The following is a 56,824-nucleotide window of genomic DNA, read 5'->3' as shown; positions in this document are numbered from 1 at the left end:
CACGACCACGCCGCCGGCCGCGGCGATCCGCTCGAGCCCCTGCCGGTGGCTCTCCTCGTCGTACGAGTCCACGAAGTTCTCATCCACGGTCGCCCGCAGCCCGACCGCCACCGCCGACTCCACGGCCGCGAGCACGCAGACCGGCGTGATCAGCCCGGTGACCAGGACCTCCGAAACCCCCTGCGCCTTGAGGAAGTCGAGCACCTCCCGGCCCGACCGGCCCACCAGGCGCGCCGGCCCCTTCATCACGTAGCCGTCCACCAGCCGGTACGTGGGCTTCTGGATCAGGATCAGGTCGCTTCCCAGCCGCTCGAAGGCGGTTGCAATCGCCGCCGTCGGCTGCCACCCGGGCGTGCCGTACTCGCAGTGGGGCGGGTAGATCTTGAGCTCCTCCCGGTACGCCTCGTACGCCCGGTCCATGTAAGACTCGAACCGGTCCGCCCCCAGGGTCTCCTGCAACATGCGCCGGTAGGTCACCAGGTGCTCCGGGTGGTGCAGCGGCGGGTGGGTGTCGACGGTGGCCACCACGAAGCCGCCCTCGTCGTGCACCGCCGCGATCAGGTCGGCAATCCGCTGCATCTTCGGGTCGGAGCGCTGGAAGCTGGTGAGGCTTCCCTGCTCGTCGTTGAAGTCGACCTGGGTGTCGATCACGAAGAGCGCTCGTTTCGCCATCGGCACGTCCCTCCGTGTGAAGACCCGCCGCCGCTACGGATGCAGGCGGTTGAGCAGCCGCGGGAAGGGAATCGTCTCCCGCACGTGGTCCAGCCCGCAGATCCAGGCCACGGTGCGCTCAATGCCGAGGCCGAAGCCCGAGTGCGGCACCGTGCCGAAGCGGCGCAGGTCATAATACCAGCCGTACGTCTTCATGTCGAGCCCGTGCTCCTCGAACCGCTGCTTCAGCAACTCGGGGTCGTGGATGCGCTGCGACCCGCCGATGATCTCGCCGTAGCCCTCGGGTGCGAGGAGGTCGGCGCCCAGCACCACCTCGGGGTTGGTGGGATCAGGCTGCATGTAGAAGGCCTTCACCTTCACGGGGAACTTCTCCACGAAGACGGGCTTCTCGAACTGCTGAGTGATCACCGTCTCGTGGGGCGCCCCGAAGTCCTCACCCCAGGGGATGGGATCCCAGTCGTCGCCGGGCTTGTGCAGCTTCTGCAGCATCTCCACGGCTTCGGTGTAGGTGATGCGCGGGAACGGCGGCTTCACCTTCTCGAGCAGGGTGGTGTCGCGGCCCAGGGTCTTCAGATCGGCCTCGCGCCGCTCCAGCACCCGCTGCACGATGTAGGTGACCATCTCCTCCTGCAGCTTCATGTTGTCCTCGTGCGTGAAGTAGGCCGCCTCCGGCTCCACCATCCAGAACTCGATCAGGTGGCGGCGGGTCTTAGACTTCTCGGCGCGGAAAGTGGGGCCGAAGGTGTAGACCCGCCCCAGGGCCATGGCCGTGGCCTCCACGTAGAGCTGGCCCGACTGGCTGAGGTAAGCCGGCTCGTCGTTAACATACGTGGTCTCGAACAGGTTGGCCCCGCCCTCGGCCGCGGTCCCCATCAGGATGGGCGACTCGGTGAGGACGAAGCCCCGCTCCTGCAGGAACTGGTGGATCGACATGGTGATCTCGTTGCGGATGCGCAGGATCGCCGTCTGGCGGGACGAGCGCACCCACAGGTGGCGGTGGTCCATCAGGAACTCGGTGCCGTGCTCCTTCGGCGTGATGGGGTAGTCCTCCGCGATCTGGACGATCTCCAGGTCCTTCACACCGATCTCGTACCCGCCCGGGGCGCGGTCGTCCTTGCGGACCGTGCCGCGGATGATGATGGACGACTCCTGGGTCAGCTGCTTGCCGGCCTCGAAGACCTCGGGCGACACGTCCTTGATGAAGAGCACCGCCTGGCAGATGCCCGTCCCGTCGCGAAAGATGATGAACTGGATCTTGCCGGAACTCCGGTAGTTGTACACCCAGCCGCGCAGTTCCACGGTTTCGCCTTCGTACTGCGGCAACTTGTCAACCGTAACCCATTCCATGCAAACGGCCCTCCTGCGTGTAAACAGCATCTTCCATAGATGATACCACGCGAATGCCCAAACAGGAAAACCAGTTGCCGTCACCCCACCAGCCGGATGCTGCGCCTCCAGCCACAGGGCGTTATGCAAATGAATGGAGCGTGAACTAGAGGATAGGTTATAATCAAGGCAACAGCAAAACGAGCCGAAGGAGGGAGGCCCATGTCCCACCTCTACGAACCCCCGCGCCCCCGCTCCGCCCGGCGCGAATGGCGCCGGAAAGAAGAGCGCCGCAGGCGGTACCTTCGCAGGCGGGCCTTCGCCTTTCTCGTCGTCGCGGCCCTCGCAGTGGGACTGGGTTTCGGCATCCGCTGGCTCGCTTTGCGCCTGGGACAAACGGAAACCGCCGGGACCGAGGTGACCCCGGGCACGAACCGGACGGAGACCCCGGTGGCAGACCTCCCCTTCACCCCCGAGCGCACCATCGAGTGCCCGGACCTGGACGGCGACGGCCAGCCGGAACTGATCGCGGTGTCGCCCCTGGTGGATGAGCGGGTGCACCTGGCCCTCCTCACGGGAACCGGGAAGGAGGCGAAGCAGATCGGCCAGGTGATCACGGTGGGCGAGGGCACCCTCACGCTGAAGGACCTGCCCCGCGCCCGGAACCTGCTGGTCTGGCAGGGGCAGCTCCCGCGGGAGGGCGAGCCCGTTCAGGTGGAAGTCGGCGGCGAGAAGGCGCTGGAAGCCCGCGGTGGGGAGCCTGTCTTCCGGGCCTGGGAGCTGAACGCCGACCAGGGCCTGGTGCCCGCGGACTACTACGCCGCGGCGGCGCCCCTCGATCCCCCCGAGCCGACGGTGATCCTCGTCGATAAGGGGCTGAACGTGCTCTGGTACTACCGGGAAGGGGAGCTGGTGCAGACGGCCCGGGTCGCGACGGGCCGGCACATCGAGGGCCCGGCCCCCACCGCCGAGAACTGGGAGGAGAACCTCTCCACGCCCACCGGGCGGTTCTCCGTTACCCTGATGGTTCCCGGAATGCCGTATCTGAGGGAAGGGATTCCGGCCCTCGACCCGGCCAACCCTCTGGGCACCCGTTGGATCGGCTTCAGCGTTTTCCCCGACGACGGCGGCTCGCTCTGGGCCATCCATGGCACCAACGCACCGCAGAACCTCGGCCGGTGGAGTTCGGAGGGGTCCATTCTCATGAGCAACGGCGAAGTGGAAAGACTCTACGACGCCGTGGAGGTGGGCACGCCCATCGTCATCCAGAACAGCCTGGCGGGGCCGTAACGGCCCCGCCTTCGCTTTAGTCTTGCCCGCCCTCGCTCTGCGACTGCCCGCCGCTTGCGCCGCGATCTGCCCTGCCGTCGCCCGCCCCGCCCGGGCCACCCCGCCGCCGGACCCCGCCGATCAGCTTGATGAGGATGAAGACGACGGCAGCGATCACAACCAGGAAGAGCAGCACGGGGATGATCGATACCAGCGCGATCAGCAGCGATTCCGCCATGGCGATGGTGGCGTTCCACGAGTACAGGAAGCTGTCACGCATCCGTTCGCCCAGCGTCTGCGGGGTGGCGCGCGGCATGGGTACGCCGGGCTCGTACATGTTCACACCGATGGTGCTGAACGCCACCTGATTGGAAAGGTAGTTGTATCGACCCTTGAGGGACTCAAGCTCAGCCGTGACGCGGGCGATCTCCCGCTCCAGTTCGAGCATTTCCGAGATCGTGCCGCTCCGCTCGTACAGCTTGTTCAGCTGCGCCAGGTGAGCCTCTTTCGTGGCGATGCGGGCCTCGAGGTCCAGGTACTCCTCCGTCACGTCGTCGGTCCACTGGCGCAGGCGTTCCCGCTCACCCAGACCGGAGAGCACGTCGAGGATGGAGGTGAAGCTGCCGGCCGGCACGCGCAGGGTCATGGACACGTGCCGACCGCTTTCGCGCGTGCCCGACACGTCGGTTCCCTGCACGTACCCACCGGCCCTGCGCACCGCCTCGTGGACGGCGTTCAGCGCCTCGTCGACGTCCCGCACGTGCAGTTCGATCTCGGCGTTCTGGATGATCTTCCGGTCGGTCACCGGTGCGTCGGCGCCGACGGCGTCACCGCCGGCCTCCACCACCGACGTAACGGACGCCTCGCCAGGCGCGTTCGCTGCCATGTCCCTGGATGCGGCGGTGCCTCTGCTGCCGGCTGGCGCACTGCTGGACTGCTCAGACGCAGCGCCGCCGCCGCAACCGGAAAGCCCGATCGCCAGGACCAGCAGGAGTGCAAACAGACTGCTGCTCTTTCTCACCCTGGCACAACCCCTCTCTGTGCGTCCTTCTTACACAACAGACGAGTTCGGCGACTCCGCCGGTGCAGAACGAGTCCGGTGGCCCCCCGGCGGCGGAGCCGCAGTTCAGGGCGCCCGCGGCGGGCGCGCAAGAGCCATCGCGGCCGGGGAGTCGGCTCCCAGACCTCGATGGTTCACACGTCGGGCTCTCCGGGAGACGCGCGCCGCGGGAGCCCGCACAGGGCCAGTCTCGTGAACGTCGGCCTTACACCGGCGTCACGGGGCGCTTCTTGCGCGGTGGCTCCTGCTGCCGCCGCTCGTAGAAGGCGAGGCGGGCAAGCAACTCCTCCCGGACCCGCCCGAAGGGGATGATGGCGTCAACGATCAGCTCCGAGGCCAGACGGTAGATGTCGATGTTCTTCCGGTACTCCTCCCGCAGCTGGGCCACGTACGCCTCCCGCTCCTCCGGCGGCTTCTCGGCGATCTTATTGGCGTAGACGGCGTTCACCGCCGCCTCCGGCCCCATCACGGCGATGGATGCCGTAGGCAGGGCCAGCGTGCAGTCCGGCTCGAACGCCGGGCCGGCCATGGCGTAGAGGCCGGCGCCGTAGGCTTTGCGCACGACCAGGCAAACCTTGGGCACGGTGGCCTCGCTCACCGCCGCGATCAGCTTCGCCCCGTGGCGGATGATGCCCTGCCGCTCCACCCTGGTGCCGATCATGAAGCCGGGCACGTCGGCCAGGAAGAGGAGCGGGATCTCGAAGGCGTCGCAGAGCCAGATGAAGCGGGCGGCCTTGTCGGCGGAGTCCACGAAGAGCACGCCGCCCTTCACCCGGGGCTGGTTGGCCACCACGCCGACGACGCGCCCGCCCAGGCGGGCGAAGCCCGTGATGACCTCCGGTGCGAACCGCTTCTTGATCTCGAACCACGAGCCCTCGTCGATCAGCCGGTCGATCAGCTCGTACATGTCGAAGGCGGCATTCTGGTTGGCCGGGACGATCTCCTCCAGCGCCCGGCCCGGCTTCGGCTCCACCGGGGCCGCGGCGGCCGGCCGCTCGCCGGCGCACTGCGGGAAGTAACTCAAGTACCGCCGGGCGAGCTGGATAGCCTCCTCCTCGCTCTCGCAGAGCACGTCGCCGCAGCCGGAGACCGACGTGTGCATCTCGGCGCCGCCCATCTCCTCCAGCGTCACCTTCTCGCCGATCACCATCTCGGCCATGCGGGGCGAGCCCAGGTACATCGAGGCGTTGCCCCGCACCATGAAGACCACGTCGCAGAACGCGGGGATGTATGCCCCGCCGGCCGCGCTGGGGCCGAAAAGCAGGCAGATCTGCGGCACCATGCCGCTCAGGCGCACCTGGTTATAGAAGATGCGGCCCGCGTGGCGCCGACCGGGGAACATCTCCACCTGGTCGGTGATGCGCGCGCCGGCCGAGTCCACCAGGTAGAAGAGCGGCATCCGCAGCCGCTCGGCGGTCTCCTGGATGCGCAGGATCTTCTCCACCGTGCGGGCCCCCCACGACCCGGCCTTCACCGTAGAGTCGTTGGCCATCACCGCCACCGGCCGACCGTCGATGCGCCCCAGGCCGGTGACCACGCCGTCGGCAGGCAGGTCACCCGCCTCGCAGTTGGCGAAGAGGCCATCTTCCACGAAGGAGCCCGCGTCCAGAAGCAGCCGGATCCGCTCCCGGGCGAACAGCTTGCCCTGCGCCCGCGCCTGCTGGTGGTACCGCTCGGCTCCCCCCCGCTTGATCTGCTCTTCCAGCGCCATCAGCCGTGCATCCAGGCTCATCGCTTCCTCCCCCTCTGCCCGTTCCTCCCCTGTGGGCTGCTGCCGGTTTCTCGCTTCCACCGGCGGGCTGCCCTCTCTCTGCCCGTCCCCTGCGGGCCGGTCGGAGGCCATCCTTCTCGGTGCGCCGGGCCGGCACCGGCCGGCGGGCCGCCGGAATGGTCTGCTAGCGCAAGACTCGCAGGGCCCGCTCGATGGCTTCCACGCCCTCCGTCTCGGCCGCCAGGGCCCGCTCCAGGCACGCCGCCACCTCGCCCCGGTGCGCCTCCAGCGCCTCCCCCGGGTACGGGGCCAGCGCCACCGCCTCCGCCAAGGCTCTTTCCACGCGCCGGTAAGCCGCCGCGGCCCGGGCCAGCGTTTCCGCCTCGGGGTACTGGCCGGCCAGCTGCTCCAAGTAGGCCGCGGCGTCGCCCCGAGCCGCCCGCAGCAGGGCGAGGTTGTAGCTGTGCGCCTTCCCCGGCTCCGGGCCGTGCAGCGGCAGGTTGCCCTTCAGCACCGTGCGCCAGTACTGGTACGCCCCGCGGCCGTGCTGCAGCCACATGTCCCGCGACGGCGGGGCCCAGAAGTGGTCCACGGCGAAGCGGAGCGACCCCGCCTCCGCCTTGCGCCGGTCGAAGTCGCCGGCGATGTCCAGCAGCGTGATCACCTCGGCCCGGGTGAAGGCCGCATGCTCCGCCGGCGGCCAGGCAGCCACCTCCATCCACTGGGGAGCGGCCGGGCTCTCGGGCGTGAGACAGGCCCACCGCTCCCCCTCCACGCCGACTACCAGCCCGTACTCGCCGCTGCCCAGCAGGTCGTAGACGATGGCCGGCCGGCCGCCCTCCACCGCCTGGCCGACCCGGCGGACCACGTCGGCGCGCACGGAAGGATAGTCGGGGTCGGCCGGCCGGGCGGCGACCCGCTTGAACCACGCGCCGAGCCGCTCCCACAGCGGAAAGACCTCGTGGAAGTTGAGCTCCGCAGGGCCCGACGGCGAGATGACCAGGTCGAGCGTCAGCCGGAAGGCGTGGCCCGTGACCCCTGCCAGGTAGGCGGGCTCCAGGCGGCGCCCGGCGTGGGCCAGCAGGCCCCCCAGCGCACCGACGATGCTGATCGGATGCTCCATCAAGGCGACGTCGTTCAGCAGCATGTGTGGTCCCTCCATTTCCAGCGCCTTGCCCCGGCCGCAGCAGCCCCCGGCGTTCCCGATTCGCCCTTGCCGCAAGGGTACCGGTCTACGCAGCCGCTACTCGCCCCGGTAGACCGGCGGCCGGCGCTCCGCGAACGCCCGCAGCCCCTCCAGCCGGTCTCGGGTGGGCACGATGGACTGGTACTCACGCCACTCGGCGGCCAGGCCGGCGGCCAGGCCCGGGCCGGCGTCGATGGCGCGCTTCGCCGCCCGCACGGCCAGCGGCGCCTGCGCGGCGATCTGCTCCGCCAGTCGGCGGCACTCGTCCAGCAGCTCGCTCCTGGCCACCACGCGGCTCACCAGGCCCAGGTTCAGCGCCTCCGCCGCCGTAAGCCGGCGGGCGGTGAAGATCAGCTCCTTCGCCCGGGCCGGACCGACGAGCGCCGGCAGGCGGACGCACCCGCCCGCACCGGGGATGATGCCCCAGCCCACCTCGGTGAGGCCCATCTGGGCGTCGTCGGCGGCGATGCGGATGTCGCAGGCCAGGGCCAGCTCCAGCCCGCCGCCGAAGGCGTTCCCGTGGATGGCGGCGATCACCGGCACCGGCAGCTGCGCAACGCTGTTCACGGCCTCCCGGAGGGCGTGGACGGTGGCGAGCACCTCCGGCTCGTCCATCCCCTGCCGCTCCTTCAGGTCCGCGCCGCTGCAGAAAGACCTGGACTCGCCCCCGTGCAGCACCACCACCCGCACCTGCCTGTCCACAGCCAGCGCGTCCGCCGCCGCCTGCAGTGCGGACACCACATCCCGGGAGAGGGCGTTGTGCCGCTCCGGGTTGTTCAGGGCCACCCATGCGATCGGTCCCTCACGGGCCAGGACCACCTTCTCCATCCGGTTCCCTCCTCCTTCCCGCTGACCGCCCGGGGCTCACGCCAGCCCGAAGGCCCGGAATACCCGCAGGGCATCCAGCGTGGCCGCCACGGCCCGGCCGTCCTCCGCCGGCCAGCCGCCTTCGCCCTGCTGCATCCCCGCCAGCGCCTCGAGGCAGCGAAGCGCCACCAGGAAGTCGCCGGCACGCAGCCCCAGTTCCGCCAGCGGGGTGAGCACCGCGCAGAGTTCACCGGCGGAAGCGTCGCGCCCCGCCCCGGGCGAGTACACCCAGACCCGATCCGGGACGCCGGCCACGTGCACCCGCCGCCAGACGGCCGCAGCCAGGGCGAGGGTCGCAGCCCCGGCTGTGGTGACCGCTGCGTCGGCAGCCGCAGGCCCGGCCGTTTCCCCCTCGGCCCCGCCTGCCAGCGCGTCCCGCAGCCACCGGGCGGCCCGGGCGATCGGGTCCTCGTGCGCCGGGTCCATCACCAGCAGCGTGTAGGCGGCCATGGCGGTGATCCCGAGGGACGGAAGCGGCGCTTCTTCTACATCGCAAGCCGTCGGCTCGTCGCCGGGGCCCGCCGCGCCCGGGCCGGGCGAAGCCGTCCGGGCACAGGCCCCCTCCGCCCATGCGCCATCTACCCGCTGCTGGCGCCGCAGGTACGACACGGCCCGCGACGCCATGGGGGAGCCCGCCAGGGGCGGGATGTCCCTGAGCCAGGCCAGGACGGCGCAGGTCGCGGCCACGGAGGACGGCCCCTCCGCCCGGGCGCCGGCCGCATCCGCCGCAGGCCCGCCCGCCGGTCCGTCACTGCGCGGCACATCGGCGCCCGTGCCGCCCGTCGCACCGAGCCCACTGCCCAGCGCCGTGAGGGGAAAGCCACCCACCGCCAGGCCGCGCGGGAACCCTCCGTCCGGGTTCTGCAGCTGCTCCAGTCCCTGCACCACCGCAGGGTCGGGGGCCGTCCGACCGAACAGGCCCTCCAGGCGTGCCACGTCCACTGCTCTCCCGTGGGCCAGGACAAACGTCCTGGCCCGTGCCACGTCGATTTGCGGAACTGCCACAGGCACTTACTCCTCTACCGTGATCTCCATGTGCAGCAGGGCGGCGGCGAACGTCTTGCCCAGGTTGTCGCTGCGGAGCGACCGCGGAGCCCCGCCGCCCAGCGCGCCGTGCACCACGAATTTCAACGCCTGGACGTTGGGCACCTCCCACCGCTCCACCGGCCCGCTGGCCACGGGCCGGAAGTAGTCGGCCACCGCGTCCTTCGTGACGTGCCTGCGGATGAGCTCCCAGGCCGCGTCGTCGTTGGCGAAAAGCGAGATGTCGGCGGCATCGCCCTTGTCCCCCGACCGGGCATGACAGATGTCGAGCAGCCGGATGCGCCGGGCCACGGCTACACCTCCTCCACCGTAATCTGCACGTGCGGCTCGATCCACTCCCGGGGAATCAGGGCCGACCAGAGGCCCATGAGCTCCCGGGGCTGCGGCGTGCCGGCGACGGCCGACGCCGTGGGCGGACCCGAGAGCAGAAGGGGCGGGAACTCCCGGGCCAGGATCTCGCAGTCTCTCCTGTTCCGGGTGCGGATGGCGATGCGCAGCCGCACCTCGTTGATCTGGTCCTCGTCCACCGGCTCGGGAGCCAGGGCGCCCCAGAGCGAGTTGATCCCGATGTACTCCTCGTGAATCTCCTCGGGCCGGACCCCCTGCATCTCCAGCCGCGCCCGGATGATCTGCGCCGCCCGCTTCGCCTTGCTGTAGGCCTTGGGCCAGCTGAACGAGATGTAGCCTTCCCCCATCCAGCCATCTGCGAACCCCAGCAGCGCCTTCAGGGTGGGGGGCGCCGGCCGCCCCCTGGTGCCGCTCACCCGCACGCGGTTTTCGCCCACCTGCTCCAGGCGGGTCGTGGTCAGGTCGCAGACGACGTCCGGGGTGACGTAGGTTGTCGGGTCATGGATCTCGTAGAGGAACTGCTCCTTCACGCTCTTCAGATCGACCTTGCCGCCCGTGCCGGGCGCCTTGGTGAGCACAAAGCTGCCGTCCTCGCTCACCTCGGCGATGGGGAAGCCGATGCGGTGCAGGTCGGGGATTTCCTCCCAGCCCACCTGGTAGTTGCCGCCGGTCACCTGGCCCGAGCACTCCATCAGGTGGCCGAGGATGATCCCCTGGGCCAGGCGGTCCCAGTCGTCGCGGGCCCAGCCGAACTCGTGGATGAGCGGTCCCAGGAACTGCGCCGTGTCGGTGGTGCGGCCGGTGATCACCACGTCCGCCCCCGTGGCCAGGGCGTCCGCCACCACGTTGGCCCCCAGGTAGACCGAGGCGAAGAGCACCCGGTCGCGCACGTCGGCCAGGGTCTGACCGGTGGCCGGGCCCGCAAACTGCACCCCCAGGGCGGCCAGTTCGTCCAGCCGGTCGAAGATGTCGTCTCCCGTGACGCAGGCGATCTTGAGAGAGAGCCCCAGCTCCCGGGCCACTTCGGCCACCGCCCGGGCCGCTCCCCGGGGGTTGATGCCGCCGGCGTTGGTGATGAGCCGGATGCCCCGCTCTTTGGCGATGGGCAGCAGGTTGCGCATCATGGGCACCACGTCGCGGGTGTACCCCGTGCCGGGCTCCCGCCGGCGGCCCTTCTCGAGGATCGCCAGGGTGAGTTCCGCCAGGGTGTCGAAGCCGATGTACTTCACGTCGCCGTACCGGGCCACGTCGAGCACCGGCAGGAGCGAGTCGCCGTAGAACCCCTGGCCGGCGCCGATGCGAACGGTGCGCACGTCAACTCCCCCTCTGTTCTCTGCGCTTCAGTCGGTACTTCCCCCGCGGGGCCAGGCGGGCAGAGCAATCCCCCCATGTGCGCTCAGCCCCCTGCACCAGGCCGCACCCCGGTCAGTCCAGTTCCACCACCACGTCGCCCTCGTTGACGAAGTCGCCCACGCCCACCTTCACCGCCTGCACCGTGCCGCCCGTCTCGGCGGTGATGGGAATCTCCATCTTCATCGACTCGAGGATCACCACGTCCTGGCCCGGGGCCACTGTGTCCCCGGGCTTCACCAGCACCTTCCACACCGTTCCGGCCATGTTCGCCCGGATCACCGCTTCTTCTCCTCCTTTGCCCCTTCTGCATAACGGGCCATGCGGGCCCGAATGTGCGCCCTCTCGGTCTCGTAGACCCTGGTGTTCCTGTGCGCCTCTTCGGACAGTTGGATCCCCAGGTGCTGTTCCAGGATCGACTCCACCCGGCTGACCCGACCCCCCAGCCGCCATGCTGCGCCGAGGGCCATCGCACCCAGCAGGACAAGCCCGAGCGCCTCCGGCAGCAGGAAACCGATCAGCAGCGCCACCACCAGTGCAACGGCGTAGAGCATCCCTCAACACCCCAGGTGCCGGGCGATCACCAGCCGCTGGATCTCGCTCGTGCCTTCGCCGATCTCGGTCAGCTTTGCGTCCCGCCAGAAGCGCGAGACGGGCAGGTCCTCCATGTAGCCGGCGCCGCCGTGGATCTGAATCGCCTGGTTGGCGGCCCGGACCGCCGTCTCGGAGGCGAAGAGCTTCGCCATCGCCGCCTCCCGGGTGAAGGGACGCCCCTGATCCTTCAGCCAGGCCGCCTTCAGCACCATGTTCCGGGCCAGTTCGATCTCCATCGCCATGTCGGCCAGCTTGAACTGGATGGCCTGGAACTTGGAGATGGTCTGGCCGAACTGGACGCGCTGCCGGGCATAGGCCAGCGCCGCGTCCAGGGCCGCCTGGGCGATGCCCACCGCCATGGCGCCGATGGAGATGCGGCCGCCGTCCAGGGTGATCATGAACTGGCGGAACCCCTCCCCCTCCTGGCCCAGCAGGGCATCAGCGGGCAGCCGCACCTGATCGAAGTAGAGGGGCCGCGTGTCCGAAGAGCGCAGGCCCATCTTCTCGTAGGCCGGACCGATGGTGAAACCCGGCGTCGGGTTGGGCACGATGAACGCGCTGATGCCCCGGTGCCCCTCGCCGGGGCGGGTGACGGCGGTGCACACGATGTAGCCACAGTAGTAGGCGTTGGTGATAAACGACTTGGAGCCGCTCAGCACCCACCCCTCGCCGTCCCGCACCGCCGTGGTCCTGGTGGCGGCCGCATCGGACCCGGCTTCGGGCTCCGTCAGCCCGAACGAGGCCAGGTACTCGCCCCGCGCCGCCCCGGGCAGCCACTGCTTCTTCTGCTCTTCGGTGCCGAAGTAGAGCACCGGGCCCATCCCGATGGAACAGTGCGCCGCCATGGTGAGGCCCAGCGAGCCGTCCGCCCGGCTGATCTCCTCGACCGCCAGGGCGTAGGCCACCGTGTCCCCACCCGTGCCTCCGTACGCTTCCGGAATGGGGATGCCCAGAAGGCCCAGTTCGCCCATCCTGCGCACCAGTTCCAGGGGGAAGCGGCCCGTCTTGTCCCGCTCCGCCGCGCCGGGGGCCACCTCACCCTCGGCGAACTCCCGCGCCAGGTCGCGGATCATGGACTGCTCCCGGCTCAGATCGAAGTTCAGGCTCATGCCACCGCTCCTTCCTCGCACCCCTCGCGCCGGGTTCATTCCGTCTGAACCGTGTTGATCGCCTGTACTGTCACTGTATTCGTATCGAATCTGTCAGACTCCTGCCGCGTGTGACGAATTTGGAGCGGTCGGCGGAAATCTGTCACACCTCATGCCGCCCACCCTGTCCGCATATGGTCTCTGAGAAAGCGCGTGAACGGGAGGGAATTACCTTGACACAGCCACTGGCCACCGGCCTGGCGGCAGCCCGGCTGGCGGAGCTGAAACCGGCCCGCGCCCACCGCTACCAGCACGACAGGCCGATGCAGGGGTTCTGCGTGGTGAGCTGCGGGCCCGGTTTCTGCCGCGTTACCCTGCACGTGGAGAATGGACAGACCCTGACAGACCGGTCCGGGGCCGGGGGGTTCTACTACGAGGGATGGCTGGTGGGACCCGCGGGTGCGGTGAGCCTGGGGGCGTTCAACGTGGGTCCCGACGGCCACGGCTGCGCCACCCGCGTGGTGGCGAGTTCGGTGGTGCAGCCCGGGCGGGCCGAGCGGGTGCGGGTCACGGTGGAGCCCTTCGGCGGAAGCCACTCCGGCGCCATCGCCGTGCTGGAGGGACGTCTGATCTGGTTGGAGGAGCCCGCGCAGGCGGCTGCGCCACCCGTCTCGGAGTCGACGGCCACAGCCGCGTCGTCCCCTCCGGCCTCGTCGTGGGCGGGGTTTCCGCCGCCGGCCGAGTCCCCCGCGGTGCCGGGCGCTTCGGCCCACGGGCCCTGGGCGCCTGATGGCGGTGAGGCGCGTGAGGATTCTCCGGCAGCCCTGGAGGTCGGCAGCAGCCCCGGGAGCGCCTCCGGGCAGTCGCAGGGCGCCGGGGAACCGACGCCCGCGGATCCGGCCCGGGAGACCGGCTCCGAAGGGTTCGTCCGGAGTGCCGGCCTGACGGCAAACGCGGCCCTGTCTGGCAGCGGCGCCGGTTCCGCCCGGTTCGGCGGTCCGGCCGGCAGCGGCCCGCATCCCGCGCCGTTCGCGTCCACCGCCGCAGGACTCACCGACTCCGCCGCGGCCGTTGCCCCGGTCGGCGGCGCTATCCCCGGTGCAGGCTCCACGCCGCTTGCGGACCCGTACGCGCCCGCCCCGAATGGCGGCGCCTCCGCCGCAGAGGCTGACAGCGGCGCCGCCCCGGCCCCTGCTGACGCCCGCGCAGAGGCTGCGGCCGTGGCCGTCACCACCGGCTTCGCCCCCGTGGGCCTGGCCACCCAGACCAGTGCAGACGCAGCGGACCGAGGCGCGGAAAGCGGCGGCGCCACCCCCGCCCTGGCCGCAGAGCGCGACGTCGCCGGTGCGGAGCCGGACACCCCGAGCGCCATCGCCACTGCCGGTGCGGCGACTCAGTCCGACACTCTACCGGCCGGTTTCACCTCCCCGGCTGTCCCGCCCGGCGCTGTGGGCGGCCTGCCGCCGACCCCCGGCACGCCGGCCGGCACCCAGGCCGCCGCGCCGCCGACCCCCACGGGCGACGCCGGCGACACCGCCGAGAACGCCGCCCCCGCCGGCGACGCCCAGCAGTCGGCGCCCCGGGTGCGCTCCGCCAACCCGCTGGAGATTCAGGTTTCGTTGGTGCAGCGCCACCCCATGACGCCCCGCGCCTCCGGGCTGGCAACCCTCAACCTGCGGCGGGGCAGTCTGACCCTCTCCCTCCGCGGGCTGCCGAGCCCCATGGCCCTGGGCCGCGACCGCACCACCGGGCGGCCGTTCAACGCGTACCGCGTTTGGCTGGTGAACCAGCGCAGCCAGGTGCGGACCCCGGTGGGCTACTGCGAGCGGGCCTGGGGGGAGAACTTCCGCTTCCAGGCGGACGGGCTGCCCCTGAACCGCAACGACACCATCCTGATCACCGTCGAGGACCGCTCTGCGGCGGCGCCCGCCACGCACGCCGCCCCGCACGTGCTGATCGGTTCCTATCAGCCCTGACGGTCGGAGGCCCCACAGACGAGCGCCCCACACGCCACGGCCAAGCCGTTCGTGTGGGGCGCCTGTCGATTTGCTACCAGTGGCCCAGCGACTCCTCCCCCAGCCAGCGGCGGAGGATCCCGTGCACCGTCAGCGTCAGCCCGATGAGCAGCGAGCCCAGCGCCGCCGCCGTGCCGAAGCTGTTGGTAAGCACCTGGTTGTAGATCATCACCGAAACCGTCGCGGTCCGACCGGTATAGAGCATGATCGTGCTGGAGAGTTCACCGAGGACGGCAATCCAGCTCACCAGAGCCCCCGAGAGGGCGGCGGGCAGGATCAGGCGGGCCGTGATCCGGAGGAAGGTCGGCCCCTGGGGAACGCCCAGGGAGAGCGAAGCCTCCTCCAACTCCGGGCTCAGTTGCAGCACCCCGGCCGCGGCCGCCCGCACGGTGTAGGCGATGCGGCGCACAACGTACGCCACCACCAGGATGGCGCCCGTCCCGGCCAGGGAGAGGGGCGGCCGGCCCCAGGCCAGGATCAGCCCGACGCCGAGCACTGTGCCGGGCACGATCTGCGCCAGCACCAGCAGCGCGTCCAGGGCGCGGCTCAGCCGGCCCGGCCTGCGCACCAGCACGTACCCCACCAGCAGACCCGCCACCAGCATGGTGGCGGCGGCCGTTCCGGAGTAAGCGAGGGTCCGCCCCACCACCTCCGCCATCTGGTCCCACATCCGCCGGTAGTTGTCGAGCCCCACCTCGCCCGTGAAGCGGGGGCCGCGGGTCCGCAGCACCGAACTGACGAGCACCACCGCCTGCGGCAGCGCTGCGGCGCCGGCCACCAACAGGCCGAAGGCGGCTCCCAGCACGCGGCCGGCCGGACCCAGCGGGGCGACCTCTTGCCGCCGCACGCTGCGCCCGGTGTAGGAGCGACCCCGAAGCAGCCACGTCTGCACCCCCAGGGCCAGCAGGGCCAACAGCAGCAGCGCCAGGCTGGCCGCCGTGGCCATGCCGGTGCTGCCGCCCAGTTCGCTCAGGAACTCGTTGTAGGCGACCAGCGGCAGCGTGAGCAGCCCCTCGCCGATCAGCATCGGGGTGCCGAAATCGGCCAGCGTGGACGTGAACACCAGGAGCCCGCTGGTCGCGATGGCCGGCATGGCCAGTGGCAGCGTGACGGTCAACAGCCGCCGCCAGGGGGGAGAACCCAGCGACTCGGCCGCCTCCTCTACCTCCGGGTCGACGCGCAGCAGGGCGGCCCGCGTGAGCAGGAACACGTACCCGCAGTGATGCAGCACCATCACCAGCAGCACGCCTCCGGGGCCGTAGATCGAGAAGCCTTCCAGCCCCAGCCACCCCGTGAGGAGCCCGGCCCTGCCCAGCAGGGTGATCCAGGCGTAGGCGCCGATAAACGGCGGCGACAGGAGCGAGAGCACCGCCAGGGTGTGGATCAGCCTCTTCAGGGGGAGGTTGTACCGGGTGGTGAGCACGGCCAGCGGCACTCCCAGTGCGAGGGAGCCCGCCGTAGCGCCGAGGGAGAGCAGCAGGCTGTTCAGCAGGGCGCGCCGGTAGTAGGCCCGGGTCAGGAACTCCTGCCAGAGGCCCGGCGCAGCGAGGCTGCCGACCGTGACCCGTGCCACCGGGTAGAGCAGGAAGAGCACCAGGAATGCGATGACGGTCAGCGCCACCCAGTTCCAACCATCCCCGGGTCGGCTACGCCTGCCCAGCCCCGCCGGTCCTCGGTGGCCGCGAGGGCGGGCCGGGTCCGTTGTGCCGGAGGACGGTATCACTCCGCCAGCAAGTCCTTCCAACGGTTCAGGATCTCCTCCCGCTGGGCCGAGGCCCAGGCGACGTCCAGGGTGATCAGGCGGATCTCATCTGTGGGGCTGAGGCCCTCTGGCAGCGGCACGTCGGTGCGGCTCGCCCTGAGACCCAGCTGCTCGGCGGCCAGTTGCTGGGCCTCCCGCGAGAACAGGAAGTCCGTGAACCGCCGGGCGGCCGCCGGGTTCGGCCCCCCCTTCACCAGGGCGACGCTGTCCGGGATGGTTGCGGTGCCCTCCACCGGGTAGATCCAGCCCACCGGGCCGCCGGCCTGCGCGTATTTCCAGGCGATGTTCTCATGGGTGAGGGCGAGGGCATACTCCCCCTCGTCGACTCCCTTGGGCGGCAGGCTCGCGGAACCCAGAATCCGGGCGTTCCTGACCACCGCTGCGACCGTGTTCCACCCGTGGTCGCCGTCGTCCTCGAAGAGGGTGAGCATCGTCACCAACTGCACGAAGGCGGTGCCGCTCTTGGTGGCGTCCGCCATCGCGATCCGGCCCTCCCAGCGCGGGTCGGCGAGGTCTGCCCAGCCCCGGGGCAGCTTCGACTCGGCGACCTGCTCCTTGTTGAACATGATCACCATGGGCAGGGCGTTGAAACCGTACCAGAGCCGGTCCGGCGCCTTCAGCGCGTCGGGAATCAGCCCGTCGTCCTTCACCGTGTAGGGTTCAAACAGTTCCCGGTACGCCTCGAACGACTCGGCGCCGCCGCCGAGCATCACGTCGGCCGCGGGCTTCTCCCGCTCTGCCTCCAGGCGGCGCAACAGTTCCCCGGTGCCGCCGAAGACCACGTCCACCTCAATGCCGGTCTGGGCCTCGAAGGCCTCCACCAGCGGCGTGTAGAGGTCGGCCCCGAACGAGGTGTACAGCGTGAGGCGCTGCGGCTGACGCCCACCGGCGCAGCCCGCCAGCGCCAGGGTGAGCACCAGCATCCCCGCGAGCAGCAGCGCAGTCCACTTCAGGTCGGGCTTCACGTCATCTCTCCCCCAATCCCGATCGGAGTTCTTTCTTTTGCTCATTTTGTACTAGGCGGTCATCCATTGCAACAGCTTTTTCTCTGCGATTCGCCGCCCCGCAGGGGAACGACCTCCTGGCCTGGAATCACCTCTGCGGGGTGATTGTTTGTGAAGCGAATTTTGCCCCTGCTGTTGATCTTCGTCGCACTCGCAGGCTGCGCCGGGCGGACGGACAGCCCCGTCGAGCCGGCGCCCGAACCGCCAGAAATGGCCGCCCCCACCCCGGAGGCGGAACCCGCCCCGGAGCCGGGGCCGGAACCCGCGCCCGAGCCGGTTCCCGCCTCGCCGACGCTCACCGGCGGCCCGGTCTATCCGCTGGCCTCACCGGCGGAAGGACTCTGGGCGGGACCTGTGGCCGTGGTGGTGGAGAACTCGCCCTCGGCCCGCCCCCAGAGCGGTCTGAGGCAGGCCGACCTCGTGTTGGAGACGCTCACCGAGGCCGAGATCACCCGCTTCTTCACGCTCTTCTGGTCCACACCCGCCGCGAAGATCGGCCCGGTGCGCAGCGCCCGGCAGGGCTTCGTGGACATGGCCGACGCCTACAACACGCCCTTCGCCCACTCGGGCGGCAGTGCAGAGGCCCTGGCCATGCTCAAGGCCTCCTGGGGCCCGCGCAACCTCGATGAAATCTACACCGCCGGCGGCTACTTCTTCCGCACCGCCGACCGTGAGCCGCCGCACAACCTCTACACATCCACCGACCTGCTGAACCAGGCGGTGGTCGACCGCTCGATCGACATGACGCCCGTTCCCACCACCGAGCGCATGGCCGCCGTCCCGGCCGTGGGCGATGCGCGGGCGGTGGACATCTACTGGCACCGCCTGCACGAGGCCCGCTGGGTCTGGGAGGACGGCCGGTACGTTCGCTACTCGGACGGTGAACTGCACCGCGACGAGAGCGGCGAGCCCCTGGAGGCGGTGAACCTGCTCTTCTTCGAAGTGAGCGGCATCAACCGGGGCGTGGACCTCGGCTGGACTCTCTACCTCTGGGACGGCGGCCCGGCGACGGTGCTGGTGGCCGGCCACCAATACGAGGGCACGTGGCGGCTGGAGGCGGGCGGGTTCGTCCTCGACCCGCCGGAGGGCGGCCAGCTCCCCCTCCTGGCCCCCGGCCCCACCTGGATTCACCTGATCACGGCGGAGTCGGACTTCACCATTTCCGGGGCTTCCGCCGAATAAGCGGTCCATCCCGCCCGGCTGCCGGCGTATAATCCCGCAGGCAGCTCGACGGGGGGATGAATCGGATGCCACGGCTCAAGCCCTTCCGACCGGCGGATCTGACGGCAATCCTGGAGCGCACGGTGAGCGGGGTGCCCGGCACCATCGGCGTGGCCGTGACCGACCTGATCACCGGCCGGACGGCCGGCCTCAACCCGACGACCGAGTTCTACGCCGCCAGCACGATCAAGGTGCCGATCGCCATGGCCGTCCTCTGGCTGGTGGACCATGGCCGGCTCACCCTGGACGAGACCATCGCGTACCAGCCGGAGGACTTCCAGGCGGGCACGGGGATCCTCCAGACCACCATCCGGCCCGGCGACCGGATCTCCGTCCGGCGGCTGCTGGAGCTCATGATCACGGTGTCGGACAACATCGCCCGCAACATGCTGGAGCGGTACATCGGCAGCGGCACGATCCGGCAGTACATGCTGGGGCTCGGCGTCGCACCGGCTTACGACCCGCTGGAGACCCCGGTGACGCCCTCCGGCATGAACCAGGTGCTGATCGCGCTGGACTCGGGCCGATCCGGACTCTCCCCTGAGTCCACCCGCATGCTGATCCGCTGGATGGAAGAGGCCGTCTTCCGGCAGCGCATCCCCCGCTACCTGCCCGAGAACGTGGTCGCGGCGACGAAGATCGGCAGCCGCGACGACGAGTTTCACGACATCGGGCTGGTGTACGCGCCCGCCCGGTCGTTTGCCATCTCGGTCTTCACCAAAGGGCTGCCGGAGGCGCAGGCCGAGGAGCTCATCGGCCGCATCGCCGAGGCGGTGTACTGGTACGAGGATTCCCTCACCCGACCGGGGTGAACCGGGCTTGCTCCGGAGGAGCAGAACCCGGGTGGTGCGCCTCGACGCTCCGCCCCGCCCGCACGCGCCCGGTGGCGGTGCGGCCGCCGGCAAGGCTCCTCCTCGCCGCCGCGCTCCGGTGTGCGCCTCACGGGGACGCGCTCCGGGGTGGAGTCTCCACAATCAAGCGCACGGAAAAGGGCTGGCGGTCTACACCGTCAGCCCTGCCAGCATGATGCCGATGGTGCGGCTCCAGATGGGCCAGAACTGCGTGATGGGCAGCGGGTTCGTGCCCCGCCCCACCTCGATGGTGAAGCCGGGGCGCCGCCAGTCCTGGATGAACCAGTCCTTGTACCCGGCCCAGCTCTGCAGGTTGCGCACTGGCCGGTAGCCCGAGATGTCCACGAACAGGTTCGTGATCTGCTCGGACTCCGGCGGCTCTAGCCCCTCGTAGCCCCAGTAGATCTCCTCGCCCTGGGTGTGCCACGCGATGACCAGGCGGAAGTCGTGCGCCCGGGTGAAGTCCGCCATGGCGATGGCCTCGGGCTCGGTGAGGGGGCCGGTTCCGGAGTAGTTCCGGGGGGCCGGGGAGCGCGGGCCCCGCGCCGCCTCCCGCTCCCAGTTGGCGGGGAATTGGTTGTTCAGGTCCACCCCCCGGGCGTTGGCGGCCCAGGTGCGGAAGTTGGTGGAACCGCCGTTGGCCTGAAGCAGCAGGTCGTAGTACGGGTTGGAGCGGTCGACCCCGTGCTGGGAGATCTCCACCCCGTCGGGGTTGACCATGGGCACCACGTAGAGGGACGTCTGCCTCCAGAGGGTGGGCACGTGGAAGTTGCCGATCCGCTCCCCCCGTTGCTGCGCCCGGGCGTAGACCTCGATGAACTTCATCATGAGGACGGCGGTGATCCACTCCTCGCCGTGGAAGGCGCCGTTGTAGTGGACTTCCTTGGGACCGGTGCCCAGCCGGACTACCGGGATGTCCCGGCCCAGCACGCTCTGCCCGATGGAGCCTACCTCGATGAAGGGGTACCGCTGGCGCAGCCGGGCCAGGTCGGCCATCATCTCGTCGTAGCCGTAGTTTTCGCGGGGCACCACGATCTCCTGCTCCTGCCCCTGGTTGGAGACGGGCAGGTTCAGCCGCTGGCCGATGCGCAGCTGGTACGGATTGACGCCCGGGTTCGCCTGCTGCAGCGCCGCCACCGTGGTGCCAAAGTGCTGGGCAATCGCCCACAGCGTGTCGCCGGGCTGCACGATGTACTGCTGTACCGGACGGGCGGGGATGTAGATCACCATTCCCGGCCGGATCAAGGCCGGATTCTCGATCTGGGGGTTGGCCGCCGCCAGGGACTCCACACTGATGCGGTAGCGCTGGGCGATCGCGTAGAAGGTGTCGCCCGGCTGGACGACATACTCGGCGGCCGTCGGCACCGTGAGCCGCTGACCGACGTAGATCAGGTTCGGGTTCTGAAGCTGGGGATTGGCGGCCAGGAGCTGCGGCAGGCCCACGCCGAGCCGGTTGGCGATGGCCCAGAGCGTGTCGCCCGGCCTGACCACGTATGACATCATCAACCCCCTCCCTTTTCAGGCTCGCCCTAGATTTTATGCGCCTCGCCGGCCGTGGGTCCCAACCGTCGGAAAGCGGTTGACATGGTCGCCTTGTCGGTGGTACAAACCAACCCTAAGGGATTACCACGGCGCCGCGACGGAGGCGCGGCGGCCAGAGAAAGGATCTGATCGCATGCGACGCCAGCTGAACGTGGGGGACCTGGCGGCCACCGGCATCCTGACGGCTCTGGCGCTGATGATCCCCATCGTCTTCACGTTCCTGCGGGTGACCATCCCGCCCTTCTTCACGGCCACGCTCATGTCGCACGTGCCCAGCATGCTGGCCATGCTCATGGGCCCCTTCGCCGCCGTCGGGGTGGGCCTGGGCTCGGCCCTGGGGTTTACCGTCTTCGTCGGCCCGGCGATCGGAGCCCGGGCGCTCTCCCACGCCCTGTTCGCCTGGGTGGGCAACTGGGCCTGGAACCGGGGCATGCCGCTCTGGCTCGTGATGCTGATCGCGCTGCCCTTCCACGCCGTGTTCGAGATGGGCGTGGTCTGGGCGCTGGGGGGCAACCTGGAGATGGCGCTGATCACGCTGGTGGGCACGGCCATCCACCACGGCGTGGACGGCGCCTTCGCCCTCGGCCTCGTCGCGGCGCTGCGGCGCAGCGGCGTGCGCTGGTTCGAGCCGGCTGCTGAGTAGGTTCGCTCCCCAAGAACATCGACCCCGCCTGGTTCGGCGGGGTCGTTTCATCTCAGCAGCAGCGCCGTCACGGCGCAGAGCGAGAAGGCCACGCTGAGGTAGCCGTTCACGTTGAAGAAGGCGGCGTCCACCCGGCTCATGTCCTCGGGGGAGATGATGCTGTGCTCGTAGTGCAGCAGCGCCGCCACCAGGGCCCAGGCCGCCAGGTAGAGCCACATGGCCGGCGACCACGCCGCAGGGGGCAGGATCATCGGCTGCGCCCCGGTGAGGTCCAGGGGCAGCAGGCCGATCTCGAGTCCCAGCAGCCCCACCAGCAGCACCACCGCCAGGTGCACGGCCCGGGCGATGCGCAGGGCCGGAGCCAGGCCGAAGCGGGCGGGAATGGAATAGACGCCGTTCACCCGGTCCGCTTCCATGTCCTGCGTTCCGTAGATGATGTCGAAACCAGTGTTCCAGAGCGTGATGATCGCAACCAGGATGAAAATCTCCGGCTCCACGGCGCCGCGCACGGCGATGTACGCGCCGAACGCCCCCCAGGAGACGCTCAGCCCCAGCCACACGTGGCAGAGCCACGTGAACCGCTTCGTGAAGGGGTAGACGGTAAACGTGGCCACCGCCAGCGGGAACAGTTTCAGGGCCAGGGGGTGCAGGTTGGCGGCGGCCAGCAGCAAGGCGGCAAGGGCCACAACGACGTAGCCCCACACCTCCCGCCGGCTCACCAGCCCCGCCGGGATGTGCCGCCCGGCGGTGCGGGGCGTCTTCCGGTCGATCTCGGCGTCGAACAGGCGGTTCATCGCCATCGCCGCGGTGCGGGCGCCGGCCAGGGCGACGGTGATCCAGAAGAGCTGCCGCCCCGTCGGCCAGCCGTCTGCGGCAAGGAAAGCGCCCAGGTAGGCGAAGGGCAGGTTGAGAACGGTGTGCTCAAACTTGACCAGCTCGGCGATGGTCTTCACCCTGCGCAGGACGCTCATCACGTGAGCATCCGCTCCTTCCTGTTGCTGGATCCCGCGCTCGGGCCAGGGCGGAGGTACAACCGGTCTCACGCCCCGAACCCAGGCCGAAACCTTCGCCCGTAGCTAGAAGCCGTACTCCTTCCAGCGGGCCGTCACCCGCTCCTTGATCTCGGGCGACATCTCGATCTCCTCCGGCCACGGTCGGGGGTGGCCCTCCTCCGGCCACTTGCGGGTCGCGTCGATGCCCATCTTGGAGCCAAACCGCCACACGGGCGAGGCGTGGTCCAGGTCGTCCAGCGGGCCCTCGGCGAAGAAGATGTCCCGCTTGGGATCGATGTTGCTCGTCACGTACCAGAAGACCTCGCTGTAGTTGTTCAGGTCAACGTGCTCGTCCACCACCACGATGCACTTGGAGAGCATCATCAGCCCCAGGCCCCACATGCCGTGAACCACCTTGCGGGCCTGGCCCGGGTAGCGCTTCTTGATCTTCACCAGCACGCAGTTATGAAAGGTACCCTCGGGCGGCATGTTGTAGTCGATGACTTCCGGGAGGAAGAGCTGCAGCAGCGGCAGGAAGATGCGCTCGGTCGCCTTGCCGAGGTAGACGTCCTCCTGCGGCGGCTTGCCCACGAGGGTCGCGGGGTAGATGGCGTCCCGCCGGTGGGTGATGGCCGTCACGTGGAAGACGGGATAGGGCTCCACGGGGCTGTAGAAGCCGGTGTGGTCGCCGAAGGGCCCCTCGGGGCGCAGCGGCTCCGCAGTGTCCACGTACCCCTCCAGGATGAAGTCGGCGTGGGCGGGGACTTCCAGGTCGATGGTCTTGCACTTGACCAGCTCCACCGGCTCGCCCCGGAGGAACCCGGCGAACATCAGCTCCGGAATCGCCGGCGGCAGGGGGGCGGAGCCGGAATAGATCGTGGCCGGGTCGCCGCCCAGGGCCACGGCCACGGGCATGCGGGTGCCCCCGTAGGCATCGTAGTGGCGCTGGCCGTCTTTGTGCTTGTGCCAGTGCATGCCCGTGGTGCGCTTGTCGTAGACGTGCAGCCGGTACATGCCGATGTTCCGCCCGCCGGTCTCGGGGTCGCGGGTGATCACGCTGGTGAGGGTGATAAAGGGCCCGCCGTCCTTCGGCCAGGTGGTGAGGATGGGCAACTGGTAGAGGTCCACCTGGTCGCCGGTGAGCACCACCTCCTGGCAGGGGGCGCGGCTCACGATGCGCGGTGCGGTGTTCTTGGCCACGTCCAGCAGCTTCAGCCCCTGCCCCAACTTGTCGAAGAGGCCGCCACCGGGTCCCGGCAGCTTCATGAGCTCGCGGATGCGCTGGCCGATCTCGTCCAGATGGTTCACGCCCAGGGCCAGGCAGATGCGCTCCATGGAGCCGAAAGTGTTGGTGAGCACCGGGAACCGGGAGCCCTCCACGTTCTCAAACAGCAGTGCGGGTCCCCCGCCTGGCATCTTGGAGACCCGGTCGGTGATCTCAGCAATCTCGAGATAGGGGCTGACGGGCGCCTTGATGCGCTTCAGCCAACCGCGCTGTTCGCACGCGGCGATGAACTCGTGCAGGTCGCGAAAGGCCAAGTCGCGTCCACTCCTTGCAACGCTTGCATGAATCCCGCGGCAAATCAGCTTTAGTGTAGCCCTGTCGGAGGGTTACGGCAACGGCCCGGGAGCAAGTCGTCCGAAGGCGGACAACGGTTGGCAGGAAGAGCGGCTGGGGCCTCTCGGGTACGGTTGGGACAAGTTGCCGACGTACTCGTGCACCGTCGCTGGCACGAGTGCCTCGGGTGAGTTCGCTGAGCGGCCCCCCTTCCCTCCCGCCAGGCCAGCACCCATGCTCTCGCACCTGGCGCGCATCACCCACAGGAGGGCCGCACCCCCCTGCCCCGGCACCGCGAAACAGCGCCGGCGGGCCTCTTCAGGCTGCCGGCGCAGGTCCTGTGCAGATGTCTCCTACTCCTCCCGGGTCGAAGCGACCTCGCCGCCTGCCCCGCTGTCGCCGAAGATCTCCTGCCACTGGGCCATCGTGAGCAGCACTTCCCGGGGCTTCGAGCCCTGGTGCGGGCCGATGAATCCCCGCTCCTCCATCATGTCGATGAGCCGCGCCGCCTTGGTGTAATTACACCTGAGCCGCCGCTGCAGGAGCGACACCGAGGCCTGGCCGTGCTCGACCACGATGCGGCAGGCGAGGGGGAAGGCCTCGTCGAGGGCCGAGGTGTGCTCGCCCTCGCCGTTGCCGGACCCGTGCCCGCGCCGCCCGGTCACCTCCACCTCTACCTGCTGGGCGGTGAAGACCGGCTGCGCCTGGGCCTTGACGAACTTCACGATCTGATCGATCTCCCGCTCGTGGATGAAGGCGCCCTGCACCCGCACCGCCTTGGAGTGGCCGGCAGGGTGGTAGAGCATGTCGCCCCGGCCCAGCAGACGCTCCGCACCGGCGTAGTCCAGGATCACCCGGGAGTCCACCTGGGAGGAGACCGCAAAGGCGATGCGGGACGGAATGTTGGCCTTGATCAGGCCCGTGATCACGTCGACCCGCGGCGACTGGGTGGCGATGACCAGGTGCATGCCGCAGGCCCGGGCCATCTGCGCCAGCCGGCAGATGGCGTCTTCCACATCCACCGGGGCCACCATCATCAGGTCTGCCAGCTCGTCGACGAAGATCACCACGTAGGGAAGTGGCTGGCGGGGGTGTTCCGGGTCGGGCCCGGGGTCATCGCGGCAGAGCTGGTTATACTGGGTGATATTCCGCACGCCCACGGAGGCGAAGAGCTCGTAGCGGCTCTCCATCTCCTTCACGGCGCCCTTCAGGTAGCCCGCAGCCTGCTTCACGTCGGTGATGACCGGCGCCATGAGGTGCGGGATCCCGTTATAGATTGAGAGCTCGACCATCTTCGGGTCGATCATCATCATCTTGACCTCATCTGGCCGCGCCCGGAAGAGCAGCGAACAGATGATGGTGTTCATGCATACGGACTTGCCGGAACCCGTGGAGCCGGCGATGAGGAGGTGCGGCATCTTGGCCAGGTCGCCCACCACGGGGTTGCCGGCCTGGTCCTTGCCGATGGCCACCGTGAGCTTGGAGGTGGCGTTCACCCAGAGCGGCGTCTCCATCACCTCGCGCAGGTGCACCGCAAGCCGCTCCTTGTTCGGAACCTCGATGCCCACCGCCGCCTTGCCGGGAATCGGCGCCTCGATCCGGATGTCCTCGGCAGCCAGGGCCAGCGCCAGGTCGTCGGCCAGTTGCGTGAACTTGTTGACCCGCACCCCCGGGCCGGGCTGCAGCTCATAGCGGGTGACGGCCGGGCCGGGGCTGATCGCGATCACCCGGGCCTCGACCCCGAAGGTCCGCAGCGTGTGCTCGAGGAGCTGCGCCCGGGCCAGGTGGTCCTGGTGGCTCTGCTGCCCTTTCTGCTGCGGCTTGGGAAGCAGCGATAGCGGCGGCAGCTGGTACGCCGTCCCCAGCTTTGCGGGGTCGATGGCCAGTTGCCCCTTCTCACCCTGCACAACGGGAACCGGCCCGGCTTCCTCCCCTCGCGGGGCGGACGTGCCGCCGGGCGTGCCGGCAGCACCCGAAGCGCCGACCGCCACGTGCTCGGCGGTCCCCGCACCTGCGGCGGCGGGACGCGGACCGCCGGCCCCACGAGCGCCGCGAGTCCCCCCGCCCTCGGCGCTGCGCCCGCCCGGGACAGCGACCTCAGAGCCAGCCTGCGCCCCCGGCGCGTCGGCTGCGGTGCGCACAGAAGCGGCCACCGGGACTCCGGTTGCAGCGTAGGCTCCTTCCGCGGCTGGTCCCCCGCCGGCAGCAAGGGGTGATGTACCCGCAGGAACGCCGTCGGCACCTGCCAGTCCCGCCCCGGCGCCTCCCGGTGCAGCTTGCCCGCTGACCGCCTGCCACTCGGAGCCCGGCTGGCGGATGATCGGCACATGCGGCTCCTCGGCCCCCGCACCGGTCGCCGCCGTCCGCCCGGCCGCGGCCTCCTTCCGGCGCAGGTCTCCGATCGTGTTCAGCTCCTCGCTGGCGGCCATGCGTTTGCGGCCGGACCGTTCGCCACCGGCCGAGGCGCCTTCGCCCTCCTCGCCCGGCTGCCGCCTCACCAGCTCCACGAAGTCGTCCGCCATATCCCTGGCGCCGCGGGCGCCGGCCAGGAAGCGGGACTTCAACCACTCGAGCACGCCTCCCAGCGAGACCCCCGTGGAGAGCACCAGGCCGATCAGAGCTGCAGTGGCGGCGAAGACCCAGCGGCCGGCCTCCCCGAACACTCGCGTCAGCGGAACGGCAAGGGCGTAGCCGACCAGCCCGCCACCCAGGCCTCGCTTGGCGTTCTCCAGGGAGCCGCCCAGCAGACCGCCTTCGTCCACGTGTCCCTGGGTGACCAACTGCACGATCAACTCAAAGGCGAGGAAGACCAACAGCAGCCCCCAGCCCTGGCGTTTCCAGTGGAAGGGACGCCGGTGGAAGCGCAGGTAGATGAGGTAGAGCCCAAACCAGACCACGAGGACGGAGAGCAGCCAGGCCCCCAGCTCGCCCACGAGGGCCAGGAGCCCGCGGCTCAGCAGGTTGCCCAGGAGGCCGCCGCCCTTGCCCGCCAGCGAGAGCAGGAACCAGGCGCCGATCGCGGTGATCAGGAGGCCCCGGACCTCCTGATGGAGTCCGGCCCCCTCGCCTCCAGCCCTGTTTGACTTACCGGCCGACCGACGCTGCGCCACTGCAGAACCCCCTGAATCTCCAAAGGTTGGATGCCATGCCTACATTATACCACAAGCGAAAAGGCCGGTGCGCTCCGCCGCACCGGCCCCTTCCCCGGTCTATGTTCCGTTCAGGCCTGGGTCTGGGATTGGCTGGCTTCCTTTTCCTTCGCCTGGCACTCCGCGCAGATCCCGAAGAACTTGGCCACGTGGTCGTCGATGCGGAAGCCCGTCTTCCGCTCGATCGCGGCCTCCAGGGCCCCGAGCAGGTCGTCCTCGAACTCCGTGATCTTGCCGCAGCGCTGGCAGACCAGGTGATGGTGATGATGGTTGTCCTCGTCCCGCACCTCGTACCGAGCGCGTCCGTCGCCGAAGTCCAGTTTCTTCAGGACTTCGATCTCCTCCAGCAGATCCAGGGTGCGGTAGACCGTGGCGATGCCGTTGTTCGGGTGGGTCTCCCTCAGCATGGAGTAGACGTCGTCGGCCGAGAGGTGACGCCCCCGGTTCATCAGGAAGATCGCGATGATCGCCCAGCGCTGGGGCGTCAGCTTGTGGCCCCGCTCCAGCAGCCGGGTGTAGATGTCCTTCAGCATCAGAGCCACGGCCCTCACCTCTCTCCTTACCGAAGCAGTCCTTAATGGTTTCGGGTGCGAGCGCGCCGTTTCCTTCCTTCTGACCTCCCGCACCCCCGCTATCTATCCTAATCGAGAATGATTCTAATTACAACCCCCAGCCGTGAAAGAGACCAGGCCCGCGGGCCTGGTCTGCAGCGTCAGCCGTTCCTGCCCAGCCGAACCCGGGCCCCGGGCTGGAACCGGGCGTCCAGGTAGTCCTCTGCGCGGCCGGAGATCAGCCGGACGACGGTGCCGTGCCCGTCGCCTCCCGGTGTCACCTGCAGCAGCCGCCCGTCCACGACCACCTCCCGCACCGCCGCGGGGGGCTGGACGAGCCCTTCCAGCACCAGTTCCAGCGGCAGTGCCGACCAGAGCACGCCAGGACCGCAGTCCGTCACTGTACCACCCCCGGCCGGGCCTGCTTGCGCTCGGCGATCAGCTGCCTCAGCTTCCGCACGGCATCGGAGAGGCCGCCCACCTCATCGATCAGGCCTTCCTTGACGGCGTCCGGCCCCACGACGATGGTGCCCACGTCCCGGGCCAGTTCCCCGGTGCGGAACATCAGCTCCCGGAAGCGCTGCTCGCTGCAATTGGAGTTGGCCACCACGAAGCGGATCACCCGGTCCTGCATCTTGTCAAGGTAGTCGTACGTCTGCGGCACGCCGATGACCAGCCCCGTCAGGCGGATCGGGTGAATGGTCATCGTGGCCGTGGTGGCGATGAAGGAGTACGTGGTGCTCACGGCGATGGGCACGCCGATGGAGTGGCCGCCGCCCAGCACCAGCGACACGGAGGGCTTGGACAGGCTGGCGATCATCTCGGCGATGGCCAGCCCGGCCTCCACGTCGCCGCCCACCGTGTTGAGCACCAGCAACAGCCCCTCGATCTCCGGGCTCTGCTCCACGGCGACCAGCTGCGGGATGATGTGCTCGTACTTGGTGGTCTTGTTCTGCGGCGGCAGTGTGAGGTGCCCCTCCACCTGGCCGATGATGGTCAGCAGGTGGATGTTGGGCGACACCACCGGCACCTGGGTAGTGCCGAGGGCCTCCAGGTTCTCGAGGGCGGGATTCTTCGGCGCCAACGGGGGAGCGGTCGGCAGCGGCGGTTTGTCCGGCACGGCGGGGTCTGGCCCCGGGACCATGCCGGGAATCGGCGTGCCCGTCGGCTCCTCGTTTCTGAACAGCATCGGTCACACTCCCGGACAGAGAGACTCGGCTACCAGATGGTACCGGTGGACCGGGCCACGTCCTTCAGGTCGCGGATCACGGTGCCCAACTCGACGCCCTTGTGCCGGGCAAGGTCGCGCAGGCGGAAGCCGGAGGCCGTGCGGATCCCTTCCTCCCCGAAGTGCTTGGCCAGCACGCTGCGCGCCTGCGGCATCTGGGCCATGATTTCCGAGGGGGTGAACTCGCGGAGGTTCGGCATCCTGAGCAACCCTCCCGTGCAAGCAGAGTGGGGCGAGGAAGAGCCCTCGCCCCATTAGCGTGCCCGTTTTTCGTTGACCCAATCGGCCGCCGCCTAGACCTCCACGATGATGGGCAGGATCATCGGCCGGCGGTGCGTCCGCTCGTACAGGTACCGGGAGAGCACGTCGCGGATGGAACTCTTCAGCACGGCCCACTCCGGCACGTTGCGGTCCATCTGCTCGGCCAGGGTACGGCGCACCCGCTCCTTCGCCTCCTCCAGGAGCCCTTCCGACTCCCGCACGTAGACGAAGCCGCGGCTCACCATGTCGGGCCCGCCCACGATGATCCCGGTCTCGCGGTCGACGGCGACGACCACGACCAGGATGCCCTCCTGGGCAAGCTGCCTGCGATCACGCAGCACGATGTTGCCGACGTCGCCCACGCCCAGCCCGTCGACCAGTACCTGGCCGGACGTGACCTTGCCCACAATCTGCGCCGAGTTGCGGGTGAACTCGAAGATCGTGCCGTTCTCGCCAATAAGAATGTTCTCGGGCGGCACGCCGCACGCCTCGGCCGTCTGCTTGTGCTTGAGCAGCATCCGGTACTCGCCGTGGATCGGCACGAAGAACTTCGGCCGGGTGAGGTTGATCATCAGCTTCTGCTCTTCCTGACTGGCGTGTCCGGAGACGTGCACGCCGGCACTCCGGTCGTAGATGACCTCGGCCCCGCGCCGGTAGAGATTGTTCACCGTCCGGGCCACGGACTTCTCGTTGCCAGGAATGGCAGTGGCGGCGAAGAGCACCGTATCGCCAGGGATAATCTCGACCGCCTTGTGGTCGTTCACCGACATGCGGCTGAGAGCGCTCATGGGCTCGCCCTGCGACCCGGTGGTCAGGATCACCTGGCTCTGCAGCGGCAGCCGGCGCAGCTCCTCGACGGGGAGGATCGTCCCGTCGGGTACGTGCAGATAACCCAGTTCCAGGGCGATTTTCACCGTGTTCTCCATGGACCGGCCGACGACGGCCACCTTCTTGCCCAGTTCGGCGGCGATGGAGATGGCCTGCTGAATCCGGTGGACGTTCGACGCGAAGGTGGCCATGAGGATGCGCCCCCTGGCGTCTCGGAAGACCCGCTCCAGGTTGGGGCGCACCGACCGCTCCGACGGCGTGTAGCCTGGCCGCTCGGCGTTGGTGGAGTCGGCCAACAGGGCGAGAACGCCCTTCTTCCCCAGTTCGGTCAGCCGCTGGTAGTCGGTGAACTCGCCGTCGATGGGCGTCTGGTCGAACTTGAAGTCGCCGGTGTGCAGGATCGTGCCGACCGGGGTGGTCACGGCGATCGCGCAGGAGTCGGGGATGGAGTGGTTCACCCGGATGAACTCGCAGGTAAACGGCCCCAGCTTCACCTGGTCGCCTGCCCTGACGGCCTGAGACCCCGGCGGCAGCGGCACCCCCGCTTCCTCCAGCTTGCCCTCGATCAGGCCCAGCGTCAGCCGGGTGGCGTAGACCGGGACGGGAAGGTTCCGCAGCAGATACGAGACGGCGCCGATGTGGTCCTCGTGGCCGTGGGTGATCAGCAGCGCCCGCACCTTCTCCCGGTTCTCCAGGAGGTAGGTGAAATCCGGGATCACGATGTCAATCCCCAGCATCTCCTCGTCGGGAAAGGAGAGGCCGGCGTCGATCACGATGATGTCGTCGCCATACTGAACCGCCATGCTGTTCTTGCCGATCTCGCCAAGCCCCCCCAGGGGGATGACGTGCAACTTGTTTGTTTTCTCGCGGTGACGCGCCAAACGAATGCGTTCCTCCTTTTGAAGGGCTCCCACGGGCGCCCTATTATGTAATGATCGCACAGCAAAACAAACCCCCATTGCATGAGGCGCCGTCCTCATGCACACGCGCATCGCGGTATGGGGGATCAGGAGAAGAGCAACCGCTGCGGGTTGAGGCGACTGTCGCCGCAACGCACCACCCGCCGTTCCGGTGCGAGGGGCCGTCCAGCCGCCGTTCTCTTCTCCCGGTTCGCCGTTCAACAGACCTTCCTTAGGATTATACCCAATAGCCTACGCGCTTACAAGCAACGGTGCCGGAAATAGCTAACGAGCCGACCGCGCCCCTGCGAAGCGGTCGACCCGTTCTTCCGGCCGTTATTGCAGTTCATTCAGGCCCGTGGGTACGCGCATGCAGATCTTTGTATCCACGCGCACTTCGGGCTGTGCTCCCGTTTCCGTCGCGCCTTCACGGCTACACTCGCCTCCGCCCGGGCCCGCGACGGCCCGGGACTTCCCGTACACGCTCCCTCCGGCCTGGCTCAGCGCGTGCCGGATTCAGCTCACTCCGGTCCTCGGTGCCGCACCTGGCGTCACCGCCCGCCTTGCGGCTTCTGTCCCACCAGGATCGCCTTGTGCAGTATGAACCCGTCTGCCGTGATGCGGAAGCGCTCCCGCGCGGCCGCCGGCGCCCCGGCCAGCACCGTGCGGACCTGGTCGGCCACCGCCGGGGGGGTGTTGGCCCGCGCCAGCCAGTCCTCCCGGTCGACCCAGCTGGTGAACCGGTGGGCCACCGTGAAGTGCAGGCCCGCTTCCTCCACGAACCCCTTCCACTCGGACAGCCGGTACGCCCGGTGATGGCTGGGATCCCGCAGCTTCTCAACCTCGTTGATGAACCGGTCCAGGTCCGGCTCTTCCGGGGCCACGTTGTCCACCACCACCAGCCTGCCGCCCGGCCTCAGCACCCGGGCCGCCTCCCGGCAGAAGCGGTCCACCGCGGGGAAGTGGTGCGCCGCGATGCGGCAGGTGACCACGTCGAAGGATCCATCCGCGAACGGCAGTGCCTCGGCATCCGCCACGGCAAACATCGCGTTGGGCACTCCCCGCCGCGAAGCCTGCTCCCGCCTGGTCGTGCTCGTCGGTCTGCTGCTCCTTCTCTGGTCCTCGTGGCTGAGTGCGGAGGCAGCGCAAGAGCGGGCGGTGGCAGCGTTCACCTCAGCGTGGAGCGGCGTCGACGACGGCTGCGGGTTCAACTGCACGGGCTGCGGCGCGGTCTCTGCCCGGCGCACCCTGCTCGGCTGGCAGGTGGACGTCGAATACGCCTGCGGACTGCTGCCTGCAGACGTGCCCGAATACCACCGGCGGGCCACGCTGTTCGTCTCCGTGCTTGGAACCGTGCACGGACTGGGCGCCCGTTGACCACCGGTGGCCGGCCTGTGGGTCGGGTCCCCGAACTCGATGTGTACCCCCTGCTTCTGCACGTGCAGAAGTGTTGCGGCGGTATGACGTCCGATAAGTTTTCTTATGTTGACTATGGTTGGTGATGGTTATGTGGATAGTTAGATCCTTATCTTCTTATATCTTTATACGGCTTGTACCGAGCAGTCCAACTCCATGCGTCCCGCAACACTGTCAGCCCAAGTCTGGATGACGGTTCGCACGTTCCACCGTGCCGGGCGAGGTTCGGCGTCCACGGCAGCCTCCCGCCCCTCACTCAGCGCCAACGCCCGCGCCCCGTCAACCGTCTCCTCAGTGCCCACCGGCCGCCTTACGTTCACCTTGACCCACGCGGGAGCGGCCGCGGCCCCAACGGCCGCGGCCTCTCCCTCACAACCCACAACTCACAGCCAACCGCCCACACTCCACCGCCAGCTACAGCACATCCGCCTCCGCCAGCGCCTCGCGCAGGGCCTCGCGCTGCGCCTCGGTGGCGTCCACCAGCGGCAGCCGCACCGGCCCCACCGGGAAGCCCGTCATCTCCAGGGCGGCCTTCACCAGAATCGGGTTGGTCACCGCAAACAGCCCCTTGAACACCGGCAGCAGCCGGCGGTGCCAGGCGGCCGCCCGGGCGGTGTCGCCGTCCAGGAAGGCCCGAATCATCTCCTGCATCTGCGGGCCCACCACGTGGCTGGCCACGCTGATGATCCCGTACGCCCCCACGGTCAGGTAGGGCAGCAGGTTGGCGTCTTCGCCCGACCAGACCCGGAAGCCCTCGGGCGCCCCCCGGAGGATCTCCCCCAGCTGGCCCACGTCGGCGCACTCCTTGATGCCCACGATGTTGGGCACGTCCCGGGCCAGCCGCACCGTCGTCTCCGGCAGCATGTTCACCGACGTGCGGGAGGGCACGTTGTACGGGATGCACGGCAGGTCTACCGCTTCCGCTACCGCCCGGAAGTGCCGGTAGAGTCCCTCCTGGGGCGGCTTGTTGTAGTAGGGCGTGACCAGCAGCAGCCCGTGCACTCCGGTGCGCGCCGCCTCCCGCGAGAAGCGAATGGTCTCCGCCGTGTTGTTCGACCCGGTCCCGGCGATGACAGGTACCCGGTCTCCCACGGCGTCCACCACCGTCTGGAACAGACGCAGCTTCTCCTCGTGCGACAGCGTGGGCGACTCGCCGGTGGTGCCGGCGACCACCAGACCCTCGGAACCTGCCGCCACCAGATGTTTCGCCAGCTCCTCCGCCCGCTTGAAGTCCACTGCTCCGTCTCGGCTCATCGGGGTCACCATGGCGGTCAGGAGCCGTCCAAAGGTCGACACGGGGATCCCTCCTCAATCAAGATGGATCAGATCAGGGCCTGCCCAGCTCGAAGGCGTCGTGCAGCGCCTGCACGGCCCGCTGCACGTCGGCGGCCGGGATCAGGCAGGAGATGGTGACGTGCGAGTCCGCCGTTTGCCATATGGGTACTTCTGCGGCGTAGAGCGCCTCCGCCACCGTGGCCATCACCCCGGGGCGGCCCCGCATGCCGGAGCCGACCACCGTCACCTTGGCGCAGCCGTGGCGGACCTGGATGTCCACAAGGCCCAGCTCGGTGAGGATGATCTCGGCCTGGGCCGCGCGCTGCTCCGGAATGGAGAAGGCGCTCTGCTCCGGTGAGACGCTGATCAGGTCCACCGAGATGCCGGCGTTGGCCAGGCGGCGGAAGAGCCGGGGCGTCGCCCAGTCGCGCCCGGTCTTCACCACCACCTGGGCGAGGCCCACCACGTGGGTGACCGCCGTGACCAGGCGGTCGGAGAACGGCTCGCTGAACATCACGCCGGCCTCGGCGCTGTACGTGATCAGTGTGCCCGGCCCGTCGCTGAAGGTGGAGCGCACCCGAATGGGTACCCGGTGCTGCATGGCGATCTCCACCGCCCGGGGGTGCACCACCTTGGCCCCGTAGTGCGCCATCTGGGCGATCTCGTCATAGGTCGTCACGGTGAGGGTGCGGGCCTCCGCCACCAGCCGCGGGTCGGCGGTCTTGACGCCGTCCACGTCGGTGTAGATCTCCACCACCTCGGCCCTGAGAGCCCCGCCCAGCGCCGCGGCCGTGGTGTCGGAGCCGCCCCGGCCCAGGGTGGTCACCTCGCCGGCGGCGTTCACGCCCTGGAAACCGGCCACCACGGCCACCAGCCCCTCCCTGAGGCGGGAAAGTACCGGGGCCGGGTCCACCTTCAGGATCTGCGCGGAGCCGTAGTGGTCATCAGTCTGGATACCGGCCTGGCCACCGGTGAGGGCCACGGCGGGGATGCCCGCAGCGGTGAGGGTGGCGGCCATGACCACGCTGGAGATGATCTCCCCGCAGGAGAGCAGCAGGTCCATCTCACGGGGATGCAGATCGGTCGTAGCCGCGTGGGCCAGCTGGATCAGCGTGTCGGTGGCGTACGGGTCGCCCTCGCGCCCCATGGCGGAGACCACGACCACCACGCTGTAACCGTCCTGCAAGGCCTGCCGCACGCGGCGCATGACCGCCTCGCGCCCCTCCGCCGTGGCGACGGAGGTGCCCCCAAACTTCTGAACGATAATCCGCATGCCGAGCCGGCGTCCCTCCTCTCAGGTGTCGGGCCAACCCGGCACGGGCGCAGCCTAGACCAGCTGCATTTCCAGGAGCTTCTCTGCGATCTGTACGGCATTCGTGGCGGCGCCCTTGCGCAGGTTGTCGCTCACGATCCAGAGCCAGAGCCCCTTCTCGTTGGTCAGGTCCTCCCGGATGCGGCCGACCAGCGTGTCGTCGGTGCCCGCTGCGTCGAGGGCGGTGGGGAAGACGAACTGGTGCGGGTCGTCGATCACCCGGACGCCCGGGAAGCGGCTGAGGGCCTCCCGCGCCTCGGCCGGGGTCACCTTCCGCTCGAACTCCACGAGCACCGACTCCGAGTGGCCGACGAAGACCGGCACCCGGGTGCACGTCATGGTCACCTGCAGGTCCGGAATGCCCATGATCTTGCGGGTCTCAGCCGAGAGCTTCAGCTCCTCGGTCGTGTACAGGTTGTCGGTAAAGGTCTCGGCGTAAGGCAGCACGTTGAAGGCGATCTGCCGCTTGTAGACGCTATGCGGCAGCTCGAAAGCCTGCCCCTCCGCCCAGGCACGGGTCTGCGCTTCCAGCTCCTCGATGGCCTCCTTGCCGGTGCCCGAGACCGCCTGCATGGTGGTGACGATCACCCGCGTGATGCGGGCCAGGTCGTGCAGCGGCTTCAGGGCCATCACCAGGCCGATGGTGGTGCAGTTGGGGCTGGCGATGATCCCCTTGTGCTTGCGCAGATCCTCGGGGTTCACCTCGGGCACCACCAGGGGCACCTCGGGGTCCATGCGCCAGGTGGAGGACTTGTCAATGACGACCGCCCCCGCCTGGACGGCTGCCGGGGCCAGCTGCCGCGAGAGCGAACCGGTGGCGGCGAAGAAGACCAGGTCCATGCCGGCGAAGGCCGCCGGGGTGGCCTCCTCAACGGTGACGGGCTCGCCCCGGAAGGTGACGGTGGTGCCGGCACTGCGGCTGCTGGCCAGCGGGAGCAGCCGCCCCACGGGGAAGTTGCGGGCCTCCAGCAGGGCGAGGAGTTCGTGGCCGACGGCGCCGGTGGCGCCCACAACGGCGACGTTCTTCATAACGAATCCATCCTTTCCGTCGTAATCCTGCGCCCTTCCGCCGGCGGCCCGCCCGGGTCGCCTACCCGTGCTTCGGTCCGAGCAGCAGGGGCTGCACCTGCCTGCCCTCCATCGCAGCGAGAATGGTGGGAATCAGGTAGTCCTCGATGTCCGCATCGATGGAAGTGGGCTTGCCGAACGGATCGTCCTGGCGGAACGGCACGAAATAGATGTTCCTGGCCACCAGGAGGGTACCAAGGTTGCGGGCGTTCATGCCCAGGCCGTCGTTGGTGGTCACGGCCAGCACGACAGGCCGGTGGTTGCGCATCTGGGCCTTGGCGGCCATGCAGACCGGCGTGTCGTTGATGGCGTTGGCGAGCTTCGCCATGGTGTTGCCCGTGCAGGGCATGATCACGAGGCAGTCGAGTTTCACCTTCGGCCCGAAGGGCTCCACCTCGGGGATGGTCATCAGGGGCAGGCGGCCCGTGATCTGCTCAATCTGCGTGATCCAGTCGTCAGGCTTCCCAAATCGGGTCTCGGTGGTCCGCACGTTTGCCGAGATGATCGGGATGATTTCCGCGCCCTCGTCCCGCAGCCGCCGGAGCTGGGCCATCGCCCGGCCCAGGTTGCAGTGGGAGGCCGAGAGTGCGACGCCGATGCGCTTGCCGGCCAGTTCTCCCATGCTCACCGCTCCCCCTCCATGGCATCGGTCCGTCGGAGGTGGCGAACGACGAGTTCGGCGATGATGCGGCCGGCCGTGACCGGGGCGACGATCCCCGGCAGCCCCGGCGCCAGCCGGGCCGTGAGCCTCAGCTCCCGCGCGGCCTCGAAGTCGGTGCCTCCGGGGGCCGAGGCCACGTCGACGATCACCGCGTGGCCCGGAGCCCTGGCCAGGACCTCCCGCGTGAGGACCGGCGCCGGCACGGTGTTGAAGATGATGTCCGCCTCCGCCACGGCCTGCGGCAGGGCGGCCCACTCCACGGGGCGGTAGCCGGCGGCCCAGATGCGGGCCTGGTCCAGTTCGCTGCGGGCAGCGACGGAGACCTCCGCGTTCAGCCCCTTCAGCAGCATGGCGATGGCCTTGCCGGTGCGGCCGAAACCGATCACCAGCGAGCGGCTGCCGAAGATGGTGAACGGGGTGGACTCCATCGCCATCTGGATGGCCCCCTCGGCCGAGGGGATCGAGTTCCACGTCGCGAAGTGGTCGGCCTCCCGGTACTCGATCAGCGGCAGCCCGGCCTCCTCGCAGATCCGGTTCAGGTACGGGTTGCTCAGGCCCACGAAGACCGGGGCGCCGCGGGCGCAGCGACGCAGGCCATCCAGATCGACCACGCAGGGTGGAACGCCGTCGGCGGTGTAGACCGTTCCGTCGGGGCTGACCCCCTGGACCGGCAGGATGACGGCCTGCGCTCCCGTGAGGGCCTCGGCCCCCGAAGAGCAGACCTCCACGCCGGCGAAGCGGTCTTCCCACTCCAGGCCAGCCACCCGGACCCGGGCGCCGGCCCTGAGCAGGAAGTGCACCGCCTCGGCCATGCGCCGGTCCCCGCCGATCACGGCGATTTGCTTGCCGTACACGCTCATCCACCTAGTCCTCCAATCCTACCGAACCTCACCCCATTCTATGGGTAGGCTTGGGGCAGGGTGCGGAGCGGGGGACCGGGGCGGCGTGCGGGGCGGATCAGCCGGAGAAGGCGACCTCCTCCAGGTCGAAGGCCACCCGCTTCTCCTGCAGCACCCAGCGGCAGGTCATCAGGACGCCGGGGACGTAAGCCTCGCGGGTCGGCGCGTCGTGCCGGATGGTCAGGGTCTGGCCCGGTCCGCCGAAGATCACCTCCTGGTGCGCCACGAGGCCCGGCAGGCGCACGCTGTGCACCGGCACCTCCGGGGCGGCCAGATCCCCCCGGCCCCGCTCCAGGCGGGCCTTGGTGCGCAGTGCCGTGCCCGACGGGGCGTCGAGCTTGGTCTTGTGGTGCATCTCGATGATCTCCACGTCGGGGAAGAAGCGCCTGGCCTCTTCGGCGAACCGCATCAGCAGCATCATCCCCACGGCGTAATTGGCGATGAAGGCGCCGCCCAGCCCGCGTTTTCGACAGGCCTCCGCCCACGCCTCAACCTCGCCGGGCGCAAACCCGGTGGTGCCCACCACCGGTGCGATGCCGGCGGCGATGGCGGCCGGGATGGTGCGGCGTGCGGCGGCGGCCGCCGTGAAGTCCACCAGCACGTCCGCCTGGGCGCCGGTTGCGCGGAACTCCTCCAGCGAGCCGTGGATCAGCGGGCCTGGGCGCCCGCCGAGGTTCACCAGTTCGGCCAGGTTCCGGCCGACCCCCTCCCGCGCGAGGGCACCGGCGAGGACGAAGCCCGGCTCCTGCGCCACGGCGCGGGCGATGACCTGCCCGACCTTGCCGGTGGCCCCTGCGAGCACGACACGAATGGGCTGCAAACTCCATCACCTCTTCAGTCAAGTGCGACACATGGGTATCGAAAAACGGCTGGCAAGCAAGCCCGCCTGGGCTTGATCGCCAGCCGTTCCCATGGCTGCGGCATCTGCCGGGCTGGACAGCGGTGATTGGTATTAGACTACCGCTGCCACCCGGCCCTGTCAATAAACCTCCCGCAATGCCACATGGACGGTGATCGACCCCAGGCTGGTCTCCAGGGGGATCACCAGTCGTTTTATGGACAACGTAGAGATCGACGTCCCCTTGCCGACGACGACCGAGGGCGGCGCGATCTTGCACGGGTAGCCGGCAGCCTCCAGCTCGCCGGACGCGAGGCCGGTGATGACGTTGCCCAGCTCGGCCACGGCCGACTCGCACATCGCGTCGAACACGGGGACCTCCTCCCCCGTCATGGCGGCCACGAGGTTGCGCCCCGTCTGCTCGGTCATGCCGTAGAGCACGAGGCCCTGGACGCGGCCCACCACGCCGATGAGAACCGTCACCTCATCGGACTCCAGCGGCGAATCCTCGATGTACACCTCACCCTTGGTGACCTGGGTACCGGTCTCGGTCTGCAGCACCTGACTGGCAGACACGAGGAAGGGGTTGACAAACTCCGCCTTTACTAACATGGTTGGACGTTCCTTCCCTTCTATATCCAGGCCTGATCGCCTCGGCCCTCTTACTTCACCGCCCGGTAGAAGAAGGGCGAGACGCTCGCGTAGCCAAGTTCTCTTGCTTTCAACAGGCTCTCCGTGCCGCCGACAAAGAGGATGCCACCGGGTTTCAGGGCCGCATGGAACCTGCGGTAGAGCTGATCCTTGGCCTCCTCGGTGAAGTAGATGACCACATTCCGGCAGAGGATCAGATCGAGGTCAGTCGGGAACGGGTCGGAGAGCAGGTTGTGCTGCTCAAACCGCACGCGGGCTTTCAGACGGTCGGTGAGGAGGAAGTTCGGCCCCTCCTGGGTGAAGTACCGGGCCCGCCGGGCGGGGGAGACGTTTCGGAGGTCCCGCTCCTGGTAGATGCCCGCCCGGGCAGCCTTCAGGATCTCGCCGTCCAGGTCGGTGGCCAGGATCTGGTGGCGCCCGGCGGGGTCGATCTCGTCCAGCAGCATGGCCACCGAGTAGGGCTCCGAGCCGTTGCTGCAGCCCGCGCTCCATATGCGCAGCGTGCGATTTCGCTTCAACAACTCCGGCAGAATTACCTTCTGCAGTTCTTCAAATTTGTCCGGGTTCCGCAGCCATTCGGAGACGTTGATGGTGAGGAAGTCGCGAAACTCCTTCACCCGCTCCGGGCAGCTGGAAAGCAGGCGGGCGTACGCAGCGAGGTCACTCACCCCCGCCCGGCGCATGATCGTCTGCAGCCGGCGCTCCATCTGCGTGCCCTTGTAGGAATCCAGGTCGATCCCGGTGAGGTCCAGCACCGTCCGCTGGAACAGCCGGTAGCCCGGCAAGTTCATGGCCTAACCCTCTCCCACCGCGCGCGTGATGGCCTCGGCGATCGCGTGTACTGGCAGGACCTCGTTGGCGGCCCCCATTTCCACCACGACCTTCGGCATGCCGTACACCACGCAGGTGGAGGCGTCCTCTGCGATGGTCCAGCCCCCTGCCCGCTTCAGGCTCAGCATGCCCTTGGCCCCGTCAAAGCCCATCCCGGTCAGGATGACCCCCACCAGCCTGCTCCCCCACAGCGGGATCACCGACTCGAAGGTGACGTCGACCGCCGGGCGCACGCCGTGCATGGGTGGCCGCTGGTCCAGCTGGATGCGGCCCTCGGCGTCCACCGTCATGTGGTACCCGCCGGGCGCCACCAGGACCTGCGCGGGCCGCACGCGGTCGCCGGCCTGCGCCTCCTTCACCGCGATGGGCGACAGTTGGTCGAGCCGCTCGGCCAGCGAGCGGGTGAAGCCGGGGGGCATGTGCTGCACCACCAGCACCCCTGCGGGCAGGTCGGCCGGCAGGCGCGGGATGATCTGGTGCAGGGCCCCCGGTCCCCCGGTGGAGCAGCCGATGACCACCAGCCGCCGCGGCGGCCGTCCCGCCTCGGCAGCCTGCCGCCGCAGGACGGCCCACTGCTGCTCCTGCGTCCGCACGGGCGCTGCGGCAGCCACGGGCCGCAGGCGGGGCGTGGCTCCGGCGGCGGCCTTCACCTTGGCCACCAGCTCGTCCCGGGCGACGTGCATGTTCAAGGAGATGGAGCCTGACGGCTTGGCCACGAAGTCGACCGCACCCAGGGCCAGCGCCCGGATGGTCGCTTCGGCCCCCTCCATGGTCTGGCTCGAGACCATCACCACCGGCGTCGGCCGCCGCGCCATGATCTGCCGCAACGTGCCGTAGCCGTCCAGGACGGGCATCTCGATGTCCAGCGTCACCACATCGGGCTGCAGCTGGAAGGTCTTCTCCACGCCCTCCTTGCCGTCGCGCGCGGTGCCAACCACCGTGATCTGCGGGTCTGACTGCAGCAGGTCGGTCAGCACCTTGCGCATGAAGGCGGAGTCATCCACCACCAGGACGCGGATCGGTTGCTGTACTCGACTGCGCATGGCCGTCTAGCCGACGAACTTCCTGACGGTGGCCAGGATCTTCTCCGGCTCGAAGGGCTTGACGACAAAGTCCTTGGCGCCTGCTTTGATCGCTTCAATGACCATCGTCTGCTGCCCCAGCGCCGAGACCATGACCACCTTCGCTTCCGGATCGATGTTCTTGATCTCCCGCGTGGCGGTGATCCCGTCCATCACCGGCATCGTGATGTCCATGAGCACCAGGTCGGGCCGGTAGTTCTGGTACATCGCGATGGCCTCCTGGCCGTTCTCTGCCTCCGCGACCTCGAAGCCATGTTCCGTCAGCAGCTTCGAGCAGCGCATCCGCATGAAGGCAGCGTCGTCGACCAACAGAATCTTGGGCATTCGGTTCCCCCCTGCGTGTAATGGGACCTACAGTTCACGTTCTCCGCGGCCCACGGTGGTCACCAGGAGCCGCCCGGTGGCGATGTACAGGTGTAAGGTCCTTCCGTAGGTCCCGCCCATGTCCTCGGCAACCAGGTGTAGTCCGTGTCTTGCCAGAGCCATTCGCACCGCCTCGGCGTTGCGGGCCCCGATGTCCAGCTTCGGGTTCACTCCCGCCAGGCTGAGCATGCGGGCGCCGCCCGCCGCTCGTGCGATCAGGCGCGACCGCGAGGCACCAGCCTTGACGATCGCTTCCAACGCCGCCTCAACTCCGGTATCGGCGTACTTGCCCGGTGGTGCGTCCCGCCCCCTGGCCATGCTGCTGTCGGGCAGGACCACGTGCACCATGGCCCCGATGCGGGCCACCGGGTCGTACAGGGCAACCCCGACACACGAGCCCAGTCCGTAGCAGACCAGGACCTGTTCCGGCCTGCTGGCCACCCGCACTTCCCCGAGGCCGACAACTTCTGTCTCGACAATCGTCATCGCATCGCCTCTAGCGCTGCGACCAGTCGGGCCATCGACCGATTGTCGGGCATCAGCAGGAAATGCCCGGGCAGCGCACCGTTGAAGGAAGTAGATATCACGAGCGCCTCTTCATCCGTAATGGAGAGCTGCACGACCACCGCATCCAGGATTGCGCCCGCCATGTCCTCCATCACCACCGGCGGCGAGGGTTTCACCTTCAGGCCGGTCCGGTCGGCGAGGGCGTTCATGAAGGCCGAGCCGCAGACGTTGCCCACCTCCGCCAGGGCTGACCGTGCGATCTCATCGAGCTCCCGGCAGGTTCCGGGCGGCTGGCCGAGCAGCAAGTCGACCAGCCCGCGGGCGTTCTCGGGCCGGAAGAGCAGCACCACGTGGCCCTGCAGTTCGCCGGTGATGGCCAGGTAGACGCCCACGACCACCGCTGCGGGACCGCCGGCCAAGGCCGGAAGGTTCTCCAGCCGTACGAAGGAGAGCTGCGGCGCCAGCAGCTGGATCTCTCCCGTGGTCATCTGGGAGAGCGACCGGGAACTACCGGCCAGCGCTTGGGTGACGATCCGCTCGAGCGAACCCCACTGGCTGGGCTGCAGTTCCATAGGGCACCGCCCCCTAGTTCAGGGCAGGCTCAAGGCGGCCTACCTCTTCCTGCACCGAGCCCACCAGGGTCGGCACGTCGAGGATGATCGCCACGTCGCCGTCGCCCATGATCGTGGCTCCGGAGATGCCCGGGATCTCGCCGATGAAACGCCCCAGCGGCTTGATGACCACGTCGCCCTCGCCGATCAGCGAGTCGACCACCAGCCCGACCTGGCGCCCCATCACGGCCACGATCACCACGAAAATCTCCTCGGGCTCCTCGTCCCCCTCCGGACGTGCCAGGCCAAACACGTCCGCCAGCCGCAGCAGGGGGATGACCTGCCCCCGCTTCACGATGACCTCCCGCTGCCGGACGGTGCGGATCTCCGTGGTGGGGATGCGATCGGTCTCCACCACCGACCCCAGCGGGATGCAGTAGATGGTGCCCAGCAGCTCCACCTGCAGCGCCCGGATGATGGCCAGCGTGAGTGGCAGCTTCACCCGGAACTCGGTGCCCTGGCCCCGCGTGGACCGGATTTCCACGGAGCCGTTGATCTTCTCAATGTTCTTCTGCACGACGTCGAGCCCCACGCCGCGACCGGAGATGTCGGAGACCCTCTCGGCCGTGGAAAAGCCCGGCATCCAGATCAGGTTGATGGCCTCGGCGTCGGGCATGCGCCGCGCAGCTTCCTCAGAAAGCAGTCCCTTGCGGACCGCGCTGGCGCGCACCTTCTCCGGATCCACGCCCCGGCCGTCGTCACGGACGGAGATGATGATGTGGTTCTCCTCGTGGAAGGCCTCGAGGGTCACCGTGCCCGCCCTGGGCTTGCCCGCCGCAATCCGTTCCTCCGGCGTCTCGATCCCGTGGTCCACGGCGTTGCGCAGGAGGTGCATGAGCGGGTCGCCGATCTCTTCGATGACGGAGCGGTCCAGCTCGGTCTCCTCGCCCTTCATCACGAAGTGGATTTCCTTGCCGGCCCGCTGGGCCAGATCCCGCATCATGCGCGGGAACTTCCGGAAGAGGTTGTCCACCGGCAGCATGCGCGCCCGCTGGATCTCTTCCTGCAGGCTGCCGGTCAGCCGCCCGATCTGGGCCAGGGCGGAAGACATCACCTGCGAAAGCTCGTCGCCCTCCCGCTCGGTCTCGAGACGGCTCAGCACCTGCTGCAGCCGGGTGCGTTCGATCACCAGCTCGCCCACTGTGTTCATCAGGTTGTCGAGCACCTCGACGTCCACCCGGACCGTGCGGAGGCTGCCCTTCGACATCTTGAACGGAACGTTGTTCCCCTGGGCCGCGGCCGGCGCATGTGCGCCCCCGTCCGCCCCTTCGGGATGCTCCACGCTCACCGCGGGCTCGGGCTGCGGAGCCGCCGGGGCGTGCGCCTCGGCCACCGCTCCCGGCGCCGGCGCACCACCATCCAGCCGGTAGGGTGCCAGCACGCGCACGGTGATCTCGGGCACCTGCTCCAGGGCCTTCGCCACCGCCTCGACGCTCTCCCGCGTCAGGAAGAGGATCTTCAGATCCTTGCCGATCCGGTCGTTCTCGACGTCCTCCTGGGTGGGGACGGAGAGGACGATTTCACCCAGCTCACCCACCGCCAGCAGCGCCTGAAAGGCCCTCACGGCGGGCATGGCGGCCTCCTCCGACAGGGCGATGTCCGCCCAGTAGGCCTGGAGGCCCCTTGCGGAGGCGCCCTTCACCTGCTCCCGCTGGGCGGGGGTGAGCGGCGGCAGCGCCTGGGGCGGACTGGGCTGCTCCGGACCCGGCCCGGGCACCGGGGGCGGGGACCCCGCGGCGCCCTGGGGCTCAAAGGCGGCCAGCCGGCGCATCATGTCGGTCGTGTCCACCTCGGCGGGTTCACCCGAGGCGATCTCATCCTTGAACTCCTTCAGAATGTCGAGGCACTGGAACAGGGTGTTCACCAGCTCGGTGGTAACGGCGATCTTCCCCTTGCGCAGCTTGTCCAACACGTTCTCCATCGCATGGGTAAGCTCCGCCATCCGCTGGTGGCCCAGGGTGGCCGAGGAACCCTTCAGCGTGTGCGCCGCGCGGAAGATCTCTTGAATGGTCTCCGGGTCGCCGCCTTGTGCTTCCAGCCGCAGAAAGCCCGCCTCCATGGACTGGAGCAGCTCTTCGGCCTCGTCGAGGAAGACCCGGATGTCCTCGGCGCTGATCTCAAACCCAGACCCCATTCGGCTGATCCCTCCTGGTAGAAGCCGGGCGGCCGGCCATCCGGACCGCTGGCAGCGTCGTCATCTGCTGTGGGGGGTAACAGGGCTCTTGCGATCCTCCCGCACCAGAATCCGCCGCAGGTCAAGCAGCGTGATCAAGCGGCTGTCGACCTTGGCCACGCCGAGCACGGCATCCCGGTCGAGCTGGGCCATCAGTGAAGACGGCGGCTCCACCGCGTCGGCGGGCACCCGCACCACCTCTTCCACCGCGTCGACGATCATGCCCACCTGGTCGCCGCCGACCTCGGCCACGGCGATGCGCGTGGACTTGGTCGTGTGGCCGGCGGGCAGACCCAGTCGGCGCCTGAGGTCGATAACCGGAATCACCCGCCCGCGGAGGTTGATGACCCCCTCCACATAGGGGGGAGTCCGGGGAACCCGGGTGACCCGCTGAAGGGGGACGACCTCCCGCACCACAGAGATGTCTGCGCCGTAATACTCGTTCTCCAACTGGAACACGACGATCTGGCTGACCGCCTGCTGTTCCGAGCGCTGCTCCTGGACCACCTGTGACCCTCCTTACACCTGAGCGACCCGGGACGCGTCCAGCAACACCACCAGGCGGCTCTCGCCCAGCTTCAGGACGCCGTCGACGACCGTCTCGCCCGCACCGCCCACGGCCCCCAGGAGGGAGGTCCGCTGCACCACAGCCGTCGGGGCTGCCGTCTCCACGGCCACCACGTCGTCGACCACCAAGCCGGCCTGCTGCCCGTCCACGTCGACGATGATAATGCAGGACTCCTCTTCGCGCTTCTGCCGGGCCAGGCCAAAGCGGCGGGCCATGTCGACCACCGGTAGCACGTCGCCCCGCACCGAGATGACGCCCGGCACGAAGGGCGGCGACTCCGGTACCGGTGTGGGTTCGGTCCAGGGGATGATCTCACGCACGACTGCGATGGGCAAAGCATATTCCTGCCCGCCCACGCCGAAGACGACGACCTTTCCTTCGAACGGCTCGACCCGCTCCACGGCTGCACCTCCGCTATCCCGCGGCGGGCTGGCGGCGGCTGTTGGATGCGCTCCACCAGTACAACGCTCGCATGACTAAAATATGTAAGCCTTTCTTCAACACACCTAAAGAAACTCCTGCTATCCTTTAGTCGAGTCTAACCTCGAACCGTCTCGTTTCCACCGCCGACGGAGCAGCGCAACGGTCAGCCGGTCCAGCTCCCGGCTGATCGGCAGCAGGTTCTCCACCTGCTGCGGGTCCAGGGGCCCCTGCACGCGGGCATGGAGACGCTCGCGCAACGCCTCGATCTGCTCCCGATCCTTTCGCTCCTCCCGCATGCTGCCGCCCCCTAGCCCTGCCGGCCGGTGGAGCCGAGGCCCCCGACCCGCGGGCCGCCCGGCTGGTCGTCCACCGTCGTGAGATATCGGACGAAGATGCCCTGCGCGATCCGCTCGCCCCGGGCGATGTGCACCGGCTCCCGCCCCAGGTTGGCCAGGGCGACCAGGATGTGCCCCTCGTTCTCGGGGTTGTCGGCGTAGTCCGCGTCGATGACGCCGATGCCGTTGGCCAGGGTCAGCCGCCGCTTCACCGCCAGGCTGGACCGGACGGCCAGGATCAGCACCTCGCCGGGGCCCATGTAGGCCTTGAGCCCGGTGGGAACGAGCGCCACCTCCCCGGGCGCGATCATCACGTCCTCTGCCGCCGCCAGGTCGTAGCCCGCCGACTGCTCGGTCTTCCGCCGGGGCAGCGGCACCCGCCCCTCGTAGCCGCGCACGGGAGCAAAGCGGCGCTCAGCCATAGTGAACCTCACCCCATCGCTGTAGTTCGTGCTCCGTCTCCTTCGGGCCCACCACGGCCAGCACCCGCCGCTCCTCCACAAACAGCCGGTGCGCCAGTTCGTTCACCTGATTCCGGGTCACCGCGTCCACGCGGGCGATCACCTCGTCGGGGCTGTAGACGAACCCCCGGGTGAGCTCGCCCCGGCCCAGCCGGCTCATCCGGCTGGACGTGGACTCGAGCCCCAGCATGAGCTGCCCCTTGAGCTGCTCCCGCGCCTCCTCCAGTTCCTCCTCGCTCACGCCGGTGCGCCCCACCTCCTCCAGCAGCCGGGTCACCAGCGCCAGCGCCGGCTCCACCATGCTCGGAGACACGCCGGCGTACACGCCAAAGCTGCCGGCGCAGCGGTAGGCCGTATGGCAGGAGTAGACGGAGTACGCAAGGCCGCGCTTTTCGCGCACCTCCTGGAAGAGCCTGCTGGAGGTGGAGCCGCCCACGATGGTGTTCAGCACGTGCAGGGCGTAGATGTCCGGGTCCCCGTCGGCCAGTGCCGCCGTGCCCAGCACGATGTGGGCCTGCTCGATCTCCTTGGGCCGCATGACGATGCCTCCGTTCGCCCGAGGCGGCTCCCCGGGCGCGGGAACGGCCGGGGGTGCAGCAGGCGCCCCGGAAAAGCAGGCCTCCACCCACTCGACCACCCGCTCGTGCTCGAGGTGTCCGGCCACCGCCACCACCATGTTGCCCGGCCAGTAGTGGCGGGCCATCCAGTCGAGGATCGTGTCGCGGTCGAGCGCCTTCACCCGTTCCACGGTGCCCACGATGGGCCGCCCCAGGGCATGGCCGCGCCAGAGCTCGCCGGCGAACAGGTCATGGACCAGGTCGTCCGGCACGTCCTCGTACATTTTGATCTCCTCGCAGATCACGCCCTTCTCCCGCGCCAGATCCTCAGGATCGAAGCGCGAGTGGAAGAGCATGTCCGCCAGCACCTCGATGGCGACGGGCAGGTGTTCGTCCAGCACCCGGGCGTAGTAGCAGGTGTGCTCCTTCGCCGTGAACGCGTTCAGCGTGCCGCCCCGCCCCTCGATCTCCCGGGCGATCTCCAGCGCCGTTCGCCGCTCCGTGCCCTTGAAGAGCATGTGCTCAATCAGGTGCGACACACCCATCTCGTGGGGCTCCTCGTACAGGCTGCCGGCGCCGATCCACACACCCACCGACGCCGAACGGACGTGGTCCATCGACTCGGTGACCACCCTCAGGCCGTTCGGTAACACGGTCTTGCGATAGTAGGTCAATCCCCCGCCCCCCTGGAAAGTACACGAGGGGGGGCACAGCCCCCCTCGTGCCCGACTGGACCGATGGGCCTCACTTGCCAGCCCTGTTCGGCTGCCGGTGTTTCTCTTGTTTCTCTTCCTTGCGGGCCAGTTCCCGCTTGGCTTCCTTGATGGAGAGGTTTATGCGCCCGAGCCGGTCGATCTCCGTCACCTTCACGACCACTTCGTCGCCAATATTCACCACATCCTCCACCCGGTTGACCTTCTTGTCGGACAGGTGGCTGATGTGCACGAGGCCCTCCTTGCCCGGGAGAATCTCGACGAAGGCGCCGAAGTTCATGAGGCGCGTCACCCGGCCATGGTAGATCATGCCGGGCTCCGGATCCTTCACCAGGGCCTCGATCATCCGCTTGGCCTTCTCGCCGGCCTCCAGGTTGACGGCGGCGATGTGGATGGTGCCGTCGTCGTGGATGTCGATCTCGACCTTCTGGTGGCCCACCTTCGTCTCCTCGATGATCTTGTTGATGGTGGAGCCGCCCTTGCCGATGACGTCGCGGATCTTGTCCGGGCTGATCTTCATCGTCATGATCCGCGGCGCATAAGGCGAGAGCTCCTTGCGCGGCTCGGGGATGCACTCGAGCATCTTCTCCATGATGAACATGCGGCCTTCGCGCGCCTGGGCCAGCGCCTTGGCCAGGATCTCGCGGCCGGTGCCGGAGATCTTCATGTCCATCTGCAGGGCGGTGACGCCCTTCTTCGTGCCGGCGACCTTGAAGTCCATATCGCCCAGGGCGTCTTCGATGCCCTGAATGTCCGTAAGGACCGCGTAGCGCCCGGTCTCGGGATCCTCCACCAGGCCCATGGCCACACCGGCCACCGGCGCCTTGATGGGCACGCCCGCCGCCATCAGCGCCAGGGTCGAGCCGCACACGGAGCCCATCGAGCTGGAGCCGTTGGACTCGAGCACCTCCGAGACGACGCGGATGGTGTAGGGGAACTCCTCCTCCGACGGGATCACGGGCTCCAGCGCCCGCTCCGCCAGCGCACCGTGGCCGATTTCACGCCGCCCGGGGCCCCGGAGCGGCCGCACCTCGCCCACCGAGTACGGCGGGAAATTGTAGTGGTGCATGAACCGCTTGGTCTCCTCGAGCGTGAGGTCGTCCAGCTTTTGCATGTCGCTCAGGGTGCCCAGCGTGCAGATGGAGAGGATCTGCGTCTGGCCGCGCTGGAACAGGCCCGAACCGTGCGGCCGCGGCAGGAGGTCGACGGCGCACTCGATCGGGCGGATCTCGGTGAGGCCGCGCCCGTCGGGGCGGATGCCCTCGTCGAGGATCGCCTTGCGGACCTCCTCCTTGAGCACCTTCTTGAGCAGGTAGGCGATGTGCTTGGCGGAGTCGGGGAACCGCTCGGCCAGCTCGGCCTGCACGGCCTCGCCCACGGCGGCGACGGCTTCTTCCCGGGCCAGCTTGTCCGGGTTCCGCACAGCCGCCCGCAGCCGCTCGGTGGCCGCCTCGCGCACGGCCTCCTCCAGTTCGGGCGGCGGCAGGAAGAGCACGACCTCCCGCTTGGGCTTGCCCACGTCCGCCTGCATCTGCTTGATCGTCGGGATGATGGTGTTCTTGATCACCTCGTGGCCGTAGAGGATGGCGTCGAGCATCACTTCCTCCGGCACTTCCTTGGCGCCGGCCTCCACCATGAGGACGGCCTGCTCGGTGCCGGCCACGACCAGGTGCATCTCGCTGCGCTCGGCCTGCTCGGCAGTGGGGTTGATGACGAACTGGCCGTCCACCAGGCCGACGATCACGCCGCCGATGGGCCCCTCAAAGGGGATGTCGGAGATCGTCAGGGCGGCCGAGGCGCCGATCATGCCCATGATCTCCACCGGATGGTCCGGGTCGACCGAGAGGACGGTGCAGACGATCTGCACGTCGTTGCGGTAGCCCTCCGGAAAGAGCGGGCGGATCGGCCGGTCGGTCAGCCGCGCCCAGAGGATCGCCTTGCTGGTCGGCCGACCCTCGCGCCGGAACCAGTTGCCCGGAATCCGGCCCACCGAGTACATGCGCTCCTCGTAGTCAACCGTGAGCGGGAAGAAGTCAATTCCCTCCCGGGGGGTGGCGCTGCCCACTGCGGTGCAGAGCACCACGCTGTCCCCGTACCGAACCAGCACGGCGCCACTGGCCTGTTTGGCCAGGCGACCCGTCTCGAGGGTCATGGTTCGGCCCCCAAGTTCCATGGAATACGTTGCGGTCACTTTGAGCCTCCTTCTGTGCCCAGGACCGTCTGGTGCACCGGGCAGTCCCTGCGCCGGCCCGATCGAGCCGCGCGCCTGCCCGTCGCCGCTACCCAGCGGCATCTCCCGTTGGCACTATTTCTCCTAACCTCTTTGGTTTCCACACTTTGACTAGCTTCTCCTTCCTGGTGGAGGAAATATGAGCGGTGAGCAACAAAGGGCCTGCACGCCGCTCCGTCGGCATGCAGGCTCCGTGTACGGGCGCTCCTCATGCGTCCCCCTACCACACATTCCGGAACAGCGCCTGGGTCCACTCGCGCAAGGGCTCGAACCACTGGTTCAACCCTTCGCCAGGGCTGATTCCCACCACCGCCCGGTGGATGCGCAGGCCGAGGAGCGTCAGCCCGCCGGCTGCGACGGCCAACGCAGCGGCCACCGCCGCCACCTGGCCGACGATCCACCGCCACTGGGGCGGACGCTGCCGACGCACGGGCGTCCCCGCGGACGACAGCGAACCCGCACTGTGAGTCGGAGTTGCGCTGGCGGCAGGTGCGCTGGCGACCGCCTGTCCACCCTGCGCCACGGCCTGGAGTACCCTGTCCACGACGGGCGGTACCGGGCCGAGGTCCAGGCTGGCCGGCAGGCTCCGGAGGCGCTTCAGGAGGGTCTCGACCTCCCGCACCTCACGGCTGCAGTGGGGGCAGCGCTCCACGTGTGCCAGCAGCGGGGCGGGCAGGGTCAGAACCCCTTCCACCATGGCGTTCTCCACCTGCTGGCGCACGCGGTCGCACGCGCCGCCGATCACGTAGGGCCTCACTGTACACCCTCCTCTGCTGCAGGTGCGAGTGCGGCGCGCAGCTTCGCCATACTGGCGTGCAGCCGCGACTTCACCGTTCCCTCGGGCACCGACATCACCTGAGCGATCTGGGCAATCGTCAGGTCCTGGAAGAACCTGAGGACGACGGTGGTCCGCTGTTCGGGCGAAAGCTGTTGCAGGGCTTCCAGCAGCGCCCAGTCCGTTTCGGGCGCAGTATATCCGTCGGGACTCACCACCACTTCCAGACCGGTGGGCACCGTCCGGGCGCGGCGTCGCCCCACATCGTAACACGTGTTGATCAGGATTCGATTTAGCCAGGCCGGGCCGGCCTCGGGGGAAGCCAGCGAGTCGAAATAGCGGAACGCCTTCAGCCCGGTCTCCTGGAGGGCGTCGGCCGCATCGTGCGGGTTGCCCAGGATGCCCACCGCCGTGCGGTACAGGCGGGGCGCCATCTGCGAGAACAGGGCGACGAAGGCCTCCCGGCGTTCAGCTTCACGGCGAGCCAGCATACCACCACCTCTACTGTTGAGACCGGAGGCACACCGGATTTCGTTCGGTGGATGTGCGTGGTTTTCTTCACTCCGGAGTGAAGGGCCACCTGCTCCGTTCCCACGGAAACAGGGCACCTCCCTAACCCGCCGCGGACAGGACCCGCTTCCCGCCGCCAGGCCCGGAAAGGACCAAATTCGAATATGCATTTCGGGCAAAAAGCAAGCCCTGAGAGCGCAACTTTCGCGAGACACGAACGGTCTACTACGTGAAGCGCTGGAAATCTGGTTCCGATTGTGGCACGAATCGGCTCAGCAGGAGGAAGGATTATGCAACCCTGGTTTGGCAAGCTGGCGGCGGCCCTGGCCCTGCTCGTGGCCACCGCATTCGACGTGCAGTACGAGGTTCCGGCAACCACCGAACCGGACGCCCGGCCCGCGGCCGAGGCGTCTGCCGGTGACGGGCAGCAGCGGGAGTGGCTTTACCCCGCGTACCAGTTCGAAAACGGGGAGAAGCGCTGGGGGTATGTGGACGACAACGGCAGCTTCGTGATCGCGCCGCAGTTCGAGAGGGCGTCAGCGTTCGGGGCGGACGGCCTGGCCATCGTCCAGGTGGGCGGCCGGGATGCCCTGGTTGACGCCACCGGCAGCGTCGTGTACCAGTCCACCGGCTTCGGCCTCTCAGCCGTTTCCGACGGGCTCTATGTCGAGTACACAGACGGCGCCATCCAACTCATTGACCGGAGCGGCAAAGTGACAGCCACGGTCGACGGCGACTGGGTGGAGACGCAGTGGACGGGTGACCGGGCGCTGTTCAGCCGCGACGGACTGTACGGCTATCTCCGGACGGACGGCAGCGTGGCCGTCGCGCCCACCTTCGCCTACGCCGCCAGCTTTGAAGACGGGAAGGCGGCCGTGAAGCTGGCCGAGGGTCACTGGGCCGTCATCGACACCGCAGGCAACCGGCTGCTGGAGCTGGACGTGGACCGGCTTCAGCCCGGAGGTGACGGGATGCTCCTCTACCACGACCGGAACAGCGGGCTGTGGGGCTACCGGTCACTGACCGGTGACGTGTCCATCCCGCCTCGGTTCAACTATGCCATGCCCTTCAACGACGGCCTGGCGGTGGTCGCCATCGGCGAGGACTATCTCTCCACCCGCTACGGCGTCATCGACCGGAGCGGCAACTGGGTGATTGAGCCCCAGTTTGGCTACATTGCGTACCTGGGCGACGACTACCGGGGCGAAGGGCTCTTCACCGTGGCCCGGCCGACAGCGGACGGCGTGCCGCCTGTCTTCGCACCGTGCGCTCTCTTCAATGCGCAGGGGGATCAGCTGACCGACTTCCAGTACTATGACGTGGTGGTAACCCCGGAGGGAGTCAGCGCCAGCGACGAGACCTCCACGCACTTCCTTGACGCGACGGGTCGCCACATCGAGGTGAACGGCATCGGCACCATGCGCCGCGTCGGCAATCTGATCGCGGCGGAAATCGACGGAGCCCTCAGCTACCTCACCCCTGACGGCCAGGTCGTGTGGCAGCCGGCCACTTCCTGGACGCTGCCGGGCGGTGTCCAGGTCACGTCCCGGAAGTACCGGAACGGCCGGGATGTGCTGGTTTACTACCCCGAATTGAACGGCCTCCCCGCCGCCGGGGTTCAGGAGCAGATCAACCGCCGCCTGGAGGAGCTGTTCCTGCGCGACGACCTGGTCACCCAGCAGCCGGCCGACGTCCGGGAGACCGTGGAAATCAGGTTCGCGGTTCAGCGGGTCGGCGACGTGATGGTCGTGGAGCGCTCGGCCTATGTCTTCCCCCTCGGGGCGGCCCACGGCATGCCGTATGAGGATTACTACCACATCGACCTGAAGACCGGCGCCGAGTACCGGCTGTCCGACCTCTTCAAGCCGGGGGCGCCGTATGCGCAACGTCTGCGGGACATCGTGCGGCAGCAGATTGCGGCCAACCCGGATGGGGGGGTGTATGAACCCGACCCCGAGGTGAAGCCGGACCAGCCGTTCGCAGCCGGGGCGGACGCCCTGCAGATCTACTGGGCTCCGTATGAGATTGCCCCCTACGCGGCGGGCTTCCCGACCTTCACCATCCCCTACGCCGACCTCCAGCCGCTCATCGACACTGAGGGAGCCTTCTGGAAGGCGCTCCAGGGCATGTGATCGGCCGGGGCCTGCGGCTCCGCCACCACATGGGCACCTTGCCCGAATTACGCAGGGCCTGCACCCCTCCGGGGACGTGCAGGCCCTTTGCAATGGAGCCGGCCCTGGCCGTGCTGGTCGCCACTCGGGTCGGCACGCCGGCCGGCGTGCCTGCCGCCCGCCGCTGCAGTACCGCCGCGAGGCTCTACGAGTGCGAAAGGTGCGCAGCCGCCTCACGCCTCCCCATGCGGGTGGTGATCCAGGGGCCGAACAACAGCACGATCAGCAGGCGAGTCATCTGCATGGCCAGCACCAACCCGCCATCACCCCCCAGCTCGACGGCGGTGGCCGTCATCATCTCCATGGCGCCCGGCGCCGTGCCCAGCGCACAGGTCAGGGCGTCGATGCCGGTCAGCCAGTGGATTCCGTAGCCCGCCACCAGGCAGAACGCGATGAGGGCCACCACAAGGAAGACCTCAATAAGTACCGCCTTCCCCAGCCTCACCACCGAGGCCAGGTTAAACTGCATGCCGATGGAGAGGCCCACCAGGAGCATGCCCAACTGGAAGAGCGGCCCGGGCAGGACGAACTGGTAGGGCACCGCCCACCCGGCCAGGATGATGGCCAGGACGGGGCCCAGAAAGCTCGGCGAGGGCAGGTGGAGCTTCTTGCCCAGATAGACCCCCAGGATGCCGCAGGCCAGCAAGACCACGAGGTCAACGGGCCAGGGGGCGGCAGCCACTCCGGCCCCCGTCGCGGCGGCAGAAAGGGCCGGCGCGCCGCCGGGAAGGAAGGCGGAAACGGCCAGGGGGGTCAGCACGGCCACCATGATCAGCCGCACGTACGTCAGGATCGTGACCCCCACCGGGTCTGCGCCCAGTTCCCCCGCCATTGCGGCCATGGCCGAAGCCGCTCCCGGCAGGGTGCCGGCAGTGCTCGTGGCCGGATCCACCTTCGCCCAGCGGGAGAGCAAGTAGCCGTTCAGCAGGCTGAGGGCACCGGTGATCCCCACGACTGCCAGCAGCGGCAGCCCGAGTGCGAGCACCTGACGGAGGGTCTCCACGGTGAAGTTCATCCCGATGCCCAGGCCGATCAGGGCCTGGCCGACCTGCATGACCGGCCGCGGGAGCCGCGCCGGTCGCTTCAGGAAAGCCGAACCCACGGCGCTGGCCAGCATCGGCCCCAGCATCCAGCCCACGGGAATGTGGAGGGTGTCAAAGAGCCATCCGGCGATGACCGCGCTGATTGCGAGGACGACATACTGCATGTACCAAAGCCTCCCCGGGTGGGCTGATCAGGAACAAACGGCGGTGCAGCCGTGGGCGAAACCGGCTGCACCCTTCGTGCACAAATTTACACCCAATCTCAGCCCGGCTCAAGCGTGGGGTCTCACGGGGAAGAAACCGGCCCGCCAGCGGGGCCTGCACGCCGCGATGCGGCGGTGCGTGCCCGTCCATTCACGAACGCCGCCGTTCGGGCGGAACCCGCGCGGGGTGACCGCTCCCAACCCGGGCAGGCGCACGGCCCGGGGAGGCGCAGCGGGGTGGGAGCGCAAGCGTCCACGCCCCTGCGCGCGAACGAGACCGAACCCCCTAAGGTTCGGTCTCGTACTCCTTTTCCTGGCCTAGCGGATGACGTCGCGGATGTTCAGCCGCTCGATCAGCTTGGCGTACCGCTCGGGCGAGATCTTGTTCAGATAGACGAGCAGCGCACGGCGCTGGCCGACCATCTTCAGCAGGCCCCGGCGGGAGTGGTGGTCCTTCTTGTGGATCCGCAGGTGCTCGGTCAGCTCGTTGATGCGATGGGTGAGCAGCGCCACCTGCACCTCGGGCGAACCGGTGTCGCCCTCGTGGGTCTTGAACTCGTCGATGATCTTGCGCTTCTGTTCCTGAGTCAGCGGCATGGAACTCAACCTCCTCGTTTGAAAAGCGCCGGCAACCCAGTAAGCCGCCGGAGTCAGCGGCAGACCGCGTTACCGGTTGTCAGACACGCTCTAGTCTAGCACAGGCGGCCAGCGGGAGCAAGCGCCACCTAGGGATGCGACAGGGAGGCTGATGCGTACAGCGCCTCCACCTCCGCCTCGGTCAGCGGCCGCGCTGCCCCCCGGGGCAAGTCGCCCAGGACGAGGGGCCCCATGGAGAGGCGTCTGAGATAGACCACCCGCTTCCCCAGTGCGGCAAACATGCGGCGAACTTGGTGGTACTTCCCCTCGTAGATGGTGACGATGCCCTCCTGCGGGCCGACAATCTCCAGCTGCCCGGGCAGGGTCACGTACCCGTCCTCCAGCGCGATCCCGGCTGCGAAGGCGGCCTCGTCACCGGGCCCCAGCGGGGCGTCCACCTGCGCCAGGTAGCGCTTGGGCTGGTGCCAGCGCGGCGAGAGCAGCCGGTGGGCGAGCGTGCCGTCCGTGGTGAGCAGGAGCAGCCCCTCCGTCTCCTTGTCCAGCCGTCCCACGGGGAAGAGATCGCGCCGCCGCAGTTCCGGGGGCAGCACCTCCATCACGGTGGGTTGCCGGGGGTCCTCGGTGGCCGTGATGACCCCGGCCGGCTTGTGGAGCAGCACGTGGAAGTGGCGCTGGAAGGCCACCGGACGCCCGTCCACGGCCACGCCCCCGCCGGCCGGGTCCACCGGGGTCGCAGGGTCGGTGACGGTCATGCCGTCCACGGTCACCCGCCCCGCCCGGATGAGGGCGCCCAGCTCCTTGCGGCTGCCGAACCCCATGTGCCCCAAGAACTTGTCCAACCGCATCTTCCCCATCGGTCCCGCCGCCTTTACGCGTGTTCCGTCAGCCACTCGCGCACGGCCCGCTCGTCGGACCGGAGCTGCTCCACCAGAGCACCCAGGCCGGGGAAAGAGCGCTCGGGCCGGATGTAGGCCAGGAACTCCACCTGCACCTCCTGGCCGTACAGGTCGCCGCTGAAGTCAAACAGGTGCGCCTCGCACCGCAGGTCGGTGCCGCCCACGGTCGGCCGCGTGCCCAGGTTGAGCATCGCGCCGTACTGGGGGCCGCTGCGCGGGAAGATGGCGACGGGGGGCTCCACCGGTTGCGGCTCGCCCAGCAGGGTCACCCGGGCGGCGTAGACCCCCAGCGCCGGCAGCAGCCGCCCGGGCTGCACCCGGATGTTGGCCGTGGGATAGCCCAGTTTGCGCCCCCGCTTGTCGCCGTGGACGACCGTGCCCCGCACCGCAAATGGCCGGCCAAGCAGCCGGGCGGCCAGGTCCATCCGCCCCTTGGCCACGGCGAAGCGCACCTCGGTGGAGGAGACGTTCTCGCCGTCCACCCGAACCGGGTGGAAGATGTGCACGGGAATCCCCAGCGGGGCGCACAGCTGGCGCATGGTCTCGGCGGTGCCCTTGCCGCCCCGGCCGAAGGTGTTGTTGAACCCCACCATGACCTGCTGGGCCCTGAGCTGCGCCGCCAGCACGTCGTGCACG

56 protein-coding genes (2 of these 56 cut by a window edge) are annotated in these 56,824 nt (G+C 68.8%); 7 read left to right on the top strand and 49 right to left on the bottom strand.

The window, feature by feature from the left end:
* Both AB2385_RS03000 and asnS read right to left on the bottom strand, forming a co-directional pair.
* Positions 1–672, bottom strand: the 5' portion of a protein-coding gene (locus AB2385_RS03000; protein ID WP_367653437.1) for a cysteine hydrolase family protein. Its footprint begins 18 nt before the window's first position; only the first 672 of its 690 coding nucleotides appear in the window; its start codon is at positions 670–672; its stop codon lies beyond the left edge, outside the window.
* 33 nt (positions 673–705) lie between these two features.
* Positions 706–2,019 carry an asparagine--tRNA ligase gene (asnS, locus tag AB2385_RS02995; protein ID WP_367653436.1) on the bottom strand — a complete coding sequence of 438 codons (1,314 nt, stop codon included), beginning with the start codon at positions 2,017–2,019 and terminating at the stop codon, positions 706–708.
* A 201-nt stretch (positions 2,020–2,220) separates the two neighbouring features.
* Here asnS and AB2385_RS02990 point away from each other — a divergent pair, with 201 nt between their 5' ends.
* Complete coding sequence (locus AB2385_RS02990; protein WP_367653435.1) at positions 2,221–3,288, top strand: L,D-transpeptidase; 1,068 nt, start codon at positions 2,221–2,223, stop codon at positions 3,286–3,288.
* A gap of 16 nt (positions 3,289–3,304) precedes the next feature.
* Here AB2385_RS02990 and AB2385_RS02985 read toward each other — a convergent pair whose 3' ends face one another.
* The 10 genes from AB2385_RS02985 to AB2385_RS02940 all read right to left on the bottom strand — a co-directional run bounded on the left by AB2385_RS02985 (position 3,305) and on the right by AB2385_RS02940 (position 12,530).
* Entirely contained in the window at positions 3,305–4,288 is a 984-nt protein-coding gene (locus AB2385_RS02985; protein ID WP_367653434.1) for a DUF4349 domain-containing protein, read from the bottom strand.
* 244 nt (positions 4,289–4,532) lie between these two features.
* Positions 4,533–6,059, bottom strand: coding sequence for an acyl-CoA carboxylase subunit beta (locus AB2385_RS02980; protein ID WP_367653433.1), 1,527 nt, complete (start codon positions 6,057–6,059; stop codon positions 4,533–4,535).
* A gap of 163 nt (positions 6,060–6,222) precedes the next feature.
* On the bottom strand, positions 6,223–7,185 hold the full coding sequence (locus AB2385_RS02975; RefSeq protein ID WP_367653432.1) for a hypothetical protein: 963 nt from the start codon (positions 7,183–7,185) through the stop codon (positions 6,223–6,225).
* A 96-nt stretch (positions 7,186–7,281) separates the two neighbouring features.
* Positions 7,282–8,052 (bottom strand): enoyl-CoA hydratase-related protein, encoded by a 771-nt coding sequence (locus tag AB2385_RS02970; RefSeq protein WP_367653431.1) that lies wholly within the window; start codon positions 8,050–8,052, stop codon positions 7,282–7,284.
* Positions 8,053–8,088: 36 nt separating this feature from the next.
* Positions 8,089–9,096 (bottom strand): hypothetical protein, encoded by a 1,008-nt coding sequence (locus AB2385_RS02965; RefSeq protein WP_367653430.1) that lies wholly within the window; start codon positions 9,094–9,096, stop codon positions 8,089–8,091.
* A gap of 6 nt (positions 9,097–9,102) precedes the next feature.
* Positions 9,103–9,426, bottom strand: coding sequence for a hypothetical protein (locus AB2385_RS02960; protein WP_367653429.1), 324 nt, complete (start codon positions 9,424–9,426; stop codon positions 9,103–9,105).
* 2 nt (positions 9,427–9,428) lie between these two features.
* Positions 9,429–10,796 carry an acyclic terpene utilization AtuA family protein gene (locus AB2385_RS02955; RefSeq protein WP_367653428.1) on the bottom strand — a complete coding sequence of 456 codons (1,368 nt, stop codon included), beginning with the start codon at positions 10,794–10,796 and terminating at the stop codon, positions 9,429–9,431.
* Positions 10,797–10,908: 112 nt separating this feature from the next.
* Complete coding sequence (locus AB2385_RS02950; RefSeq protein ID WP_367653427.1) at positions 10,909–11,115, bottom strand: acetyl-CoA carboxylase biotin carboxyl carrier protein subunit; 207 nt, start codon at positions 11,113–11,115, stop codon at positions 10,909–10,911.
* Entirely contained in the window at positions 11,112–11,387 is a 276-nt protein-coding gene (locus AB2385_RS02945; protein ID WP_367653426.1) for a hypothetical protein, read from the bottom strand. The genes AB2385_RS02950 and AB2385_RS02945 overlap by 4 nt, the downstream gene beginning before the upstream one ends.
* Positions 11,388–11,390: 3 nt before the next feature.
* Entirely contained in the window at positions 11,391–12,530 is a 1,140-nt protein-coding gene (locus tag AB2385_RS02940; RefSeq protein WP_367653444.1) for an acyl-CoA dehydrogenase family protein, read from the bottom strand.
* 218 nt (positions 12,531–12,748) lie between these two features.
* On the opposite strand from AB2385_RS02940, the gene AB2385_RS02935 reads away from it, so the two are divergent.
* Complete coding sequence (locus tag AB2385_RS02935) at positions 12,749–14,491, top strand: hypothetical protein (RefSeq protein ID WP_367653425.1); 1,743 nt, start codon at positions 12,749–12,751, stop codon at positions 14,489–14,491.
* A gap of 73 nt (positions 14,492–14,564) precedes the next feature.
* Here AB2385_RS02935 and AB2385_RS02930 read toward each other — a convergent pair whose 3' ends face one another.
* Both AB2385_RS02930 and AB2385_RS02925 read right to left on the bottom strand, forming a co-directional pair.
* Complete coding sequence (locus AB2385_RS02930; protein WP_367653424.1) at positions 14,565–16,151, bottom strand: ABC transporter permease; 1,587 nt, start codon at positions 16,149–16,151, stop codon at positions 14,565–14,567.
* A gap of 98 nt (positions 16,152–16,249) precedes the next feature.
* On the bottom strand, positions 16,250–17,257 hold the full coding sequence (locus tag AB2385_RS02925) for an ABC transporter substrate-binding protein (RefSeq protein ID WP_367653423.1): 1,008 nt from the start codon (positions 17,255–17,257) through the stop codon (positions 16,250–16,252).
* Between the two features lie 150 nt (positions 17,258–17,407).
* Between AB2385_RS02925 and AB2385_RS02920 the strand changes: the two genes are divergently transcribed.
* Together AB2385_RS02920 and AB2385_RS02915 are read left to right on the top strand one after the other, a co-directional pair.
* Complete coding sequence (locus AB2385_RS02920; RefSeq protein ID WP_367653422.1) at positions 17,408–18,478, top strand: DUF3048 domain-containing protein; 1,071 nt, start codon at positions 17,408–17,410, stop codon at positions 18,476–18,478.
* A gap of 65 nt (positions 18,479–18,543) precedes the next feature.
* Positions 18,544–19,329 (top strand): serine hydrolase, encoded by a 786-nt coding sequence (locus AB2385_RS02915; protein ID WP_367653421.1) that lies wholly within the window; start codon positions 18,544–18,546, stop codon positions 19,327–19,329.
* Between the two features lie 189 nt (positions 19,330–19,518).
* Here the strand turns inward: AB2385_RS02915 and AB2385_RS02910 are convergent, their stop codons facing one another.
* Positions 19,519–20,868, bottom strand: a complete 1,350-nt coding sequence (locus AB2385_RS02910) for a LysM peptidoglycan-binding domain-containing protein (RefSeq protein WP_367653420.1) — start codon at positions 20,866–20,868, stop codon at positions 19,519–19,521.
* Between the two features lie 175 nt (positions 20,869–21,043).
* Between AB2385_RS02910 and AB2385_RS02905 the strand changes: the two genes are divergently transcribed.
* Entirely contained in the window at positions 21,044–21,553 is a 510-nt protein-coding gene (locus AB2385_RS02905) for a hypothetical protein (RefSeq protein WP_367653419.1), read from the top strand.
* 47 nt (positions 21,554–21,600) lie between these two features.
* Here AB2385_RS02905 and AB2385_RS02900 read toward each other — a convergent pair whose 3' ends face one another.
* From AB2385_RS02900 to AB2385_RS02860, 9 genes are all read right to left on the bottom strand, one after another.
* Positions 21,601–22,524, bottom strand: a complete 924-nt coding sequence (locus AB2385_RS02900) for a UbiA-like polyprenyltransferase (protein ID WP_367653443.1) — start codon at positions 22,522–22,524, stop codon at positions 21,601–21,603.
* A 105-nt stretch (positions 22,525–22,629) separates the two neighbouring features.
* Entirely contained in the window at positions 22,630–24,084 is a 1,455-nt protein-coding gene (locus tag AB2385_RS02895) for a menaquinone biosynthesis decarboxylase (protein ID WP_367653418.1), read from the bottom strand.
* 372 nt (positions 24,085–24,456) lie between these two features.
* Positions 24,457–27,213: a DNA translocase FtsK 4TM domain-containing protein gene (locus tag AB2385_RS02890; protein ID WP_367653417.1), complete on the bottom strand. Its 2,757-nt coding sequence runs from the start codon at positions 27,211–27,213 to the stop codon at positions 24,457–24,459.
* A 110-nt stretch (positions 27,214–27,323) separates the two neighbouring features.
* Positions 27,324–27,785: a Fur family transcriptional regulator gene (locus tag AB2385_RS02885; protein ID WP_367653442.1), complete on the bottom strand. Its 462-nt coding sequence runs from the start codon at positions 27,783–27,785 to the stop codon at positions 27,324–27,326.
* A 179-nt stretch (positions 27,786–27,964) separates the two neighbouring features.
* A complete protein-coding gene (locus AB2385_RS02880) occupies positions 27,965–28,204 on the bottom strand; it encodes a YlzJ-like family protein (protein WP_367653416.1) in 240 nt (79 codons plus the stop codon).
* Complete coding sequence (locus tag AB2385_RS02875) at positions 28,201–28,992, bottom strand: ClpP family protease (RefSeq protein ID WP_367653415.1); 792 nt, start codon at positions 28,990–28,992, stop codon at positions 28,201–28,203. The genes AB2385_RS02880 and AB2385_RS02875 overlap by 4 nt, the downstream gene beginning before the upstream one ends.
* Positions 28,993–29,021: 29 nt before the next feature.
* A complete protein-coding gene (locus AB2385_RS02870; RefSeq protein ID WP_367653414.1) occupies positions 29,022–29,231 on the bottom strand; it encodes a hypothetical protein in 210 nt (69 codons plus the stop codon).
* A 93-nt stretch (positions 29,232–29,324) separates the two neighbouring features.
* Positions 29,325–31,001, bottom strand: a complete 1,677-nt coding sequence (locus AB2385_RS02865; protein ID WP_367653413.1) for a ribonuclease J — start codon at positions 30,999–31,001, stop codon at positions 29,325–29,327.
* 569 nt (positions 31,002–31,570) lie between these two features.
* The gene (locus tag AB2385_RS02860; protein WP_367653412.1) at positions 31,571–32,065 is read right to left on the bottom strand and encodes a class I SAM-dependent methyltransferase; all 495 of its coding nucleotides are present in this window, start codon (positions 32,063–32,065) and stop codon (positions 31,571–31,573) included.
* Between the two features lie 4 nt (positions 32,066–32,069).
* On the opposite strand from AB2385_RS02860, the gene AB2385_RS02855 reads away from it, so the two are divergent.
* Positions 32,070–32,396, top strand: a complete 327-nt coding sequence (locus AB2385_RS02855) for a hypothetical protein (RefSeq protein WP_367653411.1) — start codon at positions 32,070–32,072, stop codon at positions 32,394–32,396.
* A 453-nt stretch (positions 32,397–32,849) separates the two neighbouring features.
* Here the strand turns inward: AB2385_RS02855 and dapA are convergent, their stop codons facing one another.
* The 21 genes from dapA to AB2385_RS02750 form a co-directional block, all read right to left on the bottom strand.
* A complete protein-coding gene (dapA, locus tag AB2385_RS02850) occupies positions 32,850–33,731 on the bottom strand; it encodes a 4-hydroxy-tetrahydrodipicolinate synthase (RefSeq protein ID WP_367653410.1) in 882 nt (293 codons plus the stop codon).
* 31 nt (positions 33,732–33,762) lie between these two features.
* A complete protein-coding gene (gene dapG, locus AB2385_RS02845; protein WP_367653409.1) occupies positions 33,763–34,983 on the bottom strand; it encodes an aspartate kinase in 1,221 nt (406 codons plus the stop codon).
* A 54-nt stretch (positions 34,984–35,037) separates the two neighbouring features.
* Complete coding sequence (locus tag AB2385_RS02840) at positions 35,038–36,051, bottom strand: aspartate-semialdehyde dehydrogenase (protein ID WP_367653408.1); 1,014 nt, start codon at positions 36,049–36,051, stop codon at positions 35,038–35,040.
* Positions 36,052–36,112: 61 nt separating this feature from the next.
* Complete coding sequence (gene dpaB / locus AB2385_RS02835; protein WP_367653441.1) at positions 36,113–36,712, bottom strand: dipicolinate synthase subunit B; 600 nt, start codon at positions 36,710–36,712, stop codon at positions 36,113–36,115.
* 2 nt (positions 36,713–36,714) lie between these two features.
* Entirely contained in the window at positions 36,715–37,611 is an 897-nt protein-coding gene (gene dpaA, locus AB2385_RS02830) for a dipicolinic acid synthetase subunit A (protein ID WP_367653407.1), read from the bottom strand.
* 97 nt (positions 37,612–37,708) lie between these two features.
* Positions 37,709–38,470, bottom strand: coding sequence for a 4-hydroxy-tetrahydrodipicolinate reductase (gene dapB / locus AB2385_RS02825; RefSeq protein ID WP_367653406.1), 762 nt, complete (start codon positions 38,468–38,470; stop codon positions 37,709–37,711).
* A 159-nt stretch (positions 38,471–38,629) separates the two neighbouring features.
* Positions 38,630–39,100: a chemotaxis protein CheX gene (locus AB2385_RS02820; RefSeq protein ID WP_367653405.1), complete on the bottom strand. Its 471-nt coding sequence runs from the start codon at positions 39,098–39,100 to the stop codon at positions 38,630–38,632.
* 50 nt (positions 39,101–39,150) lie between these two features.
* Entirely contained in the window at positions 39,151–39,930 is a 780-nt protein-coding gene (locus tag AB2385_RS02815) for a protein-glutamate O-methyltransferase CheR (RefSeq protein WP_367653404.1), read from the bottom strand.
* A 3-nt stretch (positions 39,931–39,933) separates the two neighbouring features.
* Positions 39,934–41,013, bottom strand: coding sequence for a chemotaxis response regulator protein-glutamate methylesterase (locus AB2385_RS02810; protein ID WP_367653403.1), 1,080 nt, complete (start codon positions 41,011–41,013; stop codon positions 39,934–39,936).
* A gap of 6 nt (positions 41,014–41,019) precedes the next feature.
* The gene (locus AB2385_RS02805) at positions 41,020–41,376 is read right to left on the bottom strand and encodes a response regulator (protein WP_367653402.1); all 357 of its coding nucleotides are present in this window, start codon (positions 41,374–41,376) and stop codon (positions 41,020–41,022) included.
* A 27-nt stretch (positions 41,377–41,403) separates the two neighbouring features.
* On the bottom strand, positions 41,404–41,901 hold the full coding sequence (locus AB2385_RS02800) for a chemotaxis protein CheD (RefSeq protein ID WP_367653401.1): 498 nt from the start codon (positions 41,899–41,901) through the stop codon (positions 41,404–41,406).
* Positions 41,898–42,494 (bottom strand): chemotaxis protein CheC, encoded by a 597-nt coding sequence (locus AB2385_RS02795; protein WP_367653400.1) that lies wholly within the window; start codon positions 42,492–42,494, stop codon positions 41,898–41,900. The genes AB2385_RS02800 and AB2385_RS02795 overlap by 4 nt, the downstream gene beginning before the upstream one ends.
* A 13-nt stretch (positions 42,495–42,507) precedes the next feature.
* Positions 42,508–44,667: a chemotaxis protein CheW gene (locus AB2385_RS02790; RefSeq protein ID WP_367653399.1), complete on the bottom strand. Its 2,160-nt coding sequence runs from the start codon at positions 44,665–44,667 to the stop codon at positions 42,508–42,510.
* Between the two features lie 60 nt (positions 44,668–44,727).
* Positions 44,728–45,213 (bottom strand): chemotaxis protein CheW, encoded by a 486-nt coding sequence (locus tag AB2385_RS02785; RefSeq protein WP_367653398.1) that lies wholly within the window; start codon positions 45,211–45,213, stop codon positions 44,728–44,730.
* A gap of 12 nt (positions 45,214–45,225) precedes the next feature.
* Positions 45,226–45,675, bottom strand: coding sequence for a chemotaxis protein CheW (locus tag AB2385_RS02780; RefSeq protein WP_367653397.1), 450 nt, complete (start codon positions 45,673–45,675; stop codon positions 45,226–45,228).
* A 120-nt stretch (positions 45,676–45,795) separates the two neighbouring features.
* The gene (locus AB2385_RS02775) at positions 45,796–45,993 is read right to left on the bottom strand and encodes a hypothetical protein (protein ID WP_367653396.1); all 198 of its coding nucleotides are present in this window, start codon (positions 45,991–45,993) and stop codon (positions 45,796–45,798) included.
* An 11-nt stretch (positions 45,994–46,004) separates the two neighbouring features.
* Positions 46,005–46,454 carry a dUTP diphosphatase gene (gene dut, locus AB2385_RS02770; RefSeq protein ID WP_367653395.1) on the bottom strand — a complete coding sequence of 150 codons (450 nt, stop codon included), beginning with the start codon at positions 46,452–46,454 and terminating at the stop codon, positions 46,005–46,007.
* The gene (locus tag AB2385_RS02765; protein ID WP_367653394.1) at positions 46,447–47,724 is read right to left on the bottom strand and encodes a M16 family metallopeptidase; all 1,278 of its coding nucleotides are present in this window, start codon (positions 47,722–47,724) and stop codon (positions 46,447–46,449) included. Before AB2385_RS02765 ends, dut begins: the two co-directional genes overlap by 8 nt.
* 70 nt (positions 47,725–47,794) lie before the next feature.
* Complete coding sequence (gene pnp / locus AB2385_RS02760; RefSeq protein WP_367653440.1) at positions 47,795–49,936, bottom strand: polyribonucleotide nucleotidyltransferase; 2,142 nt, start codon at positions 49,934–49,936, stop codon at positions 47,795–47,797.
* A gap of 277 nt (positions 49,937–50,213) precedes the next feature.
* On the bottom strand, positions 50,214–50,750 hold the full coding sequence (locus tag AB2385_RS02755) for a hypothetical protein (protein ID WP_367653393.1): 537 nt from the start codon (positions 50,748–50,750) through the stop codon (positions 50,214–50,216).
* Positions 50,747–51,259, bottom strand: coding sequence for an RNA polymerase sigma factor (locus tag AB2385_RS02750; protein ID WP_367653392.1), 513 nt, complete (start codon positions 51,257–51,259; stop codon positions 50,747–50,749). Before AB2385_RS02750 ends, AB2385_RS02755 begins: the two co-directional genes overlap by 4 nt.
* Positions 51,260–51,568: 309 nt before the next feature.
* Here AB2385_RS02750 and AB2385_RS02745 point away from each other — a divergent pair, with 309 nt between their 5' ends.
* Positions 51,569–53,410, top strand: coding sequence for a WG repeat-containing protein (locus AB2385_RS02745; RefSeq protein WP_367653391.1), 1,842 nt, complete (start codon positions 51,569–51,571; stop codon positions 53,408–53,410).
* A gap of 184 nt (positions 53,411–53,594) precedes the next feature.
* Here AB2385_RS02745 and AB2385_RS02740 read toward each other — a convergent pair whose 3' ends face one another.
* The 4 genes from AB2385_RS02740 to AB2385_RS02725 form a co-directional block, all read right to left on the bottom strand.
* A complete protein-coding gene (locus AB2385_RS02740) occupies positions 53,595–54,656 on the bottom strand; it encodes an AbrB family transcriptional regulator (protein ID WP_367653390.1) in 1,062 nt (353 codons plus the stop codon).
* 357 nt (positions 54,657–55,013) lie between these two features.
* Complete coding sequence (rpsO, locus tag AB2385_RS02735) at positions 55,014–55,292, bottom strand: 30S ribosomal protein S15 (protein ID WP_367653389.1); 279 nt, start codon at positions 55,290–55,292, stop codon at positions 55,014–55,016.
* Positions 55,293–55,420: 128 nt separating this feature from the next.
* On the bottom strand, positions 55,421–56,137 hold the full coding sequence (locus AB2385_RS02730) for a pseudouridine synthase (RefSeq protein ID WP_367653439.1): 717 nt from the start codon (positions 56,135–56,137) through the stop codon (positions 55,421–55,423).
* 23 nt (positions 56,138–56,160) lie between these two features.
* Positions 56,161–56,824, bottom strand: the 3' portion of a protein-coding gene (locus AB2385_RS02725) for a bifunctional riboflavin kinase/FAD synthetase (RefSeq protein ID WP_367653388.1). Its footprint extends 317 nt past the window's final position; 664 of the gene's 981 nt are visible here — the last part of the coding sequence; its start codon lies beyond the right edge, outside the window; it ends in the stop codon at positions 56,161–56,163.

The organism is Symbiobacterium sp. (assembly GCF_040797425.1).
GTDB lineage: Bacteria > Bacillota > Sulfobacillia > Symbiobacteriales > Symbiobacteriaceae > Symbiobacterium.
Note: the sequence above shows the minus strand (reverse complement) of the source record. Positions and strands in the feature narration are given on the sequence as shown.

Excerpts from the sequence above, each read along its gene's own strand:
- AB2385_RS02970 (WP_367653431.1), bottom strand. The coding sequence starts at position 8,052 with ATGGAGAAGGTGGTCCTGGCCCGTGAGGGACCGATCGCATGGGTGGCC.
- AB2385_RS02875 (WP_367653415.1), bottom strand. The coding sequence starts at position 28,992 with ATGCTGTTCAGAAACGAGGAGCCGACGGGCACGCCGATTCCCGGCATG.
- pnp (WP_367653440.1), bottom strand. The coding sequence starts at position 49,936 with ATGGAACTTGGGGGCCGAACCATGACCCTCGAGACGGGTCGCCTGGCC.
- AB2385_RS02900 (WP_367653443.1), bottom strand. The coding sequence starts at position 22,524 with ATGAGCGTCCTGCGCAGGGTGAAGACCATCGCCGAGCTGGTCAAGTTT.
- AB2385_RS02980 (WP_367653433.1), bottom strand. The coding sequence starts at position 6,059 with ATGAGCCTGGATGCACGGCTGATGGCGCTGGAAGAGCAGATCAAGCGG.
- dut (WP_367653395.1), bottom strand. The coding sequence starts at position 46,454 with ATGGCTGAGCGCCGCTTTGCTCCCGTGCGCGGCTACGAGGGGCGGGTG.
- AB2385_RS02905 (WP_367653419.1), top strand. The coding sequence starts at position 21,044 with ATGCGACGCCAGCTGAACGTGGGGGACCTGGCGGCCACCGGCATCCTG.
- AB2385_RS02810 (WP_367653403.1), bottom strand. The coding sequence starts at position 41,013 with ATGCGCAGTCGAGTACAGCAACCGATCCGCGTCCTGGTGGTGGATGAC.
- AB2385_RS02800 (WP_367653401.1), bottom strand. The coding sequence starts at position 41,901 with ATGACGATTGTCGAGACAGAAGTTGTCGGCCTCGGGGAAGTGCGGGTG.
- AB2385_RS02730 (WP_367653439.1), bottom strand. The coding sequence starts at position 56,137 with ATGCGGTTGGACAAGTTCTTGGGGCACATGGGGTTCGGCAGCCGCAAG.
- AB2385_RS02795 (WP_367653400.1), bottom strand. The coding sequence starts at position 42,494 with ATGGAACTGCAGCCCAGCCAGTGGGGTTCGCTCGAGCGGATCGTCACC.
- AB2385_RS02740 (WP_367653390.1), bottom strand. The coding sequence starts at position 54,656 with ATGCAGTATGTCGTCCTCGCAATCAGCGCGGTCATCGCCGGATGGCTC.
- AB2385_RS02790 (WP_367653399.1), bottom strand. The coding sequence starts at position 44,667 with ATGGGGTCTGGGTTTGAGATCAGCGCCGAGGACATCCGGGTCTTCCTC.
- AB2385_RS02745 (WP_367653391.1), top strand. The coding sequence starts at position 51,569 with ATGCAACCCTGGTTTGGCAAGCTGGCGGCGGCCCTGGCCCTGCTCGTG.
- dapG (WP_367653409.1), bottom strand. The coding sequence starts at position 34,983 with ATGCGGATTATCGTTCAGAAGTTTGGGGGCACCTCCGTCGCCACGGCG.
- AB2385_RS02870 (WP_367653414.1), bottom strand. The coding sequence starts at position 29,231 with ATGCCGAACCTCCGCGAGTTCACCCCCTCGGAAATCATGGCCCAGATG.
- AB2385_RS02775 (WP_367653396.1), bottom strand. The coding sequence starts at position 45,993 with ATGCGGGAGGAGCGAAAGGATCGGGAGCAGATCGAGGCGTTGCGCGAG.
- AB2385_RS02975 (WP_367653432.1), bottom strand. The coding sequence starts at position 7,185 with ATGCTGCTGAACGACGTCGCCTTGATGGAGCATCCGATCAGCATCGTC.
- AB2385_RS02945 (WP_367653426.1), bottom strand. The coding sequence starts at position 11,387 with ATGCTCTACGCCGTTGCACTGGTGGTGGCGCTGCTGATCGGTTTCCTG.
- AB2385_RS02860 (WP_367653412.1), bottom strand. The coding sequence starts at position 32,065 with ATGTTTGCCGTGGCGGATGCCGAGGCACTGCCGTTCGCGGATGGATCC.
- AB2385_RS02750 (WP_367653392.1), bottom strand. The coding sequence starts at position 51,259 with ATGCTGGCTCGCCGTGAAGCTGAACGCCGGGAGGCCTTCGTCGCCCTG.
- AB2385_RS02820 (WP_367653405.1), bottom strand. The coding sequence starts at position 39,100 with ATGTTAGTAAAGGCGGAGTTTGTCAACCCCTTCCTCGTGTCTGCCAGT.
- asnS (WP_367653436.1), bottom strand. The coding sequence starts at position 2,019 with ATGGAATGGGTTACGGTTGACAAGTTGCCGCAGTACGAAGGCGAAACC.
- rpsO (WP_367653389.1), bottom strand. The coding sequence starts at position 55,292 with ATGCCGCTGACTCAGGAACAGAAGCGCAAGATCATCGACGAGTTCAAG.
- AB2385_RS02840 (WP_367653408.1), bottom strand. The coding sequence starts at position 36,051 with ATGAAGAACGTCGCCGTTGTGGGCGCCACCGGCGCCGTCGGCCACGAA.
- AB2385_RS02910 (WP_367653420.1), bottom strand. The coding sequence starts at position 20,868 with ATGTCATACGTGGTCAGGCCGGGCGACACGCTCTGGGCCATCGCCAAC.
- dpaA (WP_367653407.1), bottom strand. The coding sequence starts at position 37,611 with ATGAGCGTGTACGGCAAGCAAATCGCCGTGATCGGCGGGGACCGGCGC.
- dpaB (WP_367653441.1), bottom strand. The coding sequence starts at position 36,712 with ATGGGAGAACTGGCCGGCAAGCGCATCGGCGTCGCACTCTCGGCCTCC.
- AB2385_RS02885 (WP_367653442.1), bottom strand. The coding sequence starts at position 27,785 with ATGCTGAAGGACATCTACACCCGGCTGCTGGAGCGGGGCCACAAGCTG.
- AB2385_RS02915 (WP_367653421.1), top strand. The coding sequence starts at position 18,544 with ATGCCACGGCTCAAGCCCTTCCGACCGGCGGATCTGACGGCAATCCTG.
- AB2385_RS02815 (WP_367653404.1), bottom strand. The coding sequence starts at position 39,930 with ATGAACTTGCCGGGCTACCGGCTGTTCCAGCGGACGGTGCTGGACCTC.
- AB2385_RS02805 (WP_367653402.1), bottom strand. The coding sequence starts at position 41,376 with ATGCCCAAGATTCTGTTGGTCGACGACGCTGCCTTCATGCGGATGCGC.
- AB2385_RS02990 (WP_367653435.1), top strand. The coding sequence starts at position 2,221 with ATGTCCCACCTCTACGAACCCCCGCGCCCCCGCTCCGCCCGGCGCGAA.